This is a genomic window from Phormidesmis sp. 146-33, from assembly GCF_052939515.1.
Window position 1 is genome coordinate 1 of sequence record NZ_JBJPHU010000037.1, and the last position, 57671, is coordinate 57671.

Genomic DNA, 57671 nt, shown 5'->3' on the forward strand with positions numbered 1-57671 from the left:
GACGGCGGTAGTTAAGAAACTCAAACCCATTCATATTAGGCATTTCAATATCACAGATCACAAGTTCTATAGGTGAATTTTGACGCAACTGATCGATCGCTTCCCAACCATCCTGTGCTTGTAAAACTCGAAACCCTGCTCTTTCTAGAGTTAGGGCTAGAGGTCGCCGTAAGGACGCAGCATCATCGACCACAAGAACTGTAGGAGTTTGAGTTGTTTTGATAAAGGTTGAGCGTTCGCTAACTGACAATGTTTGACTGTTAGAAACAGCAAGTAGTTCGGATTCATTTGTGGGTGCGATCCTACTTCTGCTTTGTGCTTGGTTTAGACTCAATAGAGCCGCGCCATCAATGACTGGGACTAAGCTACCATCTGCCAAAACAGTACAGCCGTAAACGTATGTAGGAGGTGCGAGTATAGCACTGAAAGGCTTAATGACTAACTCTTGCTCAGTGACCAAACTATCAACCTCCAAAGCAAAAATCTGCTGCTCTTGACGCAAAATTAGCACTGGCAGTGCCCAGGTCTCAGGAGAAGGCACAACGACTAACGTTTTGCTGAGAGGAGCATCTGGCAGTGGACAACGATAGTCTAAAAGGTTAGCAAGCCGATCGATTGGGATAATCTTCTCTTGCCAGTATAGAAAGCGCTGTGTGCCTGATTGTCGAACTTCTTCAATTTTTGGAGTGACAATTTCCTCAATGCTGTCGATCGGCAAAGCTAGTGCAGTCGTGCCAGTCAAGCAAACAGCTAAATTCGCAATGGTCAGGGTTAGTGGTAACTGTAAAGTAAAGGTCGTTCCCCGCTCGGTAGTAGAAGCTACTGTGACAGTCCCTTTGATTGAGCGCAACTGCGATCGCACCACATCTAGCCCCACTCCTCGCCCAGAAAGTCTGCTAACCTGCTGGGCAGTTGAAAATCCTGGTGCAAAAATTAATTCGCAAAGCTGATTAGGGGATGTGATAGCAAGTTGTTCAGAAGAGAGCCATCCCAGATCAATTGCTCGCTTCTGAATCCGATCGAGATCTAGCCCTTGCCCATCATCTTTGACTTCAATAATCGTTTGATTTCCTTTGTGATACGCCCGAATTACAATCTGCCCCTGTTCTGGTTTGTCACGTTGTTGCCTGACTTCCAAGGGTTCAATACCATGATCGAAAGCGTTATGGAGTAAATGCAGCAATGGGTCGTAGAGTTTTTCCAGGATTGATTTTTCAACCAAGATCTCAGCGCCGATCAGCGTCAAGCTAACAGGCTTGTGGTGAGTCGTCGATAGGTCTCGCAGGACTCGATGAAACCGATTCAAAACTTCATGTAGCGGCATCATTCGTGCCTGCATGATCTCGTCTCTCAGATGAGTCACCATCCGACGTTGCTGAATCAGCATTTGATGCGGTTGTTTGCTGAATAACGCAATGTCCTCAACCGTTTCTTCCATTTGCATCATGCTCTCAAGGATCTCTTGAACCTGAGACTGTAAAGCTCCATAGTTATCCATTTCGAGCGGGTCAAATTCAGTCGATGCAAAACTAGGAAAAACGAGATGATGGACATTAGCAGACGTTTTATCAGGTTCTCCTCCCCGTTCTGAGACTGGCTTATTACCTGGGTGTTGCCGCTCCGGTGCAATTAGCATTTGATCAGATAGCTTCCCAATGCGATGCACCATCTTTTGAAATTGTGCGAAACGATCGAGTAGCTCTCGTAGTGAGCCTTGTAGCTGATCATTTTGAAGGGAAAGACCATCGCGATTAATGGCTAGTTCGCCGACTAAATTATTGATTCGTTCCAGTCGCTCTGCATCAACTCGAACAGTCAAACTAGGAGGAGAGGGTGCTTCAAGTTGCTGATTGTAGATAGTCTGACTCGCTTGATTGAGTGGAGATAGCTCAAAAGATTGACTAACCTGGAGCAGTCCATCAGTCTGGTGGTCGAGTCGCGCTAGTTGTCCCGTCTGAGCGTGTTGATTGAGATCGGCAGGGTTAGTTGCTAGATCTGTTGGAAATGTGGGTGCGGTGTTGTTTTGCAGCAAAGGCTCAACGATTGTTGGCTCGATTATTGGTTCGATCGACGGTGTAGATGATTCTATTTCTAGTATCTCTGTAGCGTCAAACTTAACATTCGCGCCACCAAAAGTACTTTGTAACAGAGAAAGCGAGATTTCGAGATCTGCGATCGTTTCTTCTGTCTCAGAAGTAGGCTGTATTTCGTGAGGAGTCGTTGAATTTAAGACGCTTGCATCAATGCCTGCCAAGGCTGCTAACGTAGCAGAAGGGCCAAATTCTTGAGAGCGATCGCCTGTTAGCACCGCCTGTTTATTACATTCAAAATCAGCGAGTGCTAGTTGGGTAATTTCTAAAGCGCGATCGGGATGAGCATTCAGGGCCTGCTGTACTGTTTTAGCGATTGCCCCAAACCCTGGCAAGTTCAAAAATTCAGCAAACCCTTCAAAGACTTCAACCTGTGCCCTGACTTCTCCAGCAACCTCATACTCTTGAGGATGAGAGATCACCCTCGCCAAACGCTCTAAGCCTTGAGCAACATCTACTTCAAAAATGGCGGAAATCATATCGACTCCCAGATCAGTTGAGCTAGGAAGGTAGCTATCTGCCTGGAGCAGGGTATCGCCGCATCGTTCCTCAAGTTGGCTAAAAATGGAATCTGCGATCGCTAAAGCGGCTTCTGGGTCGAAAGTTCCCGTAGTGATTTGCTCCATCAGAGGCAATCGAAGACAATCATAAGATTGCAGCAATTGGCTTTCTAGGTCAGCATCAATCTCCAAGGCCTCACTGTAGAGCGCCTTAAAAACATTTTCAAGTCGGTGAGCCAGGGTCGCGATCGCATCCAAGCCCACACTCGCAGCGCCTCCTTTCAGGGAATGAGCAGCCCGCATCAAGTTATGAACTTTGGCAGTACTGCGTTCTTGTCTCAACGTCAGTAACCCTACTTCGAGAATCTGTAGTAACTCAGGAGCCTCTTCGACGAAAAACTGGTAAGCTTGGTCACGAATATCAGGGTCAAGTGCCATATAGCTATCCTATTTGATTTGTGAGAATTCAGTAGTTAGTGACTAGCCGCAATCAATGGCTAAGAACTAATCACTAACAACTCGCAATTTGAAGATGCTTACAACTGATTTAGGATGGCTATAGTAGCCCAGTAATTCAGTGGTTAGTGATCAGTGATCAGGCTTGTTGCTAGATTATCATTGCTTTAGCCTGACAAGCGGTAGGAAGTAGGAAGTAGAAAGTAGGAAGTAGAAAGTAGGAGAACATTAGCTCACTTTGAATTTACCTACACTTTCTTGAAGCGTTTGAGCCACTTTTCGGAGTTGTGCAAAAGAGAAAGAAACTTGATTGGCTTCATTGGAGGTCTTATTTGCGATCGCTGCCACATCTTGAATAGTTTCAGCAACCGTCTCAGAGGTTTTGGACTGTACCACAGTTGCTTGAGCGATCGCTTCAACTAAGTGACCAATTTGAGTACTCACCGCTGTAATTTTATTCAGGCTTTGTCGAGTTTCATCTACAAGCTTTGTTCCCATCACCACCTGCTCAGTTCCTGATTCCATCGCGGCAACCACCTCTCTTGTCTCTGTTTGAATGTTGACAACTAGCTTTTTAATGTCTCCCGTCGCATCCGCCGATTGTCGCGCTAGTGCCCGTACCTCTTCGGCAACGACTGCAAAGCTTCTCCCGTCTTCTCCCGCGCGCGAGGCTGCGATCGAAGCATTCAACGCCAGCATATTGGTTTGAGCCGCGAAAGCGCTAATCAGGTCTACAACCGTAGAAATTTTCTGAGAAGACTCCCCTAGATATTTCACTTTTTTGGCCGTCTCAGCAACCGTTACCCGAATCGCTTGAATTCCATCAACGGTTCGGTTCATCGCTTCATCTCCTTCCTTAACCGTCTCGGCTGCCAGTCGCACTGCCACTTCAGCTTGTTCTGCGTTGGCTGCAACCTCTCGAACTGCAATCGCCATTTCTTTCACCAGATCCAGAGCAACACCAATTTCCTCTGCTTGGCGAAGCGCTTCCCCTGAGAGCAATTGCACTGACGTTTCACTCGTACTGGTTGTTTCTACCACTTGGTCGGTGGATTCCTGCACTTGCAGCACGATTTTCCGCAAGCTATCTACGGTGGCATTATAAGAGTCAGCGATCGTGCCGATTTCGTCCACGGTTACTTTTGCGCGAGTCGTCAGATCCCCTTTACTAATCGGATCGACTTCTAGAAGTAGCTCTAAAGCACGCTTTTGTAGTCCTTCTTTAAGTTGACGTTGCTCCTCTGCGAGGCGAGTGGTTTGTTCCAGTAGTTCAACCCGGTAAATGGTTAGTCCAAGCTCATAACCGAGCCGCTTGAGAAAGTTGATCTCAAACTCTTGCCAATCGTGAGTTGCCGAGCAGGAATGAGCTATCAGCAAGCCAAAAGGTTGGTTGGCGCTCGCGATCGGAACGATAAGACTAGCTTTGACTTCTAGACCCTCCAGCAACTTTAAATGCTCTGGATGGAAGTTTGCCTGAGTTACGTCACTCACCGCAACAATCCGCCCCTCTTGATAAGCTTCGCGTAGCGCTTCTGGTATGCAGGAATCACTAATGTTTCCATCCAGAGCACTAGACCAGCCTGCCTCAACTGATTCAGAAATTACTCCGCTGGAACCAGTATCAAAGCGATAAATAACGATGCGATCGAGCTTGAGAAGCCGACGAGAATCTTCGACTGCCTGATCAAAGATCAATTGAAGATCCTTTTCCCGTACCACACCTGATCCTTTTGCTGCGGTCAGTTGACGTTCTTGGCTAGCTTCAAAGGTTTGTGCCTCTGATGAAAGTTGTAGCTGATTAGCCATGTAATTAATGTTGTCTCCTAGCGAGGCAACTTCGTCTTCACCTCGAATGCGTAAACGAGTTTTCAAATCACCTTGACCAATTTTCTCGACTGCTGCCGCCGCCGCAAGGATTGGACGGGTCGCTCGGTTTGCAATGAGTGTGGCCAATATCGCGACGAGCAAGGCCGTAATTCCAGTTCCAATGGTCAAAGTAGAAAGTAGCTGTTGCTGCGGTGCAAACGCGACTGCGGTATCCATCGAGATGATTGCTCGCCAATTAAGGTCTGGCAGTCCTTGCACTGTAACAGGAGGGCTATAAGCGAGCAGTTGCTCAGTCTTTGTTCTTGTGTTGGTAGACAGGGCAACATCCGCTTGCTCCGCTGCTTTTAAGTCTTTAAAGTCAGGATAAATATCGCCGGGCAACACTGGGCTGTACACTTCTTTGAAGTCTGTAGCTTGTACTCCTGAAGAAGGGACTGCTCTCACCCTAGTTCCTTCGGTTGTTCCTGTTGGGCCAATGAAAATCTCTTCAGAGGCATCAAGGAGATAGTATTGAATTCCTTGAGTGCCAAAGTTGCGAATCACATCTTCTAAGAACTCTACAGGCATCCGGCCGCGGACGACTGCGATCGGTTGACCCGTTACTTTGTCTTTGACCGTGGAGGCGATTTCAACGCTGAAGATGCCTGAGCTTTTTGAAACAACTGGCTGGCTTAAGATTGCGCCGTTGGTCTTGAGTGCAGCCTGAAAATAGTCCTGGTTAAGTTGGTTATCCAGGGGTGAACCTGGGGTTTGAGCAATCACATTCCCGTCGAGAGCAAAAATAGCAATGCTGTCATAGTTTCTGTAACTCTCAAGAAGCTGAGTGAGAACTTCTGCCTTGTCTTGTGCACTCATCTTTGAGCGTAATTCGGGATCTGTAAAAGCATCCAGGTTTGCGATCCCCTTAATATCTTCAAGTCGATCGCGCATGAATAAACTTGCTTTATTCTGCAAGTCTGCGGCTTTTGACTTCCCAAATTCCTCAGTTTGAGTCGTAATCGATTGATTGGCGAAGTAGTAGGCGACTCCTCCAATGATCAATACTGGCGTTGTGCCAATAACGATCGCGAGAGCAGTTGCTTTTACCCTAACGCTGAGTCGCTGCCACCAACCAACGAGTCCCGCCTGTGGAGGTATTTGTAAACTGTCTCTGCTTAGATCCGCTATCGTCGATCGAGATGATTGAAGGGCTGCATGGACAGGATCAAGCTGAATTGCTATTGCATCCATATCGTGAATGCTGTCTACCGCAGTTTGATTCTGAGTTGTGTTCCGGGGAGTGGTCTTAGCGGGTGTTTTAGCCATGTTACAAACCTTTTCAACAGTAGGGAATTGGCGGTCAGTCGCTCCAAGAAGGAGACACCAGAAGAGCAGAAATTAACGCTTATCGAACGAATGGTCAAACTATAGCTATGCCATTTGAGTGGTAAAAATTCTGTGGTTAGTCCTTAGTGGTTAGCCGTCAATTAACGGTCAAGAACTAGGAACGTGCTATTTCAAGATTCTTACAACTGATTGAGGACTGCTATAGCGGATGCACCCATGCTGTAAAAGAGGAAACCGTTGCTTGATGGCTAACAGCATAGAAAATTGCACCTCAAAACAAATCGAGCTTCCGTCAATACTCTAGAAACGAATTTCATGTCTTGAGTAGTGGCGTTTTAACCAAATTTCAGGCCGTAAGCTGAAACCCACCCTGGAAAGACATTGCAGCTTACAAGAAGCACCCCTATAAAATCGAAAGTCTAGTCAAGTAGGCAGTGGGAGAAAACTTAAGTATGTAAATAAAATTAAAGAGCCGCTTATAATACAGACAAATCCGACCAATAAGATTTGATGGCTGTTTCATTCCGTTACACAACCGAGCTATTGACCACCACTTGGCGACTTGCGGATGAATGATGTACTCGTGTAGAAGTATGGCAATACCATGTCCCTACCAAAATCCATTTTTAGTGGGTACTTCATTTCCGCGCTAGTCCCTTACTATGGCAAACCTATCTACTCGTTACGAGAGTAAATGTAAGTACGACAAGGTAAGGGAGTGGCATAACGTGAGCGCAACAGCGATGCACCGACGAATTCAGCGACTCTCAGAATTAATCACTTTTAGCGACTCTCGGAATAATGGCTTGTTGAGATGAGCCTGTGAGTCAACCTGTGAGTCAACAATTGTGAATCAACAACATAGATGACTAAGCTCTGCTTACAATACTAGAATTCCGACGAGCTATGGAGAACCGTATCTAGTTAGTGTGTTTGTTCTTTGCCACCGCTTGAAGAGTCATCAGGCTTTTTTTGAAACCTTTACTTTTGAAACCTTTACTTGGTGAAGCCCCTGGAATCGTATTTTCTGACAAGTGGCAAAAGAAGTCGTGACACTACTGTATTCGTAACACTACTGTATTCGTGACACTACTGTATCTGCAACCCCGTTCCGTGAAACATCTAAAACATTTAGGTTCCAGTAAATTTAAGCGACTAAGTTCTAGCAACTGAGTTTCAGCGACGTTATCCGGATAGATGCATTTTATTCAAGCTGACACTCAATTAAGGATCTAAGTCGCAAGCACATGATCTTTTGCCTCATCCATTCTTGTCAACAGGTATTGCCAAAGTCAAGCAAAACTTAATGTTAGGTTTATAAGTGACAGTAAAATAAATTACATTGAGTGTCGTTAATCTAAGTAAAAAGAGAGCAAAATTCAGAGTTTAGAAATTAAATGATACAAGTGTTTAATGCGACCTCTGTGTAATCATTGTTTTACTATCGTAGAAAGTTATATTCCTGGTCGATCGCATCGTTTAATTTTCAGCAAGCATTCTTTCTAACCAAACCAAAACTTGTTTCCCTAGAAAGTACAGCCAAAACCATAGAATAGAAGACGAGCGATGTCTCGATCGCTCCCTTACTCGTAGCTTTCAAATTTTTCTAGTCGGATTAATACTTAGACAGATACTGTCTTTTAGGATCAATCCTCAGTGTCATGTTTAATAATGTGATGGTGTTAATCAAGTATTAGAACTAACAAAGTATCGAATTTAGTAATTGCTTTTACGATAACCGAGGCTGTATCGTTTTTTACAGAGCGGTTAATTAAAAAGCCTGTTTAATGGAGGTTCAAGTTCACTCAAATTCAAATAAACTAATTAAGTTGTGCAAACTGCCTGAATTGATGTGACCGATACAGACTTAAATTTTTCTCTATGCATGTTCACGTTAAGAAATTGTCATGACTGCATACTAAACACAAAATTTTTATGGTGCTTACTATTTATGCTAAAGGCTGTGCTAACCTGTCACATGAATGTTGCCTAAGAATTCTAAAATTAGAGTTCTAAAGAAATTTACAGAAACGATTAGATCAAGTTGTTCTCGCAAAGGAGTCTAGGCGAAGTGATGACGAGTAATTGTGTTGCGGTACGCTCAAGTGCTCACCCCTGTCCGCAGTTTGAAGATTCTAACTTTGTTGGTCTAAAGTTACTAGCGCAAAGTGATTTTTATAAGTTCTAACCCGATCGGTTACGGTTGCCCTCACCTTCTCCTCGTCAAACTGATAGTCCATTTCAACTAAAGATCTATTTCTACCATGCGTATGTCCCCGATTTTTTTGCCAGAAAAGCTTGCGTTTTGTCTATTAACTGTTTCTTTGGTTTTTACAAGCGCCTGCTCTAGTCAGACTTCTACTAGTAACTCAAACACTGGTGCACCTGCTGTAAGCAACGCCTCAAGCAAAAATTCTGCAAAAGTGATTCGCATTGCGATCGGCACCCAAGACCCAACCATCAACATGGTTACGGGCGGATCGATCATTCGTGAAGAGAAGCTTTTGGAGAAGCATTTACCGAGAACGGGCAAGTATGAAAATGTAGAGTACAAAATTGAGTGGTCAAGCCATACATCAGGGCCACCCGTAACCAACAAAATGCTGGCAAATCAGCTCGATATTGGGATGATGGGTGATTTTCCATCGACACTCAACATGACAACGTTTCAGCAGAAAGGAAACGGAGTCAAGTCCATATATGTCGCAAGCCTTGCCTATGGTGTGACTGGCGCGGGTAATGCTGTCATGGTTCCTAAAGACAGCCCCATTCAAACGTTGGAAGATTTGAGAGGCAAAGACGTTTCTGTTCCTTTTGGGTCTGCTGCTCACGGCATGTTGCTCAAAGCTTTGAAAGATGTGGGAATTGATCCCCAAAAAGATCTACGCCTCGTGAGCCAAACGCCAGAGGTGGGAGGAAGCAGTTTAAGAACCAGTCAGATTGCTGCCCACGCCAACTTTGTTCCCTTTGGTGAACTGTTTCCTTATCGAGGTTTTGCCAGAAAGATTTTTGACGGAGCACAAACAGGAATTCCAACCTTTCATGGAGTCCTGGTTCGTTCAGACTTTGTAAAAGAAAACCCAGAAATCGTTGTGGGCTATCTCAAAGCGCTACTCGAAGCAAACAAAATGTTTCGTGAGAAACCAGAGGAATTAGCCACCAAGGTCGAGAAATGGTCAGGGATTGAGCGAGAAGTGGTTTACATGTTTCTAGGGCCCTCTGGGGTTCAGCAGATTAATCCAACGATCCGCCAAGTTAACTTTGATGCCCTCAAGAATAGCGTGATGACCCTGAAACAATTGGGTCGGTTGGATGCCACCGTCAACCCAGACGACGTGCCCAAGTGGGCAGATGATAGCTACTTGCGGCAAGCGATGAAAGAGATGGGGCTGAATTACGATGAAGTCGCGAATAGTAGCTCTGTGATTACAGGTGAGGATGCTCAAACCAAAGAGCTAATCAAAGATCCCAAGTTGGCGGCTCAGATTTGGATCAAAGGTGAAAACAAGGTGATGAGCTTTGCTTCTATTAAAAATATGATGGCAATGCTGCAAAAACAGAAGGTGGATAAGCGGACGATCGGGGCGACCTTCGTTCACGATCGCAACACTGGTGAGAAACTACTGGCGGATAATTCCTTCTATGTCCGTAATGGCGAGGAGGTTTCCGCATTTCTGACTGAAAAAGATGCTCAAGTCTTTGCAAGTAAGACGGGCGCTAAGGTTGCTGACTTTAAAGCGTTGCAGCAAGCCTATTCTCAGACTGCTCAGTTAGGCATCCTGGTCAGTGCTAAATAAGCCTGGCTGTGAGCCGATTCAGGATTGAGGGTTACCTCCAGCAAGCTGCTTTTCGGGGTTTCTATCATTAAGAGGTGTACGATGCCTGTCCCGTCTTCTGAGCCTTTATTCACTAAGACAAGCTTATCTGCTGTTAAAACTCAGCGTTTTGCCGTACGCCGGAACGGACGATCGTCTGCCTATTCACCAGTCAATGCCAAGCTGCTGAGGCGACTGCTTTCTCTAATTCTATTTTTCGGAATTTGGCAACTTCTCTGTGCTCTCAGGTTCAAATTTTTCATCAACTTCGAGTTTTTGCCTTCTCCTGTGGAGGTTCTGGAATCGACGCTAAAGTTCTTTTCGGGCGATCCGATGGTGCATATCCAGGCAAGTGTTGTTCGCGTGTTGGCTGGGTTCACGATCGCCGCCGCTCTAGGAATTAGCCTGGGTATTTTGATTGGTTGGTTTCAGAATGTTGAAGACCTAATCTTCTTACCCTTGGAGTTGTTGAGACCGATCCCAGCGGTTGCTTGGATTCCCCTGGCGATCCTGATGTTTCCTAACTCAGAAGCGGGAATGATTTACATCACCTTTATTGGTGCATTCTTCCCGATTTTGATCAGCACGATTCGTGGCGTTGAAAATACGGATTTGTTGTTGCTGAGGGTGGGGCAATGTTTGGGCGCAAAGCAGTGGCACCTGTTTAAGGATATTGTGGTGCCAGGGGCAATGCCAAGTATCTCCAGCGGACTCGTGATCGGCATGGGTAGCTGTTGGTTTTGCCTGGTTACGGCTGAGATTTTAGCAGGTCGATATGGCGTGGGCTATTTCACCTGGGAGTCTTATGTCACCTCAAACTATCCGCCGATCGTCATGGGAATGCTTCTGATCGGTTTAATGGGTGCGCTGAGTGCTTATTTAGTCGATCAACTGACTCGACTACTGATGCCTTGGCGGGTCACAAAGAAGCAAAATACATAGCTGTATGCATGCTGTACACAGATAGCAGTTCTAAATCAGTTGTGAGAGCCTTGAAATCGCGGGTTTTGAGTGATTCGTTCTTAGCCATTAGTTGACCGTTTACCACTAAGGACTAATCACCGAACTCTCACCACTCAAATAGGATAGCTGCCGTACGCTTCCGTTTTGGTATCATTTGCACTCAGGGAATCGGTGATCATGGCAACACTGGCGGAGAAGCACTTTGTTCGATCGGCGAGGGGATCTGTTGAGATTGAAGATTTGTCGGTTTGTTTCAAGCGCAAGGGCCAGTCTACTCATGTGCTTGATTCCATCAATTTCAGCATCAATCCGGGTGAATTTGTTTGTTTATTAGGCCCATCGGGCTGTGGCAAGTCAACAATTCTGAACGTGATTGCTGGGTTTATTCAGCCCACCGAGGGCAGCGTAATCGTGGATCAACAGCGCGTTGAGTCTCCGAGTTCCGATCGAGGCTTTGTCTTTCAACAGTACTCTTTACTTCCGTGGAAAACGACGTTTCAAAATGTGGAATTTGGTCTCAAAATCCAGGGAGTGCCGAAGTCAAAGCGGAAAGCGTTGGTGGACGAGTTTCTGAATCGAGTCGGGCTTTATAAACATCGCAATTCTTACCCCTACCAACTTTCGGGAGGAATGCAGCAGCGTGCGAGTATTATCAGAGCGTTGGTCAACTCTCCCTCGGTGCTGTTGATGGATGAGCCATTTGCGGCACTGGATGCACAGACCCGGCAAATGATGCAGGAGCTATTACTAAATATTTGGAGCGATCTCAAGCCAACCGTTGTGTTTGTGACGCACGATATTGAGGAAGCTTTATTTTTAAGCGATCGAATCCTGGTCATGGGCGTGAATCCGGGCAGAATCAAAGCTGAGATTACTGTGTCTCTAGAGCGTCCTCGTCACATTGACAGTATCGTATCCCCAGAGTTTATTAATCTGAACCGTCAAGTATTTGAGCTAATTCGAGAAGAAACGCTCAAGAGTATGGAACTGGATTAGCTAGAATTAGAGATTCTGCAACGTTTTGATCGCGGTTTTGATCACTGATAGTTTGATCACTGATAAAAGGAGATCTGAGTGGATACTCAAGTCAATACACAATGGGTGCAAACCGACGTTCTTGTGATCGGAGGCGGCACTGCCGGAACAATGGCAGGAATTAAGGCCAAACAGGCAAACCCAGAAGGAAACGTTCTAATTTTGGAGAAAGCCAACATTCGTCGCAGTGGCGCGATCGCAATGGGCATGGATGGCGTAAATACGGCTGTGATTCCGGGCAATTCGACTCCTGAGCAGTACGTTCGGGAGGTGACGATCGCCAATGATGGCATCGTGAATCAGAAAGCGGTTTATCAGACAGGCAAGCTTGGGTTTGAGGTGATTCAAGAGCTTGAAAGCTGGGGCGTGAAGTTTCAGAAAGACACCCAGGGGAACTATGACCTAAAGCAAGTGCATCGGGTGGGTAAATACGTGCTGCCGATGCCAGAAGGGAAAGACCTCAAGACGATTTTGGCGCGTCAGGTCAAACGGCACAAAGTCAACGTTACGAATCGAGTCATGGCAACTCGTGTTTTGGTGCAAGACGGACGAGCGATCGGGGCAGTCGGCTTTGATGTGCGAAGTGGCGACTTTGTTGTGATTCAAGCGAAGGCCGTGATTCTTTGCACAGGTGCTTGTGGGCGACTTGGCTTACCCGCTTCTGGATACCTGTATGGGACTTACGAAAACCCAACCAATGCGGGAGATGGCTACTCAATGGCCTACCACGCTGGCGCTGAACTAAGTAACATTGAGTGTTTTCAAATTAATCCCCTGATGAAGGATTACAACGGGCCAGCTTGTGCCTATGTTGCCAGTCCGTTTGGAGCCTATACCGCCAACGCAGAAGGCCATCGCTTTATTAGCTGCGACTACTGGAGCGGTCAAATGATGTTGGAAGTCTGGAAAGAGCTAAACTCTGGTAAAGGGCCCGTTCAACTCAAGATGACCCATCTAGACGAAACCACTATCTCTGAGATTGAGTCTATCCTCTGGTCAAACGAGCGTCCGAGCCGAGGCCGCTTTCACGAAGGGCGGGGCGAAAATTACCGAACTCACGGCGTTGAGATGAACATTTCAGAAATTGGATTGTGTAGTGGTCACAGTGCATCTGGAGTGTGGGTTAACGAAAAGGCAGAAACCACTGTACCCGGACTGTATGCGGCTGGCGATATGGCAAGTGTGCCGCACAATTACATGATTGGTGCGTTTGTGTTTGGACGGTTGGCGGGTCAAAATGCGATGGAATATAGCCAGAATTTAGATCAAGTTCAGCCTGATTCCGAGTTTCTAGAAGCTGAAAAAGCCAGAATCTATGCCCCGCTCGATCGCCCCAACGGAGTCCCCCATACTCAGGTCGAATACAAACTGCGCCGCTTGGTGAATGATTACTTACAACCGCCCAAGTCAGCTAACAAAATGGAGCTTGGCTTAAGTAACTTTGTGCGCTATCACGATACCCTGGATCTGATGGGGGCGCGTGATCCCCACGAGTTGATGCGCTGTATGGAAGTTCACTTTATTCGCGACTGTGCAGAGATGGCCGCCCGTTCCTCTTTATATCGTCGAGAGAGCCGTTGGGGACTGTATCACTATCGGCTGGACTATCCAGAGAAAAACAACGAGGAGTGGTTCTGCCACGTCAATCTCAAAAAAGCCGAAGGTGAAATGACGCTGTTTAAGCGATCGATCGAACCCTACATTGTGGATGTAGACGTAGAGACCGAAGTGTACGATGTCGCAATTCGTTAAGCTAAACAGACAAGTTGCGACGGTTAATTAGTGATCAATTAGTGAATCAAAAGGATCAAAGAGTTATGGCTTTAGCAATGCAGCGTGTGGATGTTCCGGTGATTGTTGATGAATCCAAATGCTTAGAAAAATGCACTGCCTGCATTGAAGTCTGTCCCTTAGACGTGTTGGTAAAAAACCCCGAAACGGGCAAAGCCTACATGAAGTATGACGAATGCTGGTTCTGTTTGCCCTGCGAGAAAGAATGTCCGACAAACGCCATCACGGTAAAAATTCCATTCTTGTTGCGGTAGAGGAGTGCAAGCATTGATGAATTCTGAACTTGACCCGTGGTTAGAAATGCTGCGATCGCCAGAAGTCAGCGATCGGTTAGTGGCGGTCAAAACGCTTCAGCATTTGGGCGATGAAGAGGCCTTAGAGCCGCTGATTACTGCACTTCAGGATGAAAACTTTGGGGTGCAAAAGTTAGCCGTGACTGCTTTGTGGGAACTTGCAAATCCCAAAGCGGTTCCAGCCCTGGTAGAATGCCTTGTTTCTAGTGATGCAGAAATCCGCGAAGAAGCCTTATCAGCACTCGGTGAACTTATTTCAACGGATCACTTAATGCTGTTGCTAGATGCCTTGCACCGGGACAATGCAACCCTGCAATTGAGTCTTCTAATTCTGTTGAGAAAGATTCATGATGCTCAATCGTTGCCGTCTGTTCTGCCTTTCTTTGAATCTGAAAATGCTGAACTGCGAGAGGCCGCTGTTACGACGCTCCGATACCTCAACCAGGTAGCCCGCTGTCAACCTGCGATCGCTTTAATGTCTGATCCAATCAATGCAGTTCGCTGTGCTGCTGCACTCACATTAGGACACCTGGCAGATTCTGAAGTTGTTCCAACACTCTGTCAAGCCTTAACGTCTGACTCAGACTGGCAAGTGCGACGGAATGCTGCAAAATCACTAGCGCTTCATGCGGATGCAGCAGCGGTGCCTGCTTTAGAATCGGCATTGTCTGATGAACATTGGCAAGTCAGAAAATTCACGCTGCAAGCTTTGCAGAAAATACCCGACGATCGCACCTTGCCTGCTTTAATCAAAGCCCTAGCCGATGAGTCTTCCGATGTTCGTCGGGATGCCGCGATCGCGCTGGGCGTTTTGAACAATAAGGCTGCCTTAAATGCGCTCCAGCAAGCCTTGGATGACCCGGATAGAGATGTGTGTATCTATTCACAACGAGCTATCCAGAAAATCCAGGAATCGAGGCAAGAGGCTTCCAATGCCTAGTCATTCGTCACCTTTCCAACAGTCCAACGCATCCTCTGAGCCGAGCGACCCTGATCCCTTGACTGAAGATCGTCAACAAGAAGTTGTTCGATGTCTCAAGCAAGTTCTTGAACCCATTCTAAACACCGATGTCGTCAGCTTAGGAATGGTGCGAAATCTGAGAGTTGTAGACGACTACATCTATCTGCGCCTCTACATTGGAAAGCATCAGCATTCCTTAAAAGACCAGGTACAGTCGAGTTTATCTGCTTTACTGTGGTGTAAGAAAACATACATTCAACTCTGTACAATTCCTGGCGTAAGAACCACGCTGGCAATTTCTAGTGGAAAAGGTGGCGTAGGAAAATCAACTACTGCGGTTAACTTAGCGGCTGCTCTCAGCTTACAAGGTGCCAAGGTCGGCTTACTAGATGCGGATGTCTACGGCCCGAATGTGCCTCAGATGCTCGGCTTGGGACAGACAGACGTTGCGATCGTGGACACGCCAGAGGGTCAGAGATTTTTGCCATTAGAAGCTCACGGCATCAAAGTCATCTCAGTTGGCTTACTCGCTGAACCTGACCATCCGCTTGCTTGGCGAGGCCCTGTCCTTCATAAAATCGTGACTCAATTCATTCACGAAGTCGTCTGGGGAGACTTAGATTATTTGCTGATTGACCTGCCTCCCGGAACTGGAGATGCCCAGATTACGATCGTACAAGAAAGCCCAATTTGCGGCGTGATTCTCGTGACGACCCCTCAGCAAGTTGCCGTATCAGATGTGCGGCGAAGTATTCATCTGTTTCGACAAGTAGGAATACCAGTTCTTGGCATTGTCGAGAATATGAGCTATCTGATCTGTGAGCATTGCGGCAAGCCTACTCCCATCTTTGGTAGCGGCGGAGGGCAGCAGTTAGCAGCAGAACTCAATGCAACGTTGCTGGGTCAAGTTCCCATTGATTCGCAGATCTGCGCGGGGGGTGATCAGGGTCAACCGATTACGATCGCGTCCCCTGAGTCTCCGGTAAGCCAGGTGTTCATGCAGGTTGCTGCTGCTCTCAACGCAACATTTTGCCCTTCCAACTTGTAATTGTTAGATAGCAATCCTATCTGAGTGGTGGCTTACTAAACACCGAATCCTCACCACTCAAATGGGATAGCTATATTTCTGGCTCTAATTGCTACTACACCTGCTGTTTGGGCATTGCTCTCATAATCGCTTCTCCATTAAGAACGGCTAACATATCATCATTGGACTTCCACCAAAACCCGTGCAAAAATCGCTCAAACTCAGAATTGACAGTGGATTTTGGCAAAGACTGAATGACCCCTGGGGTACACCATTCACTGTCGTCTATTCGATCGACCACTAGCCCTAGAGTCTGCCCTTTAGGATGAGGAAAGGTTCCTTTACCCGTGTGAATCTGTAATACAACCACTTCATAGACTGAGGGATAAGTTGCTTGCTGATACCAGGGTGTGAGTCCGCACAGGTGCCCTAAGTCAACCATCCAGAGAATCTCGCCCCGCCAATTGTGAACCCCCATCACCCAAGCAGGCATATGAGGAATAGGAATAATCTGGGCGATCGGAATGCTCAACACCTCAGCGATCTGCTGAATAGGCAAAAGGGCTGTTGTCTCAGGCACAATATCAAGCCGCAAAAATTGTTCCTTACGTGCTGAGGAGTCCGTAAGTGTAGAATCCTGCATCAATGCAGAGGGTGACATCGAATCAAAAATAGATAAAGCGTCAGACATTGATTTGCTTTTAGACTGAACTTTTAATCATCTGTTTAACGGTACGTACAAACTCTTCTTGATCAATCGGCTTCGCCAAATAGGCATCTGCTCCTTGCTTCATCCCCCAAAATCTATCCATCTCTCCTCCTTTAGTAGAGCAGATAACAATGGGGATATTGCTGGTATCAGCTTTTGATTTGAGTTCACGACAGACTTCAAATCCACTGCACCCTGGTAATACAACATCAAGAACAACAACGTCAGGCCTTTGCCGATTAACGGCAGCGATCGCTTCTTCCCCACTTTGGGCAACCAAGACATTGATCCCACCCTGCTGTAAGCAATGGATGAAAATCTGCATATCCGTCAAAGAATCTTCAACAACTAGGACAGTACTCATAGTTTCACTCGTGCAAGCGATAAAGGACTGATCGATAAAACCCTAATGGAGTGGGTGAAGCTCGTTGTGCTCTATTACAAGTACTTGCGAACTATACTTAGCACTGCAAAGGTATCCAGTGGTTTACTGAGAAAGTCTGATGCTCCAGCAAAATTTGACTGAAGACGGTTAACAGCACTGCTGCTGCTAGTCAAAATTACAATAGGTGTATCGCAAAAACCGGAAGTCTTGCGTAATTGTTCACAAATTTCATATCCGTTGATTTGGGGCATTACCAAGTCCAAAAAGATTAAATCTGGTTTGCGAATTAATAAAACTCCGATCGCTCTAAGGGGATTATCTACCCCTACAAACTGATAGTTTGCGGATGTAAGCAGCTTTTCTAAAGTCTGGAGGACTAAAAAACTGTCATCAACACAAGCAATCAGCGGTTTTCGAGAGGTCACAGACAGCGATCGTAGACCAGACCTGCTTTTCGGTTCTGACTTAACTTGCCCAATCGCTGTGACAGGAGCCACTGACATCGGCAGTATCCCAGACTCTCCTTGTCGAAAAAATGGCCCTGGCAAGTCAGCAACCGTCATGAGTACCACCCATTCCAGTTGAAAACAAAGCAAGAGCGAAGAAGTAACCTCCACAACATTACGTTGCGTTTTTACAGCGAGATCACGCAATGTGTTCTGTCCATTTAAGAGGACAACCAGGGTTTGGTAAAACTGTTCTGAACTATTCTTGCGAAGTTGCTTGGGTTGCTTAAGGATAGGGGCCCAGTTGGGAGAATAGTCCACAAGTTTAGCGTCTTGCCAAGCTATCCAGAGTGCTTCAGCGTCCGCGATCGCGCTTTCTACCTCAGTCCAAGAACGTTGTTGAGACAATGCATCATCCTGTATAACTTGACCCACCACATCTACTGCTTGAGCGACATCAAACATCACTTCAGCAGTAGTACAGTCAATCATTTTTGCGGCTTGCTGCTCGGTGATTTTCTTTTGAGTTAGCCATAGCTGTACCAGCGCATACTCCCAACCAACTGGAAAAGTTAGCGCGTTAATACTAGCCAAATCAGAGTGCCACGCTAGTCTGTAATTAGGCACCTTGGGAAAGTAAGTGACTACGTTTCTATTCCACCGTCTTACTAAGTGATTCCCACCCGTTGCATAGATAATTGCCCCTTGAGATAAATAAAAAATCCATTGTTGTCCACTTGCATCCATCTGCACAAGTTGCCCACTGAACTGAGACAGGTGAAGATTTTTGAGAGTTTGAGTATTTTTCAAAGCGGTAAACCTCCATCGGATCGGGAAAACTCACTTTCGCAACTAACGTCAAGTAACATATTTCTCTACGTAAATAATTTGTTAGCAAGCTGTAGAAGACCTAGCAGTTCTGCTAAAACCTCTCTAGAAAGGCTACGGAATCAGTACAGATCCATTAAATATGGTCAAAATTTTATGTTGAGCGACACGCCTGAGATTTACAAGAACTGCAATGTTTAAGAGAATAAGTTCCTGATCTCTGAATAAGGTAGGAAGAATGATGGCTCTATTGCTTTGTCTTAATCGCACAAATCGCGCAGATCAAGTCAAGTAGACGTGAATTTGATGAGAGTTTTTTTGCTTCGTTGTTCACGGCTTCTGCCCCCCAAGCTGCCAATTTTGGGGGACTTTAAGAGAAGAATTGTGGCTCAAAGTCCCTCACTCGTGGGGGATTTGGGGGGCGTTTCTGGATCTAAAAGCGAAGAGTTCATCGACCTGACGTTAAGTAGGGTAGTTTTCCTTAAAAATTACACCCGCTTTTGGTCACACCCTGAGTCATTTTAATTTCAAAAACGAAAAATTTGTAAATAAAATATCTTGCAGTTCACATCCTGTAAAGTAAATACGGGAAATAAGCTTTGCGACAGCTTTATGTAGACTTATCTGCCTTATGAGATGAAGTAGACGTAATCTCTGTCAGATCATTAGAAGGCATCTTACTTATATTTTCTAGCGATGCACGGTCGGTCTAATTCACCACTGATGCAAAAATTGGGACAAGAGAAAATTATCAGAACCGCTCTTATCACACAGATTTACTTACCATATCACACTACTACGCAAATCTGAAATATACATTGTAGAAATGTAATATATAAGAGGTATCGCTTTGTTCAATAGTTCAGACTGTTTTCATTACTCTCTCATTGCATCTTTCTTCACATTTTTAAGTAATTGGGAAAATTGCGAAAAGCTTTCTCCTCTCTTGAGTTTGGTTGGTCAGTGCGATCGCCATACTCGATTGTCGATCGCTCTCACCTACTATCGACCTCGCTTCTAAACCAGAGGTTTGTGTCTGTGGGAGTAAGCGCGTGGAAAGTATTGCTGGTTGGCAGTTTCTATAGGGTTGAGGCAGCCTTAATTATTGATCGTTAGAGGTTTGAGCCATTAGAGCGATACATTAAACTTCCACAAGGACTTAGAGTGTCGTCAGAACGTTTAGAGGGCACACGAATGATGAGTAGCAATGATTCCTCACAATCTGATCAGGAGTGGTTCGATCGTGGGAAAGAGGATGCTTGGGCTGGCAAATCAAAACAGCCTCCAGAGCATGATCCTCAAGCTGCTAGTTTTTATGATCTAGGCTACAGCGAGGGAGAGATTGAACGACCATCGACTAGCAAACCAACTCCTAATGTAGAACAATCTTGAATCCAGGCGGTGGGTGTCATAGCAGCGATCAGGATGGACGATTAGATAAGAGGGTGCTGAAATAGTATCCAGGTGGGTAAGTGCTGATGATGACTAAGCACCTGTCGATGCAGATTGGTTCCTCAATTCTTTGGGTGAGCGATCGAGATGAATTAACAATATGCTGCAATATCCTCACCGCACACATCCGCCAAGTAGCAGAGCGCTCTGAACCGTAACCCAACCAGTTGCTCATAAAACGGATTCAATTTGCACATTGGGGGAATGTGAATTAGCAGCCGACCAAAGCAGTGAATATCGCGCTCAAACGGACATTGGGAAGGAATAAGGCGACAGAAAAAATGAGCTGTCTTAGCGCTGCGGATTTCGATTACGTCGAGTTTTTGAGCAATGGGTCGAAGAAGGGAAGCGATGAATGGTTTGGAGGTAAGGTGCAACATGATTCAGTCTCCTAATGCCTTGATATGAAGTGGTGTTGCTTCGTTGTCTAATGATTTATAGGATTGAGATTGGGAGCTTATGCAGTGATCTCCATCCGTGATGATTCATGCAACACGCTGGGGGGGCAGCAGTGCTATTTTTGTACTCGCGGTTCCTTCAGAGTTTCGCCGCACGTTAAACGCTTAACCCAAATTCAGAATCGTGAACGACGACGCTAACCTCTCTCACTCCAAACGCTAAAAGCCAATGAAGCTTTCCTCTCTAAAACAACCTAAATTTAGCAATCGTAAGGTGAAATTTTTCCTTCCCCTCGCGTTCTTCATTTCTCATGCTTCATTTTTCATTTCTTCCTACGCCCCTCTTCCTGCGGTTGCCCAAATCACTGATGTCCGCAAAACCGAGACCGATCGACTGCTCAATCAGGGAGTTCAACAGTATCAGACTAGTCAATTTGAGGCAGCAATCATCTCTTGGCAACAGGCCCTTCAGATGTATCGTGCAATTAAAAATCAGCAAGGTGAGGGCAAAGCACTAGTTAATTTGGGATCTGCTTACTATTCTTTAGGTAACTATACCAAAGCCATCGAGTACTATCAGCAAAGTTTAGCGATCGCCCGCGAAATCAAAGATCGACAAGGTGAGGGGAGAGCACTGGACAATTTGGGAAATGCTTACAATCTAATAGGCAATTATGCCAAAGCGATTGAGTATTCTCAGCAACGGTTAGCGATCGCCCGCGAACTCAAAGACCGACGAGGTGAGGGGAGAGCACTGGGCAATTTGAGAAATGCTTACAGCTCTCTAGGCGACCATACCAAAGCGATTGAGTATTCTCAGCAACGGTTAGCGATTGCGGACGAACTCAAAGACCAGCAAGCTGCGGGCAAGGTACTGGAAGATTTGAGAACTAATTACCGTCCTTCAAGCAACTATTTCTTCAAAGCCGTTGAGACCTATCAGCAATGGTTAGCGATCACACGTAAACTCAGAAGTCGGCAAGGTCAGGGCTTTAAATTGGACAGGTTGGGCACTGCTTACCGTTCTCTAGACAACCCTGACAAAGTGATTGAGTATGCTCAACAAAGTTTAGCAATCGCACGCGAATTCAACGATCGTGAAAGTGAGGGCAATGCACTAAGCAATTTGGGAGTTGCTTACAATTCTCTAGCTAACTACTCCAAAGCAATTGAATACGCTCAAAAAAGGTTAGCGATCGCAAGGGAAATTAAAGACCGTCGAGGTGAGGGCGACGCATTAGGCATTCTGGCAAATACTTACAGTTTACTAGGCGACTATTCCAAAGCGATTGAGCATTATCAGCAATGGTTAGTAATCACACGCGAAGTCAAAAACCGTCGAAGTGAGGGCATCGCGCTGGGCAATCTGGGAAGTGCTTACTCCATGCTAGGCAACTATACCAAAGCGATTGAATACCGTCAGCAATGGTTAGCGATCACCCGCGAAATTAAAAACCGACGAGATGAGGGCATCGCGCTGGGCAGTCTGGGAAATGCTTACTCTATGCTGGGCAACTATTCTAGAAGCATTGAGTACCTTCAGCAAGGTTTAGTGATCGCCCGCAAAGTCAAAAACCGGCGGAGTGAGAGTACCACACTAACCGCCCTGGGAACTGTTTACTACTTTCTGGGTGACTATGCAAAAGCGATTGAATACCATCAGCAAAGTTTAGCGATCGCCCACAAAATAAAAGATCGGCGACTTGAGGGCTATGTTCTCAACAGCCTCGGCGACTCTTTCTTGAAACTTGGGAATCTACCCTCTGCTGAGAAGGCGTTGCTCTCTGCTATCCAAGTGAGGGAATCGATCCGGGGCGATCTGGGCAACAACGATAACAATAAGATCTCTATTTTTGAGCAACAGGCTACGAGTTATCGCGCGCTCCAAGAAGTGTTGATTCGGCAAAACAAAATCACTCCTGCGCTAGAAATTGCTGAACGTGGGCGGGGACGCGCCTTTGTCGAACTCCTAGCACAGCGCTTATCGACAGGTTCTAGCAATGTGTCCTCTGGTGGCTTGACCCTCGCCGCGGCTCCTACCCAAAGCCAAATCAGGCAGATCGCCAAAATGCAGAACGCGACTCTAGTGCAGTACTCCATCATCTATGAGACCATCAAGATTCAAGGAAAGCCATCAACACGAGAATCTGCGCTCTATATCTGGGTGATTCAACCGACCGGCGATATCACTTTCCGACAAGTTGACCTTAAACCCTTATGGCAACGGCACAACACCTCTTTAGCTAAACTAACCATTGAGAAGCAAGAGTTTCTCGCTGTCCGCAGTCGTGGTTCTAACTCTACTAGACCTCAAGCTAATCTACCCACGCTACATCAATTACTCATTGAGCCGATCGCTCCGCTCCTCCCCAAAACCCCGAACGATCACGTCATCTTCATTCCCCAGGGTGCGCTGTTTCAAGTACCCTTCCCCGCCCTGCAAGATGATCAAGGAAACTACCTGATTCAAAAACATACGATTCTCACGGCTCCTTCCATTCAAGTGCTGGCACTCACCCGACAACAGCGACAGAAATTAAGCAATCAAAAACCAGGTAGAGCCATAGTGTTGGGCAATCCGACCATGCCCAGTGTTTCTCCTGCGCCCGGAGCACCTGAGCGATCGTTATCTCCCTTACCCGGAGCCGAAACGGAAGCGAAAGCGATCGCCCCCCTCCTCAACACTCAACCCATTATTGGCGCACAAGGAACTAAAGCAGCGATCGTTGCAAAAATGCCTCAAGCTTCAATCATTCACTTCGCGACACATGGACTACTGGATGATGTAAGGGGATTAGAAAGTGCAATCGCACTAGCTCCCTCTGGCAAAGATAATGGCTTATTGAGCGCAGAAGAAATCTTGGACATGAGACTAAAAGCGAACCTGGTTGTTTTGAGTGCCTGCAACACTGCACAAGGAAGAACCACAGGGGACGGCATCATTGGGCTATCGCGTGCCTTTATCTCAGCCGGGGTGCCCAGTGTGATTGTTTCCTTGTGGTCAGTTCCCGATGCCCCCACTGCGGAACTAATGCAGTCGTTTTACCAAAACTTGCAAAAGAACCCAGATAAAGCCCAAGCACTCCGGCAGGCAATGTTAACGACGATGAAAACCCATCCCCAGCCGCGAGATTGGGCAGCCTTCACATTGATAGGAGAAGCGGAGTAGCGCTGTAGAAACTGCGATTGGTGAATCAAGTTGCATCTTCCCGCAATCGATATTGCACTCTCTCATTCATCAGATTTGCGGGTGTGCTGCGTGAATACTCAACATAATTTGCTTACCATCTTGATTAAGAGCCATTCAGAGCCACTCCCGTTTCTCCACTTACTTATCTCCACTTACTTAAAGGTAAAGAAGCAATTTTGTCGGTTAGTTCACCTCCCTGTACTTTGTTCTGATAACCACGTGACCAAAAGCACTTGCGAAGCTAACATCAATTGCCGGACATGCATGCAGAAGTCTAATTTACAAAACGCTCAACATAGACTTTAAAGGTTCATCAACAAGTGAAACGATCGCTAACCTGCAAGGGATGAAATCAATGCAATTCTACAAAGCCAAAGCTTGGGGGTTTCAGATTATTGGATTGCTACTGTTAAACACTTTCACTGCTAATTCTATTAATGCACAGCCCACTCAAACCGGACTTAAATTTAGAGACTCTCCAGCATTAAACGTGGGGGTACTCTATTCTCTACGGGTTACAGCAACTTACCAAGTTGATTCGGGCCAGTGTCACGGGCCAGTCTACTTATCTAAGCCTCAGACCTACACCCGCAACTACACCGACGAACCAGCAAGTCGCGCTGTCTTTATCTCAAAAACGATGCCTGCTCCAGGTTTGCGTGTTGTCATCCGAAATATCACACTGGGCATCGACCAGAATCCGTCTCCCTATACCGATCGAGAGTATGACAAAGCACCCACATCTGAAGGATTCAAAGTCAATGTTGGAGTTGCTCATAGTGGCAGATATCTCGCTGTTCGAGAAGGTAAAAACGATTTCTCCTATGAAATCAAACGTGCTAACAGCGTGATTGAATCGGGTTCATTCACGGCGACGATTCAGCGCCAAACCAAAGCAATCACGCGCGACGAAACGATGGCTTCTTCGTCTAGCGATAAAGATGCAGAATGTCGTCGAACTTATGATGAAGAGAATAAACGCGATCGCAAGCGTCATTAATTTGATCAATGGTCATCTACTATAGTTTCTAGTTGCTCCATTCTTTAGATAACAGAACAACACCTTTACAGCGTTGCAAGAAATAAAATTAATGAATAACACCGATCGCCAATACTTGTCTTTGCTATCGCTTTTTAACTATGTATTGGGAGGCATTCATCTATCTCTAACAATTGTGTCGCTTTCATTCTTTTTCCAGACTTGGCGCTTTATCTCCCTGTATGATTCACAGGTTCGCCACGCTGTACCTTTTTGTCCGGAGGTCTTCTTTTGAGTTACGGACTTACTCTTCTGTTTGTTGGACTCACCTATTCTTTGTTGACGATTGCTTCAGGACGATGTTTGGCAAGACGAAAAGGCTATGGATTTAGCTTTACGATCGCTTGTCTTCAATGCATTTCCATTCCCTTGGGAACCATCTTGGGAATCGTAACGATTAATATCCTCCTAAGAGATTCTGTCAGGCTGCTATACCAATCAAATCAACGGTGAGCTGCGAGTGAGAGGAGAGCGATCGCCTCAAACAAATTGAAGCAACCCTTGCAGTATCTGTGGAGCAGCGCGATCAAAAACCACAACCTCGCTAATTCCTTCGCCCCAAACTCTAAAATTTGATGAATCCCTTATTAAAGCTGCTCAAATCCAACGATCGTAGAGTGCGATTGCCTCTGGCAACTGCGAAGCACCCGCGCTTCTTCTTTCCCCTCGCCCTTTGCCTGTTGTCTGTTGCCTTTTACATTCCCCCCCACGCCCCACGTTTAGCGATCGCTCAAACGATCGATTCTCAAAGGGTAGAAGCCAATCAACTGTACGATCGAGGCAGACAGCAGCAGCAATCCCATCAGTATCAAGCAGCAATTCAGTCTTACAATCAGGCACTAGCAATCTATCGCGCTATCAGGAGCCGTCGAGATGAACTCGCCACACTGGGTTATTTGGGACTGGTTCATCTTGAATTAAGCAACTATGACCAATCAATTGAGTACACACAGCAGGCGTTAGCGATCGCACGGGAAACACAAGACCCAGAAAATGAAGCCAACGCACTGCTTCATCTAGGTATCACATACCGCCTGCTAGGCAACTATGCTAAAGCGATTGAGTATACACAGCAGGGTTTGGCAATTGTGCGGGAAAGGAAAGACCGTCACAAAGAAGGTGTCGTATTGGGTAATTTGAGCATTGCTTATACGTATATTGGCGACTATGACCGAGCATTTGAGTATGCACAGCAAGGATTGAAGATCGCACAGAAACTTCAAGACCGCGAAGGTGAAGGGGCAGCATTGAGTCATGTGGGAGTCCTTTACTCGTTTGCAGGTAGATATAGCCAAGCAATTGAATACCTACAGCAAAGCTTAGCGATCGCCCGCGAACTTAAAAACCGTCGAACTGAAAGCAGAGCATTGGGCAATTTAGGAGTTGCTTATAAAGGTTTAGGCAAATACGCTCAGGTGATTCAGTATACACAGCAGTGGTTAGCGATCGCCCGCGAAATTCAAGATCGTCAAGGTGAAGCGATAGCACTGAGGAGTCTGGGAGATGCTTACTTTTCCTCAGGCAACTACACCAAGACAATCGAGTATATGCAACAAAGTTTAGCGCTTGCACGGGAAATTCACGATCGTCAAGGAGAGGGTATGGCGCTCAACAACCTCGGAGCGGCTTTGCTAGAAGTTGACAATTTACCCGAAGCTGAAAAAATGCTCCTGAATGGCATTCAAGTTTGGGAATCAATGCGGCAGACATTCGACGCTAACGATAATAATAAAGTCCTGCTTTTTGAAGGACAAGCCCGCACTTATCGAACTCTACAACAAGTCCGAGTCGCACAGAATCAACCGAGCGCCGCGTTAGAAATTGCCGAGCGGGGGCGTGCCCGTGCTTTTGTCGATCTTCTGACCCAGCGATTATCTCCTAGTTCTGTCAACAGAGCGATCGCGACTGCTCCCAACCAATCCCAAATTCGTCAAATCGCGAAAGCACAAAACGCTGCCTTAGTTCAGTACTCGATTATCTATGATAATTTTCAAATTGAGAGCAAAGACGCATGGCGAGAATCAGCGCTTTATATTTGGGTGATTTCACCCACGGGTGAAATCACCTTCCGTCAAGTTGATCTAAAACCTCTCTGGCAACAACACAAAGTTTCTCTAGCTGACCTGATCGTTGGCAATCAAGAATTTTTTGCGGTTCGGAGTCGCAGCGCTTTCTCTACCCATTCCCAACCCAATTTACCTACACTACATCAATTGCTGATAGATCCGATCGCCACTCTCCTCCCCAAAGACCCCAACGCCCACGTCATTTTCATTCCGCAAGGCTTACTCTTTCAAGTCCCCTTTCCCGCCCTCCAAGATAGTAACGGGACTTACTTAATCCGAAAACACACGATTCGCACTGCCCCCTCGATTCAAGTACTAGCACTAACCCGACAACAACAACAAAGGTTAGTTACTCAGCAATCTAACAACAGGAAAGCTCTCGTATTGGGCAATCCCACCATGCCGAGTGTGTCTGTCTATCCTGGAGCGCCCAAACAACGATTGTCACCCCTACCCGGAGCCGAAATCGAAGCAAAAGCGATCGCTTCCCTCCTCACCACTCAACCGATTATTGGCGCACAAGGAACCAAAGCAGCGATCGTTGCAAAAATGCCCCAAGCCTCAATCATTCATCTCGCTACTCATGGACTACTGGATGATGTAAGGGGATTGGAAAGCGCGATCGCTCTAGCACCTTCTGGTAACGATGATGGACTACTGACCGCAGAAGAAATCTTGAACATGAAACTACAAGCAGATTTAGTGGTCTTGAGTGCTTGCAATACGGCACAGGGCAGAACAACCGGAGATGGGATTATTGGCTTGTCGCGATCGCTCATTTCAGCAGGTGTACCCAGTGTGGTCGTCTCCCTGTGGGCAGTTCCCGATGCGCCGACCGCCGAATTGATGCAGGCATTTTATCAAAACCTTCAGAAGAATCCAGATAAAGCACAAGCCCTTCGACAGGCAATGTTAGCAACAATGAGAACCCATTCCAAACCGCGAGATTGGGCAGCCTTCACGCTGATTGGCGAGGCAGAGTAAGGGCGATCGCGTCAGGACGATGCTTAAAAAAGTGAAAAGGATATGAATTTAGTTTTACTGTGGCTTGTCTTCAATGTATCTCCATCCCCTTTAGAACCATAATGGGAATTGTGACTATATGCACCTCACTCAGATTACTGCTCGTTTCCTACTGATGACGGCTCTGCTCAGTGCGTTACCCGACGCTGCACGATTGAACACTCCGCGTGTTCTCGCGCAATCCTCCGCGAACGATCCGATACAGACACAGGCAGCGCAGTTAGTCCAACAAGGGAGACAACTCTACCGCAGTTCACGATTTACTGAAGCGCTAACTGTGTATCAGCAGGCATTGAGGCTGTATCAGCAGATGGGCGATCGAGCGAATGAAGGCATTACGCTCACCACCATTGGGCAAGTTTATGACAGATCTGGGCAATATGCAGAGGCATTACAGTTTCATCACTCAGCACTGAAGATAGCGCAGGAAGAGCATAATCAGTTGCTGGCAGGTACTACGCTCAATAACATTGGACTGATCTACATACACTTGGGGCAGTATGCGGAAGCGTTGCAGTCTTATCAAGGAGCACTAAAAATTGCTCAAGAAATGCACGATCGATCAGGAGAGAGGTACGCTCTCGTCTTTATTGGCGTAGTCTACAACGTATCAGGACAGTATGCGAAGGCATTAGAGTCTTATCAGCAGGCTTTGAAAATCGCTCAAGAAATGCGTGATCAAGTAGCAGAAGGTAGCACGCTCACCCACCTTGGATCAATCTATGGCAGCTTAGGGCAGTATGCGGAGGCATTAGAGTCTTATCAACTGGCTTTAAAAATTTGGCAAGAAGTCGGTGATCGTGCGAATCAAGGTCGAACTTTCAACAACATTGGATCGATCTACAGTAAGTCAGGGCAGTATGCGAAAGCGTTAGAGTTCTATCAGCAGGCTTTGAAAATTGCTCGAGGAATGCACGATCGAACAGAAGAAGGGCGTGCACTCGGCAATATTGGATCGATCTATCTAGATTTAGGGCAGTACGCGAAGGCGTTGGATCTCTTTCAACAGACTTTGAAAATTTGGCAAGAAGTCGGCGATCGCCCTGGGGAAAGCACCACATTACATGCTCTTGGAGCGGTCTATCTAACATTAGGGCAATATCCGAAGGCAATGTCAGCTTTTCAACAGTCACTGAAGTTGCGTCAAGAGATGGGCAATCGAGCAGGGGAAGGCAGCGCGCTCAACGCTATCGGAACTATCTATAAATTTTTAGGCCAACCTGCAAACGCGCTAAAGCATCATCAGCAGGCATTGAAAATTTATCAAGCAATTGGCGAGCGGTTTTCTGAAGGTTCAACACTGAGAAACATTGGAGGACACTACGCACACTTGAAACGATATACAAAGGCGCTGGAGTACTATCAGCAGGCGCGGAACGTGTATCGAGATATGCCGGAGCCAATTGAGGAAAGCAGAACGCTCAAAGAAATTGGAGCAACTTATCGTGAGTGGGGACAACTTGAAAAAGCGTTGGATGCTTATCAGCAAGCGTTGAAGATTTTCCAGGCAATAGGAGATCCAGCAGGAGAAAGCAATGTGCTTGAAGATATTGGAGAAATTTACAGGATCTCTGAGCAATATGCGGAAGCACTGAAATATTATCAGCAAGCATTCAAGATTCATCAAATGACAGGTAATCGAGCAAGCGAAAGTGCTGCACTCACGAACATTGGAAAGAGCTACACAGAGTTAGGACAACTTGAGAAGGCAATGCAGTCCTATCAGCAGGCATTAAAATGGTCACAAGAGGCAGGCGATCGATCACAAGAAAGCAACGTACTTAATGCGATTGGAAGACACTACGCTAGTTTGGGTCGATATGCGAAAGCACTGGAGTATTATCAGCAGTCACTGAAGATGACTCAAATCTTGGGTCAGCGTGAGATGAAAGCTCACAGGCTGACCACCATTGGACTTGCGTTTCTTTCTTTAGAAAAATACAGTGCAGCAGAACAGCCTCTATACCAATCGATTTCAATTTTTGAGCAACTTCGACCCGGATTGCAGGATCGAGATAAAATTGCCCTCAACGATCTTAACAAGACCTCTTACCAAGCGTTACAACATGCATTAGTGGCTCAAAATAAAATTGCGTCTGCTTTAGAAGTGTCGGAACGAGGTCGCACTCGTGCTTTTGTCGAACTCCTTGCTACTCGTCTGGCAAGCAGTCCCAACGACTCCCAAACCATTCAACAGTTAAGTCAACCGATCTCGCTGGCTCAAATCCAGCAAGTTGCCCAACGGCAAAACGCCACGCTAGTGGAATATTCGGTGATAGGTAATAACAGTCTGTATATCTGGGTAGTTCGTCCCACTGGGCAGATTGAGTTTCGCAAAACTGGGTACACATCTTCAACCACAAAACTACAAGAGTTGGTGTCTGTCACTCATGATGTTTTACGGCGAGGCGTTCGTCGCTCTGGAACAACATCCACTCCAGCGTCCTCAGGAAACAATACTCGCCTGAATCAGTTTGGAGCCGACCAACTCAGAACCTTACATCAATTGCTGATTGAGCCGATCGCTGACTTATTACCCAAAAATCCCAGCGATCGCGTCATCTTCATTCCGCACAACGAACTGTTATTGGTGCCTTTTCCCGCCTTACTAAATGAAAAAGGCACCTATCTGATTGAACAGCACACCCTGCTGACAGCACCCTCAATTCAAGTCCTGAGTTTTACTAACCAGAACCAACAACAACTTAACCGTACTTCAAATCGCACTGCTTTAGTGGTTGGCAATCCTACACTGCCCAAACTGTTGGAGGGTCTTGCCCCTTTACCCGCAGCCGAACAAGAAGCCCGTACTGTCGCGCAGTTGCTCAAAACCACACCAATGATTGGGGCTGCTGCGAATAAATCAGCAGTCCTCAACCAGATGCCGCAAGCACGGTTTATTCATCTCGCGACGCATGGCTTATTGACCCCCAACGATGGCAATACACCAGGCGCGATCGTGCTTGCCCCTAATCACCCCAACCAGGTCAACGATGGCCTACTCACCCCGACTGAAATCCTTAGCATGAAGCTCAATGCGGAGCTAGTGGTGTTAAGTGCCTGTGATACCGCTCAAGGTGATGTGACAAGCGATGGCATTATCGGATTATCGCGATCGCTCATTGCAGCAGGCGTACCCAGTGTGATTGTTTCCCTTTGGGCAGTGCCCGATGCGCCAACAGCGGAGCTAATGCAGACGTTTTATAAAAACTTGCAGGAACAACCCGACAAAGCGCAGGCACTCCGACAGGCAATGCTAACCACGATGAAAACTCATCCGCAACCGCGAAATTGGGCAGCATTTACGTTGATTGGGGAAGCAGAGTAAGGGCGATCGATTGAGGCAAATTGAAGCGATCGGGTTAGTTTGGGTGTTGCAGTAAAGTTGACAATTGTAACTAATGAGAAAACTATGAAAATCTTAGTAGATACACCAACTAAATTAGTTATTAGAATTTGTGACATTGAATACTCAAAACCTGGAAAAATAATTAATCTTGCTTCTCTCATAGCACTTACAATTATCTTTTTTTATCTATTCAGCATTGCTCAGGGGCATATTCTAGCCGCTCTATTGATTACTTTGTGTGTGGGCAGTCCCATCTTTTTAATCAATTGCCTTTGGCTAGGCAGACAAAATAAGTTCTTCACATTCGATAAGAGACTCGAAAAATTGGTGATAGAGCAACAAAGTTGTTTTGTATTTAGAGTGACGTGTGCGTTAGGACTATTTCTAATCATCTTTTTTATACTAAGTTACTCAAATAAAATAAGATATACGAATATTTCTGATGTTGTCAGCATTTTCGTTAATACTTTGACGTTAGGTTTTCTGGCTTCGATTCTGCTTTATTGGTTCAGCGCAATATTTCTTAGTGAGCTAATAACAAAATTAATCAAGCGGCAGTATATTTTTGCATCTAAAGTCAAGGTGAGTGAGTATTGGCTGCGTCACATCAAGGATGTAAAAGCTCAGTGTTCAAGAACCGTGGGCATGTATGGAATTGTTTCTGAACACTGTCAAATTATATTGACAGGTGTGCTGCACGTTGAGATGGAAGATGACTACGATGAGCAGTGTAGTGAGCAGTCAGCGCAACACCTAGTTGATCGTATTAAAGTTTTCTTGGCTAACTAGTACAACTCCCCACATCATGATTAAGCCATCTGTTAGAACTATTGAGAACAGTGCAAGATTTGAGTTAACCATCTAGATATTGACAACCATTGCACTTTCCCGCAATCAAAATTGCACCTCTCTCTTCATCTAGTCTGTGGGTCAAACGAATGAAGTTTCTATATAGATTGCTTAAGATTTAAGCCAAGAACGATTTGAGCCATAAGATAGTCTGGCGCTACTGATACAAGGTGAAGCTGATGAAACTACAAAAAGCAACCCTGCCAAGTAAAGCAAAATGGGCCTCTAAAGTCATTGGAGTATCACTGTTAAGTGTTCCACTGATGGTTGATTTTACCCAAGCCCAAGCCCGATCGCCCGCTCTTCAAATCGGATTCAAATTTCAAGCATCTCAGCAATTAAATGTAGGTACAATCATGACTTTATCGGTCACTGAAGCTTACACAGTAGACTCCGGCAGGTGTCACGGGCCGTTCTACTACTCCAATTTTCAGACTCGCACCCGTCGATACACAGAGGAAACCGGACGAGCAGAATTTATATCCAATACGATGCTACCTGCTCCAGGCTTGCGCGTTGTGATCCGCAATGTTACTCCTGGGATTGATCAAAACCCGCCTCCCTATACCGATCGTGAATACGACAAAGCCTCAACATCCGAAGGATTTAGAGTGTCTTTTGGCACAAGTCACAGCGGTAGACATTTAGCAGTGCAACCTGGAAAGAACGACTTTTCCTATGAGATCAAACGCGGTAACACCGTCCTTGAGTCTGGTACTTTCATCGCCAGCATTGACCACCAAACCAAAAGTGTAGAGCGCGGTAGTACTTCTCGTCCGTATTCTTTTAGCATTGGCAAAACTGATGAGGATCGGCAATGTGAACGGGAATATGAGGATCGAAAGCGGGAATATGAAGATCGAAAGAAAAAGCCAAAGCATTGATTAGTGATGCCCAGCTTCGTAGGAATAAACTTTGTAATTTGGAACATACTTTCATGAGAAATAACCTTGTCGATCGCGCTTTATCTACTTCCCTAGATCAAACCAATCTGCAATCGCTGACCCGTGGCGATTTGAATACAGCGATCGCTGCCCAATCAACAAGTCACAGTTCACAAGCAGCAACCAGCACTGCTGATTTTGATGGGTCTGGCAGTCGGAAACTTTTCAAAATTCTCCGTGGCACAGGCAACATAACGATTAACAATTTCGGCGGCATTGGAGCGAAAGGCAATCAGACAGACGCAATCATTGCTAACCTCGATACCCTGAAGTTTGAGGGAGTGGGACTGACTGCAAAGAACATGGTTTTGACTCAACACGGTAGAGACTTAGTGATTTCATTTGAGCGAGTTTCAAATACTCAGGTGACTCTAAAGAATTTTCAGCTAGAAAATCTGGACAACTTACCTGTTGGCTCGGCGCTCTTGGGCAACATTCTATTTGAGGGTGATAGTACCATTCAGGATAGCTTTGATGTCTTTAATGCAAACTGGCAGCGCAGCCAAATTCTCGAAGGTCAGCAATCAAGCCGGGTGACTTTTCTCAATGATCTGGATGACCGTATCGCAGGGTTCGATCGCTTCAATGACATCATCAACGGTCAAGGCGGAAATGACATTATTTATGGACTAGGTGGCGATGACATTTTGCGCGGCGACGTGGGCAACGACCTGCTCTGGGGCGATGTGGGCAACGATACCCTCTGGGGAGGATTGGGGCGAGACGCTCTAGTGGGCGGCAGTGGTCGCGATATCTTTGTGCTAGAGCCTAACAAAGGGGCAGACACCATTATAGACTTCAAACTCAGTGAGCGCGATCGTATCGGATTAGCGGGAGGCTTAACGTTTGATCAGTTAATTATCACTCAGGGTACAGGAAGCAATGCCAACAGTACGCTGATCAGCACTCAGACAAACGGACTACTAGCAACCTTAAACAACATCTCTGCAAGTACCCTCAGCAATGCCGCTTTTCTGACTTTGGGGAATTTTGGATTAGTGACTAGCCAGGGCGATCGAGCCATGCAAGCCGATGTTGCCAGAAGTCGCTTTGGAGTAGATGGCACAGGCATCAAAATCGGAGTGTTGTCGAATAATTTTAACAGGCTAGGTGGGGCGGCAACAGATATTGCGAGTGGTGACTTGCCTACAAGGGTAACTGTGCTGGCAGATGATTTGAGCAGTGAGATTTCGCGTGTGACAGACGAAGGCAGAGCCATGATGCAGCTCATTCACGATGTTGCTCCCGGTGCAAGTTTGATGTTCCACACTGGGGTGGCTAGTCAAAAAGTCTTCGCGGATGGCATTCGAGCACTAGCAGCCCAGGGAGCGCAAATCATTGTAGATGACATAACTTTGGCTGAACCAATGTTCCAGGATGGGATTGTGGCTCAGGCGATCGAGGAGGTTGTCAAACAGGGCATTCCTTACTTTGCTGCTGCGAGGAACAATGCTCGTGACAGCTATCAAGGTGCTTTCAGGTCGGCTGGGTTCTTTGCAGGCTATGGAGAAGTTCATGACTTTGATCCAGGAGCCGGGGTCGATTTCTATCAGAGCATTACGCTGGCGAAGAACGATTCTTTTGATCTGTCATTTCAATGGGATTCGCCACTCGGTCGTTCTACCAATGACCTTGATATCTACCTGCTTGACAATGCAAAACAAAAAGTACTAGCTAGTAGCAGACTATCAAATGTGGGAGGAGACCCGATCGAGGCGCTGACATTCCGCAATGATGGCTCGTTTGGCTCGGATCAGTTTAATCTGTTGATTGCCAAGCGATCGGGGGCTGCTCCCGGTTTGATGAAGTATGTGGTGAATGATGCCGCCAGTACCTTCACAATCAACGATTACAACACCAACAGTTCAACGGTCTACGGCAACGGAAATGCCAGGGGCGTTGCAGCAGTCGGAGCCGCTGCTTACTTTAATACGCCTGCCTACGGTGTAAACCCTGCAAGATTACAAGACTTTTCTTCGGCGGGGGGTACTCCGATTTTGTTTGACCAAAAGGGCAATCGTCTCTCTAGACCTGAGTTTCGCCAGCAGCCGAGGTTTGTTGGGCCTGACGACACCAATACGACATTTTTTGGCACAGATACTGTGGAGGATTCTGACCTTTTTCCCAACTTTCGAGGCACGTCAGCAGCGGCTCCTCACCTTGCAGCAGTGGCAGCTTTGATGCTCCAAGCAAATCGCTCCTTAAGTCCAGCACAAATTAATCAAGTCTTAGAACAGACGGCTCTGGATATGGATGATCCAATCACTCCAGGCTTTGATGTTGGGTTTGATTACGCGAGTGGATATGGGTTGGTTCAAGTCGATCGCGCGATCGCTCAACTCGTCTAGTTCAGTTTATTTAACGTGAATTCGATAGATTTTTTCGCTTCGTTATTTAGCACTTCTGCCCCCCAACCCCCCAATCTGGGGGACTTTCGGACAACTCTCTCGTTCAAAGTCCCTCACTTGTGGGGGATTTAGGGGGCGTTCCAGAAATGTCGCTACCCACCGATTCATAGTTGGATTCAGCGGGGCAGAGTAAGCTTCTATCAGGGGCGATCGCTGGAAGCAAAGCGGAGCGATCAAGAGGACGATCGTACAATTCAAACTTCAGAATCCTATGCTTTGTCCACATCGACGACTCAAATCAAACGCTAGACTTACTTCTGCTTTCCTTGCGTCCATTTCCTTGTTTTTAGTTGCACCCCTATTCCAGACATCTGATTTCTTACTGCCCGCGATCGCTCAAACGATCGATGCTCGTAAAGCAGAGGGCGATCAACTGATACAGCGGGGGATGCAACAGCACCAAACTAGCCAGTTCCAAGCAGCGCTGAATTCCTGGCAACAAGCACTGCAAATTTATCGCGCCATTAAAGATCGCGAAGGGGAAGGTTGGGCACTGAACAATTTGGGAGGCGCTTACGGCTCTCTGGGCAACTATGACCAAGCCATTGAGTATGGGCAGCAAGGTTTAGCCATCGCCCGCAACATTAACGACCGACGAATAGAAGGTGCAGCATTAGTCGGTTTGGGAATTAATTACCACTCGCTGGGCAACTATACCAAAGCGATTGAGTATGGGCAGCAGGGTTTAGCGATCGCCCGTGCCATTAACGACCGACGAGGGGAAGGTTGGGCACTGGGCAATTTGGGAACCAACTACAGCTCTCTGGGCAACTATATCAAAGCGATTGAGTATACTCAGCAGAGCTTAGCGATCGCCCGCGAAATTAAAGACCGACGAGGGGAAGGTACTACACTGGGCAATTTGGGAACCGATTATCACTATCTAGGTAACTATGCCAAAGCGATTGAGTATTCCCAGCAAAGCTTAATCATCGCCCGCGAAATTAAAGACCGACGAGGGGAAGGTCGGGCACTAGTCAATCTGGGAGCTACTTATCACTCTCTATACAACTATGCCAAAGCAATTGAGTATGTGCAGCAGAGCTTAGCGATCGCCCGCGAAATTAAAGACCAACGTAGTGAAGGTGTGGCACTGGGATACTTGGGAGCCGCTTATGGCTCTTGGGGTAATAATAATGATGCCAAAGCTATTGAGCATATTCAGCAAAGTTTAGCGATCATACGCGCCATCAAAGACCGCAAAGAAGAAGGTGTGGCACTGGGCAATTTGGGAGCCATGCATCACTTTTTGGGCGACTATACCAAAGCAATTGAATATACCCAGCAGAGCTTAGCCATCGCCCGCGAACTTAAAAACCGACGAGGAGAGGGTGAGGCACTAAGGAATCTAGGAAATCATTACTACTTTTTAGGTAACAACTATGTCAAAGCGATTGAATATACCCAGCAAAGCTCAGCCATCGCCCGCGAAATTAAAGATCGACAAGGAGAAGGTACGGCACTCAACAATCTAGGCGCGGTATTCTTAGAAGCTGGCAACACCGTACAGGCTGAGAAAATGCTTGTACAGGGGATTCAAGTTTGGGAATCGCTGCGGCAGATGCTCGGCTCCAACGATGCGAATAAAATTTCCATCTTTGAAGGACAAGCCCGCACTTATCGAACGTTACAACAAGTCCGGGTGGCTCAAAATAACCCGATCGCCGCGCTGGAAATTGCCGAGCGGGGACGTGCCCGTGCTTTTGTCGATCTCCTGACCCAGCGCTTATTGTCAGATGCTGCTAATCGAACCGTTGCCGCTGCTCCCAACCAGAACCAAATCCGCCAAATTGCCAAAGCACAGAATGCGACTTTGGTGCAGTACTCCATCATTTACAACGAATTTCAGATTCAAGGAAAAAGAGAACCGCGTGAATCGGCACTCTACATCTGGGTGATTCAACCGACGGGCGAAATCACCTTCCGTCAAGTTGACCTCAAACCACTTTGGCAACGGCACAAAGTCTCCCTAGCTAACCTGATCATTGGCAATCAAGAATTCCTGGCTGTCCGCAGTCGCAGTTCCCGCTTCACCAAACCCCAACCCGACTTACCGACCTTGCATCAACTGCTGATTGATCCGATCGCCGCTCTACTGCCCAAAGACCCCAACGCCCACGTCATTTTCATTCCGCAAGGCTCACTCTTTCAAGTCCCCTTTCCCGCCCTCCAAGATAGTAACAGGACTTACTTAATCCAAAAACACACGATTCGCACTGCCCCCTCGATTCAAGTACTAGCATTAACCCGACAACAACGACAGAAGCGATCGAGTCAGCAATCTAACAGTAGGAAAGCTCTCGTATTGGGCAATCCCACCATGCCCCAAGTTTCTCTGTCGCCCGGAGAACCGAAGCAGCAATTATCACCCCTACCCGGAGCCGAAGCGGAAGCTAGAGCGATCGCTCCCCTCCTCAACACCCAACCGATCCTTGGCGCACAAGGAACTAAAGCTGCGATCGTTGCAAAAATGCCTCAAGCCTCAATCATTCACCTCGCGACACATGGACTACTGGATGATATTCGTGGATTGGGAAGCGCGATCGCTCTAGCTCCTTCTGGTAATGACAATGGACTATTGACCGCAGAAGAAATCTTGAACATGAGACTGCAAGCAGATCTGGTTGTTTTAAGTGCTTGTAATACAGCACAGGGCAGAACAACTGGAGATGGAATGATTGGCTTGTCTCGATCGCTGATCGCCGCCAGGGTTCCGAGTGTGATTGTTTCGCTCTGGGCAATTCCTGATGCACCTACTGCGGATCTGATGAAAGCGTTCTATCAGAACTTGCAGAAGAATCCAGATAGAGCGCAAGCACTCCGGCAGGCAATGTTAACGACGATGAAAACCCATCCCCAACCGCGAGATTGGGCAGCCTTCACATTGATAGGAGAAGCGGAGTAGCGCTGTAGAAACTGCGATTGGTGAATCAAGTTGCACCTTCCCACAATCGATATTGCACTCTCTCATTAGACTTCCTGCACGAATCATAGATGCCCTCCGACTAAAGTCGGGGCTACAAGAGCAAAGTGTGCCTTCGCACACTAAAGAGGCGATTTTAACCGTTAGTCCACGGAGGTGGACTTTGTTCTGATAGCAGCGTTGCCGAAGGCTCTTGCGAAGCTAACATCAATCGCCAGGTATTCATGCAGGAAGTCTATTCATCAGATCTGCGGGTATGCTGCATGAATCCTCACATTTTAACCTGAGTTTTGGGAGCTATCTCTCGTTCGAGCCAGTGAAGCTATTGAGCATCCAGCAACTAGAAATTAGTGCTCACGCACAACATAACCCACTCCGCGAACAGTATGCACTAAACGCTTAGGATGGTTTGCTTCTAGCTTGAGTCGTAATGCTCGAATATAGACTTCAATAATGTTCGACTCGCCCATAAAATCATAGCCCCAGACCTTTTCTAGAATTTGATCGCGAGTGAGTACTTGGCGCGGATGACGCATCATCAGCTCCAGTAGATCAAATTCTTTAGTTGTGAGTTCAATTAACTGACTGCCTCGATAGACTTCTCGTGTGAGAGGATTGAGGCTCATGTCTTCAAACTCTAGCGTATCGGGTTCAGTCGGATTCACACAGCGTAGGCGTGCTTTGACTCTTGCTAATAGTTCTTCAATGCTAAAGGGCTTTGTTACATAGTCATCGGCTCCCGCATTTAGGCCGGTCACGCGATCGGGAATTTCATCTCTTGCAGTCAACAAAATAATCGGCGTTTGAATGCCTGTTTTCCGCAATCGCAAACATAAATCTAAGCCAGAAATCCCTGGCAGCATCCAATCTAAAATGAGCAAATCAGGGTGTGCTTCACGGGCGATCGCTAACCCTTGGATGCCATCGATGGCAACTGTGACTTGATATCCTTCCAAGCACAGTTCTGTTTTGACAAACTCTGCTAATCTGGGGTCATCTTCGACTAAGAGGATGTGATTAGTCATCGGTCAGGTTTCCAAAGGGGTAGAGTTATTGTAAACGTACTGCCTTCGTTTGGGCTAGACCGTACTGTAATTCGACCTTTCATGCCTTCGGTTAAACTTTTTGCGATCGCTAATCCCAGTCCCGTGCCATCTCTAGAACGAGTCATCGCTTCATCGACTCGGTAGAATCGTTCAAAAATTCGATTTTGATGCGCTAAGGGAATGCCGATGCCGCGATCGCGCACCTGAATCATGGCATACTGCTCCGTTTGTGCTAACACTAACTCAACAGGCTGATCCGCAGCAGAATACTTGATCGCATTATCGACTAGATTAATCAACACTTGCTGTAATCGGTCTTGATCGGCACAAGTAACCACATCTTCATCAGGAAAGAGAACCTTGACGGGTCGATTACTAACCTTTTGACTCATCGCTGCAACTTCTGTGACCAGCGTATTGAGCATGATCGGATTCAGTCGAAAGTGCAAATTTCCGCTATCTGCTCGCGCCAGATCCAGCAAATCTTGCAACATCCGAATGGTGCGCTCTGTCTCTGCCGCAGCCGTTTCTAGTGCTTGTTGTTGATAAGGATTTAAGTTTGTACTTCGTCGAAGTAAGCTCTGCAAATAACCGAGTACAACCGTTAAGGGCGTGCGTAACTCATGGGAAACATTACCGACAAATTGCCGTTGTTGTTCCCATGCCCCAGACAATCGAAGTAGCATTTCATTGAACGCCTGAGCTAATCCTAGAACTTCATCCGGTGCTCGATTTAGTTGTAACTTAGCTTTACCTAGGTTATCTGATAGATCATCCGCAGAAACAGCACTGGCAAGTTGGCTCATCTGCTCTAGCGGCTGCATTGCTTTATGAATTCGTTTTGAGATAGCTGTGATCAAGAGTGCGATCGCCACCAAACTAACAAGTAGCAATCGCCAGAGTCCGGTGTTCAATTTGTGCTGATCTTCTGTAATATCTTGAGCCAGATATAGCTGCCCGAAGGCTTTCCCATCAATTGCGAGAGGGCTACCACACAACACAACATCTCGATTCCCAAACCGAACAATCTGCGGCGTTTTTGGAACTTGGGCGAGAGTATCAACTTGCTGGACTGTGGACGCAACCGACTCCACTCCGACCGATTGTGCTAGCAGTTTGCCCTCTGGATTTTTGACCCATACGATTAATTTGGAGGTTGAAACTTTACGGATGGTTCTCTCTAATCCAGTGTCCAGTTGTCCCATCTCGCTGTAAAGCTGGATTTGATCGGGAAAGCGCATCGCAATGTATTCTAGCGTCTGTTTGTGGGCTGCAACTAGATTTTGCTCCATTTGCCAACCTGCCCAAATTGCCACACTGCCCAGCCCTAGAATCGATAGTGCGACCAATTCTAGAGTCAAGCGAAACTGAAGCGAGGAAGTCGAAATTCGCTTGTTTGTGAAAGAGTTGATTCTGGCTCGAATCAGGCGGCTCAATGGCATAGAGGAATGCTCAGTAAAAATCAGAAGGGCTTGGCGGTGCCTTGAATGGGGTCAAACTCGAATCGTTGATCATAGTTTGTTTCGCCGTAGAGATTGAAGCTCAGAGTTGGCTGATCTCCCATCGCTTGAATCTGATGAATGGTATCAGGCATCAAACAGAGAATGTCGCCAGGATCAAGTAAGCGATCGCTGCTTAATTCAATCTGGTCAGGGCGTTCGGACGTGGGCGATCGCTGCCAAAATGTATTGTTCTCTTGTCCACTTAACAATGCGACAAGTCCCCAACTCGCATGATTATGAATGGGGGAAGTGACTCCGGGTGCCCAGGCAACGAGTTGCACAGTTAATGGAAAAAACGGCTCGTCATACAACATAGACACGGCCCAACCTGTTTCTGAATCGGGCTGAAGAAAGGGCAGTTGCAGCCAATCAGCATGATTTAGAAGTTTACGGACTAACGGACAAATCGCTTGAAGTCGGAGTCGATCATCCGTGATTTGATTTAACACATCTTCTAACTCGGTTAAAAAACGATAGAGCCGATACGGTTGAGACGATTCCTCAGCTTGAGCGATCTTAGAGAGATTTGTGCTGGAGCAGATCGCGTCCCCATCTTGACACTCTCCCGCATTGGTCACAAACCAGTTTTGTCCTCTCATAATCGCGGATTGCTCTACAGCGTATCGTTTTGTTTTTACTGTACAAGCAAACCTCAGTATCAAGATGAATTTTTGCTGAAAAAACAGAGGCGCAAATTTTTAGCATTCATCCATCTCATCCTCATCTCATCCTCATTTTTCTGGAATTTAATGCTAATCACCACCGCAATCATAGGTTCTGTATGCGTCATTATCTAGTTTTATTAGCAGGTTTGAGTTTGAGTGGCTTAGTCGTCTCCCTCTCATTCCTCAATACAACGTCTACACGAGTCTCGGCCGCTCCTGTCCAGCTTCTTGCACAAGCAAAGCGGTCTGGGAATGTTGGTGGAGCTTTAGCGAAACAACTACAAGGGAAGCCCGTTGTGGTCGATATCTATGCAAGCTGGTGTCCTGCCTGTAAGAATATTGCGCCAACGCTCTCTCAACTCAAGCGACAGTATGGTAACAATGTGCATTTTGTGGTGCTGGATGTCAGCGATCGCACAAAAGCAAGTCAAGCGGAACAGCAAGCTAGAGCACTAGGCCTGGGGCAGTTTTTCTCAGCCAATAAATCGCAAACTGGCATGGTTGCCATCATTGATCCTACAACCGGAAACATTCTGACACAGTATCGTAACAACGCTAATAAGTCCGATTACACCACGGTACTGAATGCTGCACTTTCCCGTCGGTAGATTAACTGAGTGTCCGTCGATCGTTTTTTGAGGAAATCACACCGTGAAGATCCAATATTTTTCTGCCCTTGCAGTTGCTTCATTTCTGAGCCTGGGAGTAGTAGCAGGTTGTTCAAACCCTTGTGCCGCAAAAACAAAATCTCCTACAAACACAAGCACTGAAGTTCAAGCGAATCCCTGTGCAAGCAAAGCTAACCCCTGTGCAAGTAAAGCGAATCCCTGTGCAAGCAAAGCTAACCCCTGTGCTGCCAAAGCCAAATCAGTGGAGACTCCTCTAGCACAAGAACTACAGGGAAAACCTGTTGTCGTAGATGTCTTTGCAACTTGGTGTTCAGCTTGTAAGAATATTGCACCCACTGTGGCACAACTGAAGAAAGACTATGAAGGTAAAGTCACCTTTGTTGTTTTAGATGTCAGCAATCAGGCGACGACTGCGGAAGCAGAGGCGAAAGCCAAACAACTTGGGCTGAGTGAGTTTCTGGCTGTCAATAAATCACAGACAGGCATGATTGCCATTATTGATCCTGCAACAGGCAAAATCTTGAGCCAACAGCGCAATAATCCGAATCTAGCAGACTACAAGAAAGTGCTGGATTCTGCCCCCATTTGATAACCCTAGCCAGGAGAAGTTTTACGATGAGCTTCTTCTGGATACTTCAAGGAAAGTTTTATGCAAAAGAAGTGGCTTATTTACGGCGGATTGGGATTGCTTTGCCTAATTCTAGTTTTAACATTGGGATCTGCAATTAGTCATCCGATCGAACAGATGATTTCAATGGTTGAGAACCGCTACCAACAATGGTTTGACCAGCAAGATACCGCCAATCCTTTCCTGTTATTGCCCTTAGCATTTGCTGGTGGCGTTCTTGCAAGTATCTCACCCTGCATTTTAGCATTATTGCCTGTTAATCTCAGCTACATTGGTACGCTTGAGATTCAGTCTCGTTGGGATGCATTTGTGAAGGCGGGCTTATTTGTTTTGGGAGCCATCACAATTTTGAGTTCGTTTGGTTTAGTCTCCTCCTTTGCAGGAGCCGTGATGGTCGAATATCGAGGCTATATCAATGTGATTGTCGGATTCATTATGGCAGTCATGGGGCTGTGGTTGCTCGGCGTTGTTAAATTGCCACTTCCGCAATTGGCAGTTAATTTTCCTCACGCTGGCCCCTATGGCGTAGGGTTAACGTTTGCCTTAGTTAGTTCTCCCTGCGCCAGTCCAGTCCTGTTTGCAGTTCTAGCGGCAGCAGCAGCAACAGGCTCTCAGATTCTAGGGACGCTAACAATGGTCAGCTATGCGCTGGGCTATACTAGCCTCATTTTTCTAGCTAGCCTATTCACAGGATTAGCAAAGCAAAGTAAGCAATTGTTGAAACATTCAGAAGGGATTATTCACTTTGGCAGTGTCGCCTTAATTTTGACAGGTTTGTACTACTTGATTACGGGAACTCAATGGTTCTTTGGAGGGTAATGAATCGGAAGTGTCATGATTAGACTTTCTTCACGAATCATAGATACCCTCCGACTGCTATTAGCTTCGCTTTTAGATTCAGGAACGCCCCCTAGCTCCCCCACTCGTGGGAGATTTAGCTTGCTCTCCTGGATTAACAACCGCCGCTAACGCCTTCCAAACCCTTGACCGCGCTGTTCTTTTGACCAGATAATCAGCTCTCCATTCTGCCCACCCGCCGCCAGAGACTGACCCTGAGAATGCCAGGAAAGGCAAGAAAATCCGTCAGGCGCGCCCTCAAGAATCTGGGCTAACTGCTTTGCCTTGTGCCACAAACAAATACAGCCGTCTGCGGCAGCAGAAGCAAACAGCACGGTGTCAGGTTGAAACTGAATTGATTGCACCATGTCTTCATGATGCTCCAGCACGCTCCCTTCCCAGCCGACCAACTCATCTGCCTGTTTCTCCCAAATCACAATGCTCTCAGCACTGGCCGCTGCTAACAATGGCGCACTTGTCTTAGTAAAGTAATTTGACCAGGCCAGTTGACGCACTTTACCCGGAAAGCCACGCATCACCCACGGATGAGGATTTTCCCACTCCAAAACGGTAATGGTTCGATCGAGATTTCCAGACGCAATATATTTACCATCGGGTGACCAGGCAACTGCCACACTTGCAGAATCCAGACTCAGCAAATAGGGATCATCATCCCAATCGTCTGCTGTCCAAATCTTGATGCCTTGATACCCTGCGATCGTTAAACGCTTCCCGTCAGGATGCCAACCCATATCTAAGACAGAGGAAGTCTCAAAATTTAACGTGGTCGCAATGTCGTTCATTGCGCTGTCCCACACTTGCACATAACGACCCAGGCTGAATGCCAGTTGATTGCGCTCTGGACTCCACGCCATGCGATCGATCCAATCTCGTCCGTTCCCCAGTGTGGCGATCAGTTGTGGCGTTTCGGTTGAAAGGTGCCAAATTTTGACTTGTCCGTTTTGTCCGCCAACTGCAAGAAACTGCCCATCGTGAGAAAAACTCAGACAGTCTGCGGATCGTCCCGTTGCAGTTTGGAGCAGGGTTGTTTGTGATGTTTTGACCGTCAATATCGTCACCTCACCGGCCGCAGAACTCGCAGCCAGGAGTTGACCATTGGGCGACCACGCGATCGCCGTTACATAGTCAGAAAGCGCTCCCTGCCAGTGTGGTTGAAAGTCACTCCCCGAAGTTTTTGCCTTTACACGAAACACGCTTTGAATCCTTCTCTTAGAACTGCTTCGTCCAGATTGCGACCGATGAAGACTAACTCATTTTTGCGAGTTTCATCAGGTCTCCAGAGGCGATCGGCGCTGCCATCAAACAGCATATGCACGCCTTGAAACACAAATCGACGGTCTTCTCCATCAATGTTGAGGATGCCTTTCATGCGAAAAATGTCTTGCCCTTGAAAGCGCAGCAATTCGCTAATCCACTGATTCAATCTTTGTCCGTCTAACGCGCCCGACTCAACCAGCGCCACAGAGTAGACAGATTCATCATGCTGGTGGGTATCTTCGCCTAAAAAGTCGGGGTCAATTTCTAAAGCGCGGGTCAGATCAAACGCTCCAACTCCCAGCAGGGCATCCATTTCTAGTTCGGCGTTTTGGGTACGATAAATTTTGGCAAGTGCGTTCATCCCTCGAATTTGCTGCTCTAGCTCGTCTAACTGCTGAGGTTCAACAAAATCTGATTTGTTGAGTAAAATGACGTCTGCAAAGGCGATTTGCTCCTGTGCCTCCTCCGCATCCCAATGTTGCCCGATGTGTTTTGCATCAACGACTGTCACAACAGCATCAAGCTGGGCCTGCGCTTTGACATCTTCATCCATAAAGAAAGTCTGAATCACCGGGGCCGGGTCAGCCAATCCCGTCGTCTCAATCACGAGATGATCGAATTTGTCGCGTCGCCGCATCAAGTTGCCAATAATCCGAATTAAATCACCGCGAACAGTACAGCAGATGCAGCCGTTGTTCATTTCAAAGATCTCTTCGTCAGCATCAATGATTAGTTGGTTGTCAATACCGACCTCACCAAATTCGTTGACGATAACGGCGATCTTCTTACCATGTTCGTGTGTGAGAATGCGATTGAGTAGAGTGGTTTTGCCTGCGCCCAGATAGCCAGTCAAGACGGTTACAGGAACGGAATCCACTAGCAAGTCAGTGACCATAAGGTAGGTTCCTCTATTTTTCTAAAACGATAATCGTTATCACTATCATAGAGGTTCTTTCTCAAAGGGCAAGTCTTAGCCAGGCAATTGAATAACAGCGGCTAGATCGTGCATTTGGCGCAAGACGTTGAGAGCCGCATCCAAACCTTTTGAGATCAGTTCTCATACCAAATCAACCAACAAATGATACTCCTAAAAATCAGTTAATTAACCGATTTTTATCTCTCAGATTTGAAAAAACCTATCAGGGAAGCCGTTTCAAAGTCCCCCAAAATGGGGGATTTAGGGGGCGAGGATCTGTATCAGTAACTAGTGAATTTGGTATTAGAGACAAGTAAGGGACAACTAAGGGGCAACTAAGGGGCGACTAAACGGAGATCATCGGCTCAAGCAGTTAGTTAATTGCTGCCGAAGTTGCAGCGCATCTAGATCGCGCCCGATGAAGACGAGTTGGTTTTTAGGCGGAGTGCGCCATTGGTCAGCGTTGATGTCGTATCGAGGGCCGCTGAGTTGAAACACATGACGGTTGGCGCTGCTGCTAAACCAGAGAATCCCTTTTGCTCGAAAGACGTTTTGGGGGAGTTGCTCAACGAGAAAGGTTTCCAGTTTCTTCACGTCAAACGGTCGATCGCTTTCAAAGGAAATCGACATAAACCCATCATTTGCCAGGTGATCGGAGTGATGATCGTGTTCATGAGAATGGTTGTGTTTGTGATGGTCGTGACTAGACTCAGCAGGATGATCATGATGATCGGGTTTGGGGTTGAGGTGGCGATCGTAGTCTTCACCTTGCGTCAAATTGACATCTAAAATCAGAGGCAATGGCACTTCACCGTAGCGACTATGAATCAATCGAGCGCCTACTTTTATGGTTTGGATATAAGTCTCTAGCTCATCTAACTTTGCTTGTGAAACCAGATCCGTTTTGTTGAGTAGCGTAATATCTGCGTAAGCGATTTGATTGAATGCTGCATCACTGTCAAAATGGTCTGGAGTAAACGCTTCAGAATCAACCACGGTAATAATTGAATCAACGCGAGTCAGATCGCGAAGCTCTGTTCCTAGAAACGTCAAAATGATTGGTAACGGATCAGCAACGCCAGTCGTTTCGATCACTAAATAATCGACAGGTTCCTCACGCTCTAACACGCGATAGACTGCATCAACTAAACCATCATTAATAGTGCAACAAATGCAGCCGTTGCTCAACTCCATCATGTCCTGGTCGATCGCTACCAACATCTGGCTATCAATATTGATATCGCCAAATTCATTAACCAGCACTGCAACTTTCAGATCTTGACGATTCTTGAGAATCTGATTGAGCAGAGTCGTTTTACCACTGCCTAAGAAGCCTGTGATGATAGTGATGGGCATTCCTCGTTTGGGAATGTCTAACGCTGAATGAGTGGTTTGTAGGGTGAGATTGGTCATAAAAACTCTCCTGCGATCGGGTAAGCAACAACACCTTTAGCGATTAATTTGTCGGCATTGCTGAATCGTGGGATGAATTGCCCCAAAGCGGAGGGAAACCCAATGTTCAAAGTCCTCCAGTTTTGGGGGATTTAGGGGGCGAAAAGATGGCCACTCCCCACGCATTCATCCCTCCAATCAGCAACGCCAATTTGTCTAATTCATCGTATGTTTTGAATCAATTTCTAATTGCAGCGCTTTTCTCTGGATGGTTTGAAAAATATTGTAGAACCCGTTAGCGCGAGAGGGCGTTAGGCTGACGGTTAATCCAGTCGTTTGAATGAAATCAGGAGCTAGTTGCACAATTTCTTCTGGGGTCAATCCTGCTAATCCTTCAATCAAAAGGCCCACCAGTCCTTTGGTTATCTGAGAATCAGAATCGCCCTGAAACACGACCCTTTTATCCTGCAACTCAGCCGTAATATAAACTTGAGAGGTACAGCCTGATACTTTGTTTTCCGGCACTTTTTCTGCCTCTGGAAACGCTTTTAGCCGTTTAGCAAACCAGAGCAAATACTCATAGCGACGCTTTGGCTCAGAAATTTGTTGGAAACGCTGCACGATTCGCTCTAGAGATGGGGGAAGCGGGGCAGAAATGATAGACATAAATCTGAGATGATTACAAGAATGATAATCGTTATCATCTTACTCTAGATCGAGCGGTAGAGCGAAGAAATAAATATCACAATCATTTTTTGCCTCAAAGATTTGCAGAATAAGGCTTTGAAACTTTTTAGTCATCAATTTCTAGGAAAAACACAACCGAAGAATTCACCATCACTTTGTCGTTAAGTAGGTAGGTAGAATTAACTTGGAGATGACAGGTTGTTCGCTGTGGTCGCCCCTCGCCCTGAACTAGAAGTTTGGACTAACCGTGCGAAGTGGGTTGAAAGCTACTCAAGACGAGCAAATGATTCCAGTATGGCCTACACCGTGATCTGCATAACGGCTCAACTTGCGCCGCCCACTGTCAGACGATCGCGCAGATCAATTCTCCCAAACACAAGTTCACTGAATACAATAAGCAAATCCGTGCATGGCTGTGCAATCTAAAGATTATTCAACATGAAGTTGCTGCTGTCCAATGAGGCTGATTGTCGCTTTTTTAAGTTTTGGTTTAACGATCGCATCTGTGATGGTATCAATTACCAGGGCGAACTGTTTTTGCAGTTTCAAACCTTCAGTGCCCAGCGTCGAGATCAAGCTTACGAACTGGGGTCTAAACTGCTCGAACGAGGCGTTTCTGTGATTATTTCTTGTTCCAAAAAGCAGTATGTTTTGGGGGTCAATCTGCGAGGCGACTGGTGGCGAGAGGGATCGATGGAGCAGCTTTTGGAGGAGATGAAGGAGGTTGGGAGGGATGAGGGATGAGGGATGAGGGATGAGGGATGAGGGATGAGGGAGAACTTCGATGATCTGTTCCCCCTTTGGGGGTAATCCGCTTCGCGAGGAGGAATGAGGATAACTTTGTTCCGTGAGGAGAGATGAAAATGTCAGTTCGTTTGCAAATCTGAGAGCGTCCTCTAAATTTCTTCCGCGTGAGGGACTTTAAACCGAAAACCTTGTCTTAAAGTCCCCCAGAGTTGCTACCGTGTACACACAAGTCGATCGATCTGTCATTGCTGAGATCCTTCGCCCCCTAAATCCCCCAAAAATGGGGGACTTTGAGCCGTCGTCATGGCTTTGAACTTTGGAAATCTTTCCTTGGTCAAAGTCCCCCATTCTGGGGGATTTAGGGGGCTGAAGCCGCCTGAAACGAAGCGACAACGACCTGTGTGTACACGGTAGGAGTTGGGGCGGCAGAAGATTCAAACAACGAAGCGAAAAACTTTCGTCGAAGTCACCTTAAGAAAGGAGAGACGTTCCTATTTTTCTAGTCTGTGGATTAGGCTAATGAGTGCGGTTTAGGAAACGATCGAGATATGCAGAATTACGATGTGGTAGTGTGTGGGGCGGGGCCGTCTGGGGCGATGGCGGCAGCAGAGGCGGCCCGATCGGGGCTAAAGGTTGCCTTACTCGAAAAGCAGTTTTTGCCTCGGCACAAGACCTGTGGGGGCGGAATGCCGATGGTGATGCAGACGGTTTTACACGATCTGGCACCCGAAGCATTTGTCGAATCGGATGTCACCCACATGCGGCATACCTGGAATTTTGCAGATTCTTACCTTGCGCCGATGAATCCGCCGGGGTCGAGCGATCGACTGTCTCTGTGGATGGTGCAGCGATCGATTTTTGACAACGCTCTGGCTCAACGGGCAATGCGAGCAGGGGCAGAGTTGCGGGATGGATTGGCGGTGCGATCGCTCGAAGTGGAACCAGATGGCGTAAGAATTCGGGCGGAGGGCGTGAAGACAGGCAGTGAGTTTCTCGCGAAGGCTCGGTATGTGATCGGCGCGGATGGGGCGAATGGAATTGCCGTCAAATCGACAAATCTGAGAAAAGATCGCGCGATCGCCATCGCAATGGAAGTTGAGCATCCACACACCTGGGGCGACGGTCATCTTGAACTTAGACCCGATGTTGCTCATCTGGAATATGGAGCGGTAAAACGAGGCTACGGCTGGATTTTTCCCAAAGCCGATCATTTGAATGTGGGGGCGGGACTGTTTCGGCCCGATCAAAAAGATGCGCGGGGCGGGCGAGAGATTCGCCTTCAGTTGCAAAAGACGATTTTTGATTATATGGATGCGCTGGGGGTGAAGTACGATCGCGACGCGCTCAAGTTTCATGCTCACCCGTTACCGACCTGGAGCGGCAAAGAAACCTTACACGAAGGGCGAATTCTCTTAGTCGGCGATGCAGCAGGGCTGATCAATCCCCTGTTTGGCGACGGCATTTTTCACGCGGTTAAGAGTGGCATCATTGCGGCTCAGTGTTTGTCAGAAGACGCGGCGGATCAGTACACCGATCGCATTCACGATGAGTTTGCCGCCAATTTTGATGCCGCTTTGAATCTGGCAAAGGTCTTTTATCAATGGACGGGCGTTTGCTACAAATACGGCGTGAAGTATGAGCGGGCGACTCGGATTGCGACTCAGCTTTTGTGTGGAGAACTGTTGTTTACCAATATGAAAGATCAGGCGCTGCGACGATTGAAGCGATCGGTGGGTGCCAACTTTTTCCCGGCGTTCAATTCCTAAAATCGTCAAACAGCACCAAAAACTCGCCTTCTGGAATGAGTTGCCGCACGATTTTCACATACGCTTCTGCTTCAGATTGGGTGCAAAATCGAGCCACGACGATGCGCTGCATTTTGGGCAATAGCCGCACCACAAACCATCGATTCAAGAAGTCTCGATCGTGCATAATATTTATATCTCCATTGAGTTTGGAGCTTGGCCAGTGCAGAACTTTCCACGGGACGCACTGGCCTTTCGCTTTGGTCAAATCATATCAGATTCAAAAAAGAAAGTGAAGCAATTTTGCAGCATTTTTTGAAATTAGCTCGATTTTATTGTCGTATTTGCAGCAGGCTATGGCAAAACGGTTTTCAGTAGGCCCTTTAAATGAGCATGATGACGACTGGCTAACCGTGTGGGCCTGGTTAAACGATTGCAGCAAATCGGCTCAAGCATCCGCCTTAATTGGTGTTGGCATCAATCAAAGAAAGACAGAAATTGAGAGAATTTTGGAGTACATCGCCAAAAAGAGAGGGCTGACTCCAGATGAGTTGTTTGAGAAGATTTTGGATGGAACGATCGATACCCTTGAGCAAAACGACGTGATCGAAGAGTAAACGGGTTGCACTCATCTAGGTCAGTCAGGAGATTACGCTATGACAGTAGCAAAGCCTCGGTTTTCAACATTTGAAGAATACTTAGCCTATGACGACGGCAGCGACAACCGTTATGAATTAGTCGATGGAGCGTTGATCAAATTACCTCCCGAATCAGAGCTAAACGACAGCATTGCCAACTTCTTATTTCTCAAATTTGCTGCTTTGGGCATTCCGTTTCGGCTGATTCGCCCCGGAAAATGTGAGATTCAAGTCCCCGTCTTACACAAGCAAGATGCTGCAAATCGTTACCCAGATCTGGTGATTTTAGATGAGGTGCATCTGACTTTGACCCAAAAGCGACTCACAATCAAAATAGACATGCCACCGCCTCTCTTAGTGGCTGAAGTTGTTAGCCCTGGTAGAACCAACCGAGAGCGAGATAGCAACCGCAAACGCGCCCAGTATGCCAAACGAGGCATTGCTGAATATTGGCTGCTCGACCCCGAATATCAGGTGATCACAGTACTAAAGCTGCAAGGTGAGCAATACATCGAGATGGGTCAATTCCGAGGCGGTGATGTGGTTCAATCCCAACTTGAAATGCTTCAAGGGCTGCGACTGACGACTCAAGAAATTTTGGCAGCAAACGGTTAAATGGTGAGCGAGCAAGGCAATGTGCAACTTTCTGATCAACGTCTCCCTTTTGAAGGCTACCGTGTACACACAAGTTGATTGATCCGTCATTGCCGAGACCCTTCGCCCCCTAAATCCCCCAAAATTGGGGGACTTTGAATGCTAGGCAATCTCTCTGGGTCAAAGTCCCCCAGATTGGGGGATTTAGGGGGCTGAAGCCGATTGAAACGAAGCGATTCCGGACTTGTGTGTACACGGTAGCCTTTTGAAGGGGGATTAAGGGGGATCTCTAGACTGTGCCAACGGCACGATCGCAACTCCATTCAAAAGGGGGCTAAGAAAAAGTTGCACGTCGCCTCGATCAGTTCAAGAACTGTCTTGTACTTTTAGAATGAGCCGCTTCCTCAATCCTGCGCTTCACGCAACTGATGTAGACTAGCCATACCTTCTGCGATCGCAGGTCTTATCGTGAAAAAGTTATGGTGAAAAAGTTGTGGCGCTTCTCTCTGGGTGAATGGTTGAGAGGGTTGATGCTGTTTGGGTTGTGCTGTATTTTGGCGGTGAGTTGTAGCCGATCGACTCCCCAAAACAGATCCGACACCGGACGCATCACATTAGGAACGACGGCGAAAGTTAGCACGATCGACCCCGCAGATGCCTACAATATTTTTTCCGGGAACTTGCTTTATAACCTGGGCGATCGTCTCTACAGCTATCAGTTAGGCACCACAAAGTTAGAGCCACAGCTTGCTACAGCCCTACCCACCGTTAGCAAAGATGGCTTAACTTACAAAATTCCGTTGAGACAGGGCGTGGTCTTTCATGATGGCGCTGCATTTGATGCCAAAGCGATGACGTTTTCATTGGAGCGATTCATGAAAAATGGGGGATCGCCTGCGTTTTTGTTGTCGGGTACAGTTGATTCGATTCAGCCGACGGGAACGTATGAGCTGACGATTAAATTAAAAAAACCATTTGCAGCATTCCCTTCGCTGCTGGCATTTTCAGGGGCGTGTGCCGTTTCACCCAAAGCGTATGAGATTGGCGAAAACAAGTTCAAACCCAAAGAATTTGTAGGAACGGGCGCTTACAAACTAGTTAGATATGGAACAGATTCAATGCAGCTTGAGGCGTTCGATCGCTACTGGGGCGGCAAGCCAAAAAATCGTGGGATTGATATTCAATTCTTCTCCAGTCCTGCTAATTTGTTTAATGCATTTCGCACAGGTGCCGTTGATGTTGCCTATCAAGGATTAGCCCTCGAACAAATCCGCAACCTCAGAGAAAGCAAGGCCGACAAGGGTTGGCAAATTGTAGAAGAAGCCGGAAGCGGGATTGATTATCTGTCGTTGAATATGCAGTCTCCTCCGTTGGATAAACTAGAAGTCAGACAAGCGATCGCTGCCATTGTCGATCGTCCTTTATTACAAAGTCGAGTCTTTCAAGGACAAATTGATCCGCTTTATAGCTTAATTCCGGCAACGCTTGCAGAACAGAAGCCCGTATTTGAACAGTACGGCGATCGCAACGTTCAAAAAGCAAGTGAACTGTTGCAAAAAGCAGGCTACTCAGAATCAAATCCCTTAAAGGTTGAGTTTTGGTATCGCTCCAATTTGCCCAATGATCAACTCGCTGCCATGACGATGAGAGCGATCGTTCAAAAGTACTTAGGAAAGATCATGCAAATTGATTTGAATAGTATTGAATCAACGATGGCCTACAAGAACTTAGACAAAGGCGTTTACCCAATTTTTTTATTGGACTGGACTCCCGACTTTCTCGACTCAGACAACTATATTTATCCGTTTTTAGAATGCACAAAAGGCAGTGCTGAGAAGGGATGCGAAGAAGGACAAAGCTTTTCTCAAGGGTCGTTTTATTACAGTCAAGAAGCGAATGAGCTAATCGATCGTAGCCGTCAAGAACTCAATTTCACATCTCGTAAAAAGCTCTTTGGTCAACTTCAAGATATTCTGGCAAAAGACGTTCCCTTTGTCCCTCTTTGGCAAAACAAAGACTTCTTATTTGCTCAAAAAAACGTCCAGGGAGCCAGCTTACAAGCCACGCAAAAAGTTCCGCTTTGGATGCTGCGTAAATCTTGAGCAACAACAAAAATTATTTAGCAAAAAATCTGCCATATTGAAGGGGTATTGCTGAGATCAAAGTTATGCAAATAAACATAGAAATGGGCAAAATTACGACTACCCTGACGATCGTCAACCGCGTTGATCAAGCCCTCTCAGAAAGAGAACTTCTGCCAGTTGAGCAAGTGCGCTCTATTGTTCTCAAAAACGTTTTGGTGGACACTGGCGCAACGACGCTTTGTTTACCTGCAAGCACGATCGCTCAATTGGGGTTACCCGTTCTCAGAGAGGTTGATGTTGAGACCGCTACGGGTATTGGTAAGGCACGAATTTTTCAGGATGCCAAAATTTCTCTCATGGGTCGTGAGGGCACATTTGAGTGTTTAGAACTTCCAGGCGGGCAGGCTCCTTTGCTGGGTGTGATTCCTTTAGAAGCGTTGGGAATCGAACTCGATTTGCAAAACCAACAACTGAAACTGTTGCCCATTAGTCCAACACAAACTTATCTGACGATTCTCTAAGACGAGTTTGTGAAATCGCTTACAGCATCTACCAAACAGTTAGCAAACTTGCGGTAAAGTAACTCACAGGAATGGCAACCTTGATCTTTCTTTACCTCGTCGCTTATGTCTCGATCGAGTTCTCTCCGTTACTACATTTTTGCGCGGATTTTGCTGGCCCCTTTGATGCTGTGGCTGATTACGTCGGTTGTGTTTTTGCTGCTGAGAGCGACACCGGGAGATCCGATCGATGCCATTTTGGGCCCCCATGCGCCCGAAGCGGTGAAAGCAGAACGCAGAGCCGCCTTAGACTTGGACAAGCCGCTGTGGATGCAATACCTCAAATACATGGGGCAGCTATTGCGCCTCAATCTGGGTGAATCGTTTGTAGGGCAGGGGCAATCCGTTTGGGCTACCATTCAGGAGTTTTTTCCGGCGACGGTAGAATTGGCGCTTTTTAGTCTGGCGATCGCGTTCATCGTGGGCATTCTCGTTGGTACGGTGTCGGCTTCTCGTCCTAATACTGCATTCGATACGGGCGGACGGCTGTTTGGCATTGTCACTTACTCGATTCCGCTATTCTGGTTAGGAATGTTGCTCCAGCTTGTTTTCTCGGTGCAGTTAGGAATTTTTCCATCAGGAACTCGCTTTCCGGTGACGGTGCCTGCGCCTGAAAGTGTGACAGGAATCTATACGATCGACAGTCTCCTTCGGGGCAACCTCAATCAATTTTTGATCGCCCTCTATTACCTCGCTCTACCCTGCCTGACGTTGGGAATTTCGATTAGCAGTATTTTTGAACGCATTGTCCGAGTTAATCTAAAACAAACCCTGCAAGCTGATTACGTCGAAGCCGCCAGAGCCAGAGGTATTTCAGAATCCAAAATTCTCTTTAGCCATGCGCTTAAGAATGCCATGATCCCCGTGATCACCATTTTGGGATTGACGTTAGCCTCTCTGTTAGGGGGAGCCGTTTTGACCGAGATTACCTTTTCCTGGCCAGGACTGGGAAATCGACTGGCACTCGCGATCGACCAGCGTGACTATCCAACCGTTCAAGGAATTGTGGTATTCTTTGCCGCGATCGTAGCTCTCGCGAGTATTGCGATCGACGTGATCAACGCTTACATCGATCCCCGAATTCGTTATTAAACTAGTGTATATGACTACTATTCGCGTCAAACAACTCTTCACTCATCCGGTCAAAGGGCTTACGCCTCAGTTGTCTACTCGCGTCGATCTGCTGGCGGGACATGGCATTCCGGGCGATCGCGCCTTTGCGTTGATGTACGATACGGCCGATGCTCAAACCACCGATCCGATCGTTCCCTGGAAAAACAAGAAAAGCTTTGCGATGCAGTGCGATCGACCCGAATTAGCAGCCTTAGCTTGTGAATATGAAGCCTCTACGGGCATTTTGACGGTGCGGCGAGAAGACGCTGAATTGTTGATGGCTGAGGCAAATACGGCCATCGGACGCACTCAAATCAGCCAATTTTTTAGCCATTATCTCACCACGGTTTCTGACCAAAAGATTGAGCCGCGTCCTTTGAGATTGGTGGGGACTGGAGAAGGGACGACTCGCTATCCCGATCGCAATCACGTTCATTTATCGCTAATTAGTACGGCGACTTTAGAAAATTTGAGTCAGTTGACGGGGCAGTTTGTTGACTCGCGGCGATTTCGTCCCAACATTGTTGTAGAAGGTGTTTCAGCCTGGGAAGAACTCAATTGGGTCGGGCGAGAATTCAACATCGGGACGGCTCGAATTGCGATCGAAGCCCGTCTACCTCGCTGTCTAAACATTGACGTTGATCCTGATACCGGAGTGCGTGATCTTCCTCTGTTTTCTCTCCTTCAACAAGCCTTCCATCATAGAGACACAGGTGTTTTGGCAACAGTTATTCAAGATGGGAGCGTCACGTTAGGAGACTCTTTGCTGTAAGGTCAATTTGCTTGTCTTAAAGTCCCTCAGAATTGTCAGCTTGGAGGGCAGAAGATGCAAATAACGCAGCAAATGAAATTCATTGAATTCATGTTAAACAGCATCCCCTAAATCTATTCCCTAACCTGAATCTATTCCCTAAGAAGTTGTTAACTGGCGCTGTAACTTTTACCGTAAGTACCAACTTAAAACATTGGTGTTTATGAAACCATTCTTGCGCCTGATGACCTGCTCCACGGCGATCGCGTTTAGCCTGTTAGCGGAGAAGGCGATCGCGGCTAATTTTACTTTCACCAAGATTGCGGATACGACGGATGGGTTTGGTCGATTTTTGAATTCGCCAGCCCTCAATGACAACGGCACCGTCGCCTTTAGCGGCACATTAAATAACGGAAGCACAGGCGTTTTTACGGGGAGCGGGGGCACCATTACGTCGATCGCGGTTAGCGGGACTCGTTCCAATTTTCAGTCTGTGTTGAGTAATCCATCTATTAGCAATGCGGGGACAGTTGCCTTTGGAGCCACTACAGACAGCCGTAGAAATGTAGGAGTTTTCACAGGTTCGGGGAATGGGCTAACGACGATCGCCACCTTAAACAAGGCTGCTCTATCTGATCGAAGCCATGCGCCAATTCCGCCTGCGATTAATGATGCCGGGACGGTTGCATTTGCTGCCTACCAATATGCAGAGTCTGACCCCAACCAAAATTTTGCACCGACTCCCAATGTATTAATTAGCAGCAACGGTCAGTTGAGCGCGATCGAACTCAAAAGTAATGAATCCTCCGCAATTCCAACGGTTCCCAATTCGGTGGCGATTAATAATGCGAATACGGTTGTCTTTTCATCAGGTTTTGGCGGTTCGCTGGGGTTTGGGGGACTGTTTGCCAAAGTGGGTGACGCTCCTCTGACAACGCTTGCAAACGGCGGAGTTTACCCAGTTTCTCTCAACAACCAGGGAACCTATGTAACAGCTTTTGCAGGGGCAGGTGGCAGCACTGGAATTTTGATCGGAGACAGCAAAGGCGGCCCCACCGCAAGAGTGATTTATGGTCAGTCTGGTTTTAGTGGCACTTCCCCAGTGCGGGTTAGTCAGCCTGCGATCAATGATCAGGGCAAAGTTGTTCTTCAGGCTGAGTTTATTGGTTCTGTCTACCCAAGTCCTCAAGGCTTGTTTTTTGAAAATTATACAGATGCCAACAAGATCATTGCGACGGGCGATCCGTTGTTTGGGTCTACGGTGAGTGCGATCGGGTCGTTTTCCACAAGAGGGTTAAATAATCTCGATCAAGTTGTTTTCTATTCCCAACTAGCAGACGGTCGTGCAGGCATCTTTCGGGCTGAACCAGTTCCCGAACCACAAACGGTCATTCCAAGTGTGCTATTTATATTAGGTTTTGGAGCGCGTCAGCTAATGAAACGTCGAGCGTCGTTGTCAGGTAGAAGATAGACATTAGACGTTGAACATTGGACATTGAAAGTTAGACGTTGGACATTGGAGAATTAGTCGATCGCAAATAAATGCGGTAAGCCAGAACCTAATGTCACGTTGCGATCGACTTCTCATACATTCTCTCAGCCTCAAAAAGTCCAATGTCCAATGTCCAATGTCCCTCATGCTCACTGTCCAATTAGAGACAGCCAAACCTCATTCCACCAGGGGGTCTGACTTTGTAGCTGCGGCTGTTTTTTGCGAATGTTATCGATCTTCCAGCCTGTGAGACGAGCTAGAGTTTGGGACTGTT

General features: G+C 46.8%; 43 protein-coding genes (1 of these 43 running past the window's edge). 28 read left to right on the forward strand and 15 right to left on the reverse strand.

Annotated elements, in window-relative coordinates:
• Both ACJ2PR_RS16255 and ACJ2PR_RS16260 read right to left on the reverse strand, forming a co-directional pair.
• Nucleotides 1-3028 (reverse strand): hybrid sensor histidine kinase/response regulator (locus ACJ2PR_RS16255; protein WP_446877771.1); only part of this gene is annotated, 3028 nt, incomplete at its 3' end.
• A 246-nt stretch (nt 3029-3274) separates the two neighbouring features.
• Entirely contained in the window at nt 3275-6178 is a 2904-nt protein-coding gene (locus ACJ2PR_RS16260) for a methyl-accepting chemotaxis protein (protein WP_446877772.1), read from the reverse strand.
• Nucleotides 6179-8469: 2291 nt separating this feature from the next.
• On the opposite strand from ACJ2PR_RS16260, the gene ACJ2PR_RS16265 reads away from it, so the two are divergent.
• The 7 genes from ACJ2PR_RS16265 (at nt 8470) to ACJ2PR_RS16295 (ending at nt 16105) form a co-directional block, all read left to right on the forward strand.
• On the forward strand, nt 8470-9996 hold the full coding sequence (locus ACJ2PR_RS16265; RefSeq protein ID WP_446877773.1) for an ABC transporter substrate-binding protein: 1527 nt from the start codon (nt 8470-8472) through the stop codon (nt 9994-9996).
• 81 nt (nt 9997-10077) lie between these two features.
• Nucleotides 10078-10956, forward strand: a complete 879-nt coding sequence (locus ACJ2PR_RS16270) for an ABC transporter permease (protein ID WP_446877774.1) — start codon at nt 10078-10080, stop codon at nt 10954-10956.
• Between the two features lie 198 nt (nt 10957-11154).
• Entirely contained in the window at nt 11155-11973 is an 819-nt protein-coding gene (locus tag ACJ2PR_RS16275; RefSeq protein ID WP_446859949.1) for an ABC transporter ATP-binding protein, read from the forward strand.
• Nucleotides 11974-12051: 78 nt separating this feature from the next.
• Entirely contained in the window at nt 12052-13764 is a 1713-nt protein-coding gene (locus tag ACJ2PR_RS16280) for a fumarate reductase/succinate dehydrogenase flavoprotein subunit (RefSeq protein WP_446877775.1), read from the forward strand.
• Between the two features lie 65 nt (nt 13765-13829).
• Nucleotides 13830-14057, forward strand: a complete 228-nt coding sequence (locus ACJ2PR_RS16285) for a 4Fe-4S dicluster domain-containing protein (RefSeq protein WP_446859947.1) — start codon at nt 13830-13832, stop codon at nt 14055-14057.
• A gap of 16 nt (nt 14058-14073) precedes the next feature.
• On the forward strand, nt 14074-15036 hold the full coding sequence (locus ACJ2PR_RS16290; protein ID WP_446859946.1) for a HEAT repeat domain-containing protein: 963 nt from the start codon (nt 14074-14076) through the stop codon (nt 15034-15036).
• Nucleotides 15029-16105, forward strand: coding sequence for an Mrp/NBP35 family ATP-binding protein (locus ACJ2PR_RS16295; protein ID WP_446877776.1), 1077 nt, complete (start codon nt 15029-15031; stop codon nt 16103-16105). The genes ACJ2PR_RS16290 and ACJ2PR_RS16295 overlap by 8 nt, the downstream gene beginning before the upstream one ends.
• Nucleotides 16106-16199: 94 nt before the next feature.
• On the opposite strand, the gene ACJ2PR_RS16300 is transcribed toward ACJ2PR_RS16295, so the two are convergent.
• The 3 genes from ACJ2PR_RS16300 to ACJ2PR_RS16310 form a co-directional block, all read right to left on the reverse strand.
• Nucleotides 16200-16775 (reverse strand): chemotaxis protein CheW, encoded by a 576-nt coding sequence (locus ACJ2PR_RS16300; RefSeq protein ID WP_446877777.1) that lies wholly within the window; start codon nt 16773-16775, stop codon nt 16200-16202.
• A 10-nt stretch (nt 16776-16785) separates the two neighbouring features.
• A complete protein-coding gene (locus ACJ2PR_RS16305) occupies nt 16786-17157 on the reverse strand; it encodes a response regulator transcription factor (protein ID WP_446859943.1) in 372 nt (123 codons plus the stop codon).
• A 74-nt stretch (nt 17158-17231) separates the two neighbouring features.
• Nucleotides 17232-18434 carry a response regulator gene (locus tag ACJ2PR_RS16310; protein ID WP_446877778.1) on the reverse strand — a complete coding sequence of 401 codons (1203 nt, stop codon included), beginning with the start codon at nt 18432-18434 and terminating at the stop codon, nt 17232-17234.
• A gap of 1212 nt (nt 18435-19646) precedes the next feature.
• Here ACJ2PR_RS16310 and ACJ2PR_RS16315 point away from each other — a divergent pair.
• A complete protein-coding gene (locus tag ACJ2PR_RS16315; RefSeq protein WP_446859941.1) occupies nt 19647-19844 on the forward strand; it encodes a hypothetical protein in 198 nt (65 codons plus the stop codon).
• 152 nt (nt 19845-19996) lie between these two features.
• Here the strand turns inward: ACJ2PR_RS16315 and ACJ2PR_RS16320 are convergent, their stop codons facing one another.
• The gene (locus ACJ2PR_RS16320; protein WP_446877779.1) at nt 19997-20284 is read right to left on the reverse strand and encodes a Mo-dependent nitrogenase C-terminal domain-containing protein; all 288 of its coding nucleotides are present in this window, start codon (nt 20282-20284) and stop codon (nt 19997-19999) included.
• Between the two features lie 247 nt (nt 20285-20531).
• On the opposite strand from ACJ2PR_RS16320, the gene ACJ2PR_RS16325 reads away from it, so the two are divergent.
• From ACJ2PR_RS16325 to ACJ2PR_RS16360, 8 genes are all read left to right on the forward strand, one after another.
• A complete protein-coding gene (locus ACJ2PR_RS16325; RefSeq protein WP_446877780.1) occupies nt 20532-23471 on the forward strand; it encodes a CHAT domain-containing tetratricopeptide repeat protein in 2940 nt (979 codons plus the stop codon).
• A gap of 376 nt (nt 23472-23847) precedes the next feature.
• Nucleotides 23848-24492 carry a hypothetical protein gene (locus tag ACJ2PR_RS16330; protein ID WP_446877781.1) on the forward strand — a complete coding sequence of 215 codons (645 nt, stop codon included), beginning with the start codon at nt 23848-23850 and terminating at the stop codon, nt 24490-24492.
• A gap of 614 nt (nt 24493-25106) precedes the next feature.
• Complete coding sequence (locus tag ACJ2PR_RS16335; protein WP_446877782.1) at nt 25107-27581, forward strand: CHAT domain-containing protein; 2475 nt, start codon at nt 25107-25109, stop codon at nt 27579-27581.
• A 154-nt stretch (nt 27582-27735) separates the two neighbouring features.
• On the forward strand, nt 27736-30948 hold the full coding sequence (locus tag ACJ2PR_RS16340) for a CHAT domain-containing tetratricopeptide repeat protein (protein WP_446877783.1): 3213 nt from the start codon (nt 27736-27738) through the stop codon (nt 30946-30948).
• A gap of 84 nt (nt 30949-31032) precedes the next feature.
• On the forward strand, nt 31033-31758 hold the full coding sequence (locus ACJ2PR_RS16345; RefSeq protein WP_446870219.1) for a hypothetical protein: 726 nt from the start codon (nt 31033-31035) through the stop codon (nt 31756-31758).
• Between the two features lie 239 nt (nt 31759-31997).
• Entirely contained in the window at nt 31998-32702 is a 705-nt protein-coding gene (locus tag ACJ2PR_RS16350) for a hypothetical protein (RefSeq protein ID WP_446877784.1), read from the forward strand.
• 53 nt (nt 32703-32755) lie between these two features.
• Nucleotides 32756-35110, forward strand: a complete 2355-nt coding sequence (locus ACJ2PR_RS16355) for a S8 family serine peptidase (protein ID WP_446877785.1) — start codon at nt 32756-32758, stop codon at nt 35108-35110.
• Nucleotides 35111-35450: 340 nt separating this feature from the next.
• Complete coding sequence (locus ACJ2PR_RS16360) at nt 35451-38075, forward strand: CHAT domain-containing protein (RefSeq protein ID WP_446877786.1); 2625 nt, start codon at nt 35451-35453, stop codon at nt 38073-38075.
• Between the two features lie 365 nt (nt 38076-38440).
• On the opposite strand, the gene ACJ2PR_RS16365 is transcribed toward ACJ2PR_RS16360, so the two are convergent.
• Genes ACJ2PR_RS16365 through ACJ2PR_RS16375 form a run of 3 tightly spaced genes read right to left on the reverse strand, consistent with a single transcriptional unit; the run spans nt 38441 to nt 41240 of the window.
• A complete protein-coding gene (locus tag ACJ2PR_RS16365; RefSeq protein ID WP_446859933.1) occupies nt 38441-39118 on the reverse strand; it encodes a response regulator transcription factor in 678 nt (225 codons plus the stop codon).
• Complete coding sequence (locus ACJ2PR_RS16370; protein WP_446877787.1) at nt 39115-40581, reverse strand: ATP-binding protein; 1467 nt, start codon at nt 40579-40581, stop codon at nt 39115-39117. Before ACJ2PR_RS16370 ends, ACJ2PR_RS16365 begins: the two co-directional genes overlap by 4 nt.
• Before the next feature lie 20 nt (nt 40582-40601).
• The gene (locus ACJ2PR_RS16375; RefSeq protein ID WP_446877788.1) at nt 40602-41240 is read right to left on the reverse strand and encodes a cupin; all 639 of its coding nucleotides are present in this window, start codon (nt 41238-41240) and stop codon (nt 40602-40604) included.
• Nucleotides 41241-41422: 182 nt separating this feature from the next.
• Between ACJ2PR_RS16375 and ACJ2PR_RS16380 the strand changes: the two genes are divergently transcribed.
• The 3 genes from ACJ2PR_RS16380 to ACJ2PR_RS16390 all read left to right on the forward strand — a co-directional run bounded on the left by ACJ2PR_RS16380 (nt 41423) and on the right by ACJ2PR_RS16390 (nt 43382).
• Nucleotides 41423-41914 (forward strand): TlpA family protein disulfide reductase, encoded by a 492-nt coding sequence (locus ACJ2PR_RS16380; RefSeq protein ID WP_446877789.1) that lies wholly within the window; start codon nt 41423-41425, stop codon nt 41912-41914.
• A 262-nt stretch (nt 41915-42176) separates the two neighbouring features.
• Entirely contained in the window at nt 42177-42524 is a 348-nt protein-coding gene (locus ACJ2PR_RS16385) for a thioredoxin family protein (RefSeq protein WP_446859929.1), read from the forward strand.
• Between the two features lie 60 nt (nt 42525-42584).
• Nucleotides 42585-43382, forward strand: coding sequence for a cytochrome c biogenesis protein CcdA (locus ACJ2PR_RS16390; protein WP_446859928.1), 798 nt, complete (start codon nt 42585-42587; stop codon nt 43380-43382).
• Between the two features lie 146 nt (nt 43383-43528).
• On the opposite strand, the gene ACJ2PR_RS16395 is transcribed toward ACJ2PR_RS16390, so the two are convergent.
• The 4 genes from ACJ2PR_RS16395 to ACJ2PR_RS16410 all read right to left on the reverse strand — a co-directional run bounded on the left by ACJ2PR_RS16395 (nt 43529) and on the right by ACJ2PR_RS16410 (nt 47652).
• Nucleotides 43529-44614, reverse strand: a complete 1086-nt coding sequence (locus ACJ2PR_RS16395) for a WD40 repeat domain-containing protein (RefSeq protein ID WP_446877790.1) — start codon at nt 44612-44614, stop codon at nt 43529-43531.
• Nucleotides 44602-45573 (reverse strand): CobW family GTP-binding protein, encoded by a 972-nt coding sequence (locus tag ACJ2PR_RS16400; protein WP_446877791.1) that lies wholly within the window; start codon nt 45571-45573, stop codon nt 44602-44604. The genes ACJ2PR_RS16395 and ACJ2PR_RS16400 overlap by 13 nt, the downstream gene beginning before the upstream one ends.
• A 378-nt stretch (nt 45574-45951) precedes the next feature.
• A complete protein-coding gene (locus tag ACJ2PR_RS16405) occupies nt 45952-47007 on the reverse strand; it encodes a CobW family GTP-binding protein (RefSeq protein ID WP_446877792.1) in 1056 nt (351 codons plus the stop codon).
• Between the two features lie 195 nt (nt 47008-47202).
• Nucleotides 47203-47652 carry a SufE family protein gene (locus tag ACJ2PR_RS16410; RefSeq protein WP_446877793.1) on the reverse strand — a complete coding sequence of 150 codons (450 nt, stop codon included), beginning with the start codon at nt 47650-47652 and terminating at the stop codon, nt 47203-47205.
• A 459-nt stretch (nt 47653-48111) separates the two neighbouring features.
• On the opposite strand from ACJ2PR_RS16410, the gene ACJ2PR_RS16415 reads away from it, so the two are divergent.
• A complete protein-coding gene (locus ACJ2PR_RS16415; protein WP_446859923.1) occupies nt 48112-48417 on the forward strand; it encodes a hypothetical protein in 306 nt (101 codons plus the stop codon).
• A 551-nt stretch (nt 48418-48968) separates the two neighbouring features.
• Complete coding sequence (locus ACJ2PR_RS16420) at nt 48969-50186, forward strand: geranylgeranyl reductase family protein (protein WP_446877794.1); 1218 nt, start codon at nt 48969-48971, stop codon at nt 50184-50186.
• Here ACJ2PR_RS16420 and ACJ2PR_RS16425 read toward each other — a convergent pair.
• Nucleotides 50176-50352 carry a hypothetical protein gene (locus ACJ2PR_RS16425; protein WP_446867046.1) on the reverse strand — a complete coding sequence of 59 codons (177 nt, stop codon included), beginning with the start codon at nt 50350-50352 and terminating at the stop codon, nt 50176-50178. The genes ACJ2PR_RS16420 and ACJ2PR_RS16425 overlap by 11 nt on opposite strands.
• A gap of 169 nt (nt 50353-50521) precedes the next feature.
• Here ACJ2PR_RS16425 and ACJ2PR_RS16430 point away from each other — a divergent pair, with 169 nt between their 5' ends.
• From ACJ2PR_RS16430 to ACJ2PR_RS16460, 7 genes are all read left to right on the forward strand, one after another.
• Nucleotides 50522-50782: a hypothetical protein gene (locus tag ACJ2PR_RS16430; protein ID WP_446877795.1), complete on the forward strand. Its 261-nt coding sequence runs from the start codon at nt 50522-50524 to the stop codon at nt 50780-50782.
• A 39-nt stretch (nt 50783-50821) separates the two neighbouring features.
• Nucleotides 50822-51418, forward strand: a complete 597-nt coding sequence (locus tag ACJ2PR_RS16435) for a Uma2 family endonuclease (protein WP_446877796.1) — start codon at nt 50822-50824, stop codon at nt 51416-51418.
• Nucleotides 51419-51876: 458 nt separating this feature from the next.
• Nucleotides 51877-53499 carry an ABC transporter substrate-binding protein gene (locus tag ACJ2PR_RS16440; protein WP_446877797.1) on the forward strand — a complete coding sequence of 541 codons (1623 nt, stop codon included), beginning with the start codon at nt 51877-51879 and terminating at the stop codon, nt 53497-53499.
• Nucleotides 53500-53564: 65 nt separating this feature from the next.
• On the forward strand, nt 53565-54002 hold the full coding sequence (locus ACJ2PR_RS16445; protein WP_446867042.1) for a retroviral-like aspartic protease family protein: 438 nt from the start codon (nt 53565-53567) through the stop codon (nt 54000-54002).
• A 105-nt stretch (nt 54003-54107) separates the two neighbouring features.
• Nucleotides 54108-55133: an ABC transporter permease gene (locus ACJ2PR_RS16450; protein WP_446877798.1), complete on the forward strand. Its 1026-nt coding sequence runs from the start codon at nt 54108-54110 to the stop codon at nt 55131-55133.
• 10 nt (nt 55134-55143) lie between these two features.
• A complete protein-coding gene (locus tag ACJ2PR_RS16455) occupies nt 55144-55926 on the forward strand; it encodes an MOSC domain-containing protein (protein ID WP_446877799.1) in 783 nt (260 codons plus the stop codon).
• Nucleotides 55927-56128: 202 nt separating this feature from the next.
• On the forward strand, nt 56129-57376 hold the full coding sequence (locus ACJ2PR_RS16460; RefSeq protein ID WP_446877800.1) for a DUF7453 family protein: 1248 nt from the start codon (nt 56129-56131) through the stop codon (nt 57374-57376).
• A 170-nt stretch (nt 57377-57546) separates the two neighbouring features.
• Here ACJ2PR_RS16460 and ACJ2PR_RS16465 read toward each other — a convergent pair whose 3' ends face one another.
• Nucleotides 57547-57671, reverse strand: the 3' end of a protein-coding gene (locus ACJ2PR_RS16465) for a DUF2330 domain-containing protein (protein WP_446877801.1). 1240 nt of this gene lie beyond the right edge of the window; only the last 125 of its 1365 coding nucleotides appear in the window; its start codon lies off the right edge, out of view; the stop codon is at nt 57547-57549.

Coding starts and splice junctions, on each gene's coding strand:
- ACJ2PR_RS16260 (WP_446877772.1), bottom strand. CDS start 6,178: ATGGCTAAAACACCCGCTAAGACCACTCCCCGGAACACAACTCAGAAT.
- ACJ2PR_RS16265 (WP_446877773.1), top strand. CDS start 8,470: ATGTCCCCGATTTTTTTGCCAGAAAAGCTTGCGTTTTGTCTATTAACT.
- ACJ2PR_RS16270 (WP_446877774.1), top strand. CDS start 10,078: ATGCCTGTCCCGTCTTCTGAGCCTTTATTCACTAAGACAAGCTTATCT.
- ACJ2PR_RS16275 (WP_446859949.1), top strand. CDS start 11,155: ATGGCAACACTGGCGGAGAAGCACTTTGTTCGATCGGCGAGGGGATCT.
- ACJ2PR_RS16285 (WP_446859947.1), top strand. CDS start 13,830: ATGGCTTTAGCAATGCAGCGTGTGGATGTTCCGGTGATTGTTGATGAA.
- ACJ2PR_RS16290 (WP_446859946.1), top strand. CDS start 14,074: ATGAATTCTGAACTTGACCCGTGGTTAGAAATGCTGCGATCGCCAGAA.
- ACJ2PR_RS16295 (WP_446877776.1), top strand. CDS start 15,029: ATGCCTAGTCATTCGTCACCTTTCCAACAGTCCAACGCATCCTCTGAG.
- ACJ2PR_RS16300 (WP_446877777.1), bottom strand. CDS start 16,775: ATGTCTGACGCTTTATCTATTTTTGATTCGATGTCACCCTCTGCATTG.
- ACJ2PR_RS16305 (WP_446859943.1), bottom strand. CDS start 17,157: ATGAGTACTGTCCTAGTTGTTGAAGATTCTTTGACGGATATGCAGATT.
- ACJ2PR_RS16315 (WP_446859941.1), top strand. CDS start 19,647: ATGATGAGTAGCAATGATTCCTCACAATCTGATCAGGAGTGGTTCGAT.
- ACJ2PR_RS16320 (WP_446877779.1), bottom strand. CDS start 20,284: ATGTTGCACCTTACCTCCAAACCATTCATCGCTTCCCTTCTTCGACCC.
- ACJ2PR_RS16325 (WP_446877780.1), top strand. CDS start 20,532: ATGAAGCTTTCCTCTCTAAAACAACCTAAATTTAGCAATCGTAAGGTG.
- ACJ2PR_RS16330 (WP_446877781.1), top strand. CDS start 23,848: ATGCAATTCTACAAAGCCAAAGCTTGGGGGTTTCAGATTATTGGATTG.
- ACJ2PR_RS16335 (WP_446877782.1), top strand. CDS start 25,107: ATGAATCCCTTATTAAAGCTGCTCAAATCCAACGATCGTAGAGTGCGA.
- ACJ2PR_RS16340 (WP_446877783.1), top strand. CDS start 27,736: ATGACGGCTCTGCTCAGTGCGTTACCCGACGCTGCACGATTGAACACT.
- ACJ2PR_RS16345 (WP_446870219.1), top strand. CDS start 31,033: ATGAAAATCTTAGTAGATACACCAACTAAATTAGTTATTAGAATTTGT.
- ACJ2PR_RS16350 (WP_446877784.1), top strand. CDS start 31,998: ATGAAACTACAAAAAGCAACCCTGCCAAGTAAAGCAAAATGGGCCTCT.
- ACJ2PR_RS16355 (WP_446877785.1), top strand. CDS start 32,756: ATGAGAAATAACCTTGTCGATCGCGCTTTATCTACTTCCCTAGATCAA.
- ACJ2PR_RS16365 (WP_446859933.1), bottom strand. CDS start 39,118: ATGACTAATCACATCCTCTTAGTCGAAGATGACCCCAGATTAGCAGAG.
- ACJ2PR_RS16370 (WP_446877787.1), bottom strand. CDS start 40,581: ATGCCATTGAGCCGCCTGATTCGAGCCAGAATCAACTCTTTCACAAAC.
- ACJ2PR_RS16375 (WP_446877788.1), bottom strand. CDS start 41,240: ATGAGAGGACAAAACTGGTTTGTGACCAATGCGGGAGAGTGTCAAGAT.
- ACJ2PR_RS16380 (WP_446877789.1), top strand. CDS start 41,423: ATGCGTCATTATCTAGTTTTATTAGCAGGTTTGAGTTTGAGTGGCTTA.
- ACJ2PR_RS16390 (WP_446859928.1), top strand. CDS start 42,585: ATGCAAAAGAAGTGGCTTATTTACGGCGGATTGGGATTGCTTTGCCTA.
- ACJ2PR_RS16400 (WP_446877791.1), bottom strand. CDS start 45,573: ATGGTCACTGACTTGCTAGTGGATTCCGTTCCTGTAACCGTCTTGACT.
- ACJ2PR_RS16405 (WP_446877792.1), bottom strand. CDS start 47,007: ATGACCAATCTCACCCTACAAACCACTCATTCAGCGTTAGACATTCCC.
- ACJ2PR_RS16410 (WP_446877793.1), bottom strand. CDS start 47,652: ATGTCTATCATTTCTGCCCCGCTTCCCCCATCTCTAGAGCGAATCGTG.
- ACJ2PR_RS16415 (WP_446859923.1), top strand. CDS start 48,112: ATGAAGTTGCTGCTGTCCAATGAGGCTGATTGTCGCTTTTTTAAGTTT.
- ACJ2PR_RS16420 (WP_446877794.1), top strand. CDS start 48,969: ATGCAGAATTACGATGTGGTAGTGTGTGGGGCGGGGCCGTCTGGGGCG.
- ACJ2PR_RS16425 (WP_446867046.1), bottom strand. CDS start 50,352: ATGCACGATCGAGACTTCTTGAATCGATGGTTTGTGGTGCGGCTATTG.
- ACJ2PR_RS16430 (WP_446877795.1), top strand. CDS start 50,522: ATGGCAAAACGGTTTTCAGTAGGCCCTTTAAATGAGCATGATGACGAC.
- ACJ2PR_RS16435 (WP_446877796.1), top strand. CDS start 50,822: ATGACAGTAGCAAAGCCTCGGTTTTCAACATTTGAAGAATACTTAGCC.
- ACJ2PR_RS16440 (WP_446877797.1), top strand. CDS start 51,877: ATGGTGAAAAAGTTGTGGCGCTTCTCTCTGGGTGAATGGTTGAGAGGG.
- ACJ2PR_RS16445 (WP_446867042.1), top strand. CDS start 53,565: ATGCAAATAAACATAGAAATGGGCAAAATTACGACTACCCTGACGATC.
- ACJ2PR_RS16450 (WP_446877798.1), top strand. CDS start 54,108: ATGTCTCGATCGAGTTCTCTCCGTTACTACATTTTTGCGCGGATTTTG.
- ACJ2PR_RS16455 (WP_446877799.1), top strand. CDS start 55,144: ATGACTACTATTCGCGTCAAACAACTCTTCACTCATCCGGTCAAAGGG.
- ACJ2PR_RS16460 (WP_446877800.1), top strand. CDS start 56,129: ATGAAACCATTCTTGCGCCTGATGACCTGCTCCACGGCGATCGCGTTT.